This is a genomic window from Sphingopyxis sp., assembly GCF_035998965.1.
Lineage (GTDB): Bacteria > Pseudomonadota > Alphaproteobacteria > Sphingomonadales > Sphingomonadaceae > Sphingopyxis.
In genome coordinates, this window is record NZ_DASYHE010000083.1 from 1 (window position 1) to 40,534 (window position 40,534).

The window sequence follows — 40,534 nt, forward strand, 5'->3', positions numbered from 1 at the left end:
CCCGCGCAGCCAGAAGAGCATCCCGCTCTCCCCCGAGGTGCAGACGCTGCTCGGCCTGTCGGTGTCCGAAATCGACCCCGGCGCGCTGATCTCGGCGATCCTGAAGGCGCCCGCCGACCTGCTCTGGTTCGGCGGCATCGGGACCTATGTGAAGGCGGCGAGCCAGAATAATGCCGAGGTCGGCGATCCCGCCAACGACGCGCTGCGCGTCGATGCCGAAGATCTGCGCGTGAAAGCGGTGGGCGAGGGGGCGAATCTTGGCACCACCCAAGCGGCGCGCATCGCCTTTTCGGCGAAGGGCGGGCGGATCAACACCGACTTCATCGACAACAGCGCCGGGGTCGATTGTTCGGATAACGAGGTCAATATCAAGATCGCGCTCAACCGCGAAATGGCGGAAGGCCGCCTCGCGCAGGACGCGCGCGACGCGCTGCTGGTGCGGATGACCGACGATGTCGCCGAACTGGTGCTCGAAGACAACCGCCTTCAGGCGCTCGCGCTGTCTATCGCCGAAAAGGGCGGCTCGGCGGCGGTCGCCTCCTATGTCCGCTTGATGGAGACATTCGAGGCGTCGGGCCGCCTCGACCGCAAGGTCGAAGGGCTGGCGGCGAACGACGAACTGCTCCGCCGCGCCGCCGAAGGGCGCGGGCTGACCCGCCCCGAACTCGCGGTGCTGCTGTCGACCGCCAAGCTGGCGTTGCAGGAAGCGATCGAAAACAGCAGCCTGCCCGACGATCCGGCGCTCGGCAGCGATCTTGCCGCGGCGTTCCCGTCCGAAATGCAGCGCGATTTTGCGGCAGCGATCGCCGATCATCAGCTGCGCCGCGAAATCATCGCGACCAAGATCGCCAACCGGATCATCAACCGCATGGGCATCGTCCATCCGTTCGAACTGGTCGAGGAAGAAGGCTGCGCGCTCGGCGACATCGCCGCGGCGTTTGTCGCGGTCGAGCGCCTGCTCGACATGCCCGCGATCTGGACCGCGCTGGATGATGCCAAAATCGCCGAAAGCGTGCGTTTGTCGCTGTTTGCGCAAGCGGCGTCGGCGATGACCTCACAAATGGCCGATCTGCTGCGCGTGACGCAGACCTTGTCGCAGGCGGGGCCGGTGGTTGCGCGGCTTGAGCCGGGGGTCGATCGCTTGAACACCAGCGTCGATGGGCTGCTCAGCCCCTCGGTCAAGCGCCAGTGGGACATGCTGACCCAGCAATTGCTCGACGCGGGCGCGCCTGAGGCGCTGACCGCGGCGGTCGTGCGGCTGTTCAAGACCGACGGCGCGATCGGCATCGTCGATCTCGCTGAACGACGCGGCGACGACGAGGTCGCGGTGACCAGCGCCTTCACCCATCTGGGCGAGGCGCTCGGGCTCGACTGGGCGCAGACGCTGGCGGCGCATATGAGCCCCGGCGATCCATGGGAACGCCTGCTGGTCAACAGCCTGGCGCGCGATTTCCAGCAGATGCGGCTGACTTTCCTGGCGGGATTGCCCAAAGGTGACCTTGACGCGGCAGTGACCAAATGGCTCGCCGATCATGCGCCGCGCGTCGAACAGTTCCGCGCCACGGTTGAACGCGCGCGGACCATTCCCAACCCCAACGGCGCGATGCTGTCGCATATCGCCGGGCAGGCGCGCGGGTTGTTGGGGCGGTAACCGACCATCCCCTCCCCTTCAGGGAGGGGCAGTGAGACTTGGCCCGGCTCTTGTCGGGCCTTAGTCGAGCGGGGTGGGGTCCATCGGCCTTGCGCAACCTCGACAGACCCCACCCCAACCCCTCCCCTGAAGGGGAGGGGCTTCAGGAGAGCCCATGCCCTTCCAACCCTGCGTCGCCATCCTGGTCCCGGCGCCCGATTATTACGAAAAATGGCAGCCCGCCTTTGCCCGCAAGGCGGCAGCGCTGACCGGCGCCGGGCTGATCGTCGAGCAGCGCGTGTGGACCGATCCCGGCGACCTGTCGGGTTACGACCTGATCCTGCCGCTCTTCGCTTGGGGCTATCAGCGCGATGTCGCGGCGTGGTACGCGCTGCTCGACCGGCTGGAGGCCGACGCATTGCCAGTCGCCAATCCGGTGCCGGTGCTGCGCTGGAACAGCGACAAGGCGTATCTCGCCGAACTGGCGGCAAAGGGCGTCGCGGTGGTGCCGACGGTCGAGGTGGCGGCGCTGGACGATGCCAGCCTAGCCGATGCGCGGTTGCAACTCGGCGCCGAAGAAGTCGTGGTCAAACCCGCGATTTCGGGCGGCGCCGACGGCACCCACCGCATTGCGGCAGGCGGGGCGATTCCCGCGGACGCACTCGGCCAGCGCCGCCTCGTCCAGCCGCTGATGCCCGGCATTCTGACCGAAGGCGAATTTTCGCTGTTCTTCTTTGCCGGTCAATTCAGCCACGCGATCGTCAAACGGCCGGCCGCGGGCGACTTTCGCGTGCAGGAACAATTCGGCGGCCGCGAGAGGGCGTGGGAGGCGAGTGCCGATGCGCAATCGCTGGCAACCGCGGCCCTGGCCGCCGCACCAGCCCCGCCGGTTTACGCGCGCGTCGACATGGTCGGCGATGCGACGGGGAAGCTCCACATCATGGAACTCGAACTGATCGAACCGTCGCTGTTCCTGCATCACGCGCCCGACAAGGGCGCGGCGTTCGGGACGGCGGTTTACGCCGCGATCTAATCGGCACGCCCTCGCCACAACCACTGCCGGATCGCCGAGGTCAGGTTCGGGGGGTCGTCGGCCGCCATCCGCTCGACATCGATCCGCGCGACGAGCGCATTGACCGGTAGCGCCTGCCGCGCCGCCTCTGCCTCCAGCGCGTCCCAGAACATCGGCTCGAGGCTGATCGAGGTCGGATGGCCGGCGATGGTGACCGAGCGTTTGACGGGAGGGTAGAAGGGCTGGGTCATCGGTCGTGGCTCCAGTGGCGACGGCAAAGCCGCCGCCCGCCGTCAGACGGGTTCGGCGATCTTTTGGGATCGCCGCCCCGCTGGCCGTGCCGGGCCGTGGCTTCGCCACCGGTTGCCAGCTCGCCGTTCGCTCACGCGAACGCCTTCGCTAGCGCCCTCGGCCCGTCAATACATATGCTGCCCGCCGTTGATCGACATCGTCGACCCGGTCACAAACCCGGCATCCTCGCTGCACAGAAACGCCACGCCGCGCGCGATTTCATCGGCCTGGCCCAAACGCCCCACCGGAATCTTGGCGACGATCTTTTCCAGCACCTGCGGCGGCACTGCGGCGACCATATCGGTGTCGATGTAGCCCGGCGCGATCGCGTTGACCGTCACGCCCTTCTTGGCGCCTTCCTGCGCCAGCGCCTTGGTAAAACCGTGGATACCCGATTTGGCGGCGGCATAATTGACCTGACCATATTGGCCCGCCTGGCCGTTGATCGACCCGATGTTGACGATGCGGCCCCAGCCGCGCTCGACCATGCCGCCAAAGGTTGCCTTGGCCATGTTGAAACAGCCGCCCAGGTTGATGCGCATCACGTCGTCCCAATCGGCATAGCTCATCCGGGCGAGGGTTCCGTCGCGGGTGATGCCCGCATTGTTGACGACGATATCGACTGGTCCCACTTCGGCCGCGACGCGGGCGCAGCCCTCAAGGCACGCCTCATGGTCGCCGACATCCCATTTATACGCCTTGATTCCGGTGCGATCGGTGAAGGCCCGCGCCTTTTCGTCATTGCCGCCATAGTTAGCGACGACGGTGACACCCTGTTCCTGCAATTTGAGGCTGATTGCCTCTCCGATGCCCCGGCTGCCGCCGGTGACGATTGCTACGCGTGCCATTTATTCTGCACTCCCACAGAGTTATCGCACGATGATTAGGCTGCCCGCGCGGCCGCCGCAAGTTTACCGGAACGTCAATTGCAAAGCTATTCGACGGGTTAGTTGCTCACCTGCACCCGGAGCTTGGTAAAGTCGCCCACAGCCAGATCGCTCTTGTCGATCGTGACGACCAGATTGTCGCCGTCGCCGAACATACGGCTCATCAACCCGCTCGTCGGCAGTTCGAGCAGCACCGCGTCGCGATCCTCGTCATAATCATGGACGTAGCGGAAGGGTTCATGCCCGATTGCCGCCATTTCGCGCGCGGCCAAGTCGCGCCACCAGGGTTCATAGAAAGCGCGCATCGGCGCCGACAGGCTGTCCGGGTTGGCGCACCAGGCGTGCTTGGCGCGGTCGAACAGGATCGTCTGATAGTCATGGACCCACAGATGGGCGTCGGCGCGGTGCGTTGTCAGCGGCAGGGTGATGGTCTCGTGGACCTCGGCGCCGGTTTCCGGGTCGATGCGATGGACGGTCTTGGCCCAGTGGATGGCGTGCAGCGCGGCCATGACGGCGGTTGCATCGCTGGTCGAAAAGGCTTGCCGGGTCGCGCTTTCGCGGACGATGGCGATGATCTCAGCGGCGCGCACGCGCGCCTCGCGGTTGACTGCGGCGCGCTGTTCCGATGCGACAATGTCTTCGGCGCTTGCCCCGGGCATTGGCACCGTGTTGATCGTCAACCGGTCGAGCCGCGTTTCCAGAATGGCGACCATCGCGGTCATGCTGCCCCAGTCGAAGGGGTGAAAGGCAGGGTCGGCGATGTCGTAGCTGCGGTTATACAGCATCGCGCCGACCTCGTTCGGATCAGCCTCGACCCGCGGATCGGCCTCGCCGGGGCGTACCGCGACCAGATCGACAGGCCATTCGGGAAAGGCGCGCACCGCAAAGGGTTCAAGGTCGCCAAAGCGCAGGCCGCCATGCGGGCCGAACCAACCGTCAGGGTCATCGAGCGCGAGCGGCGGCGGCACCACCACATCGGTATCGCGCAGATGCAGCACCTGCATTTGATAGCCGCGGCGATGGATGAAAAAGGCGAGCGCCCCCTCGCGCGGCCCCAATCCGTCCCACAGCGCGGGCGGCAGACTGGCGCAGTCGATCTGGGCGAGGAAGTCGGCGGGCTCGCCGGCGATCTGCGGCCACGCCATCCCTGCGGGCAGGCGCGGGCGACCGCCGAGCCAGCTGTTGGTTGAAATTGCATCGCGCAGCGGGATTTGCGGTACCAGGCGGAGCGTGACGGCTTCGATCTCGACCTTTTCGATCCGATGCGCTTCGTCTTCGACTTCGGAGGCCAAGGCTTCAAGCGTGGCTTCGACTGCGGCGGCTTCGTCAACAGGGGCGGGGACTTGCCGATAGTCATAGTCGGTCTCGGCCTGCGGCTGGAGCGGCGCCTTGCCGCTGACGCGCGCGAGTCGCGATGCGGAGATTTCGATGGGCTCGACTTCCACCTTCGCCTTTCGCGAAAGCTTGGGCATCCGGCTTTCACCAGCAACGCGCGGCGCGCGCGGCGCGGCGGGAACGGTGCGCGGACGGCGTAGCCACCACACGCCAAAGACGACCGCCACAAAGGCCAGCGTGACCCCGGCCAGCATCAATGCTGCCGATTGGACCTCGTTCATCCCATATCTCCAAATCGCCGCGATCACACCGTTTCGGTGCCGCGTCGGAGCAATCTAGCGCATGGACCTAAACAGTTGGTAACTATAGCCAGCCCGACAGTTCGCGGCGCATCATCGTCTCAAGCATCGCCATCCCGGGCGCTTCGGCATTCAAGCACGGCAGATAGGCAAAGCGCCCGCCGCCCGCGGCCTCAAACTGCTCCTTGCCGCGGATCGCCAGCTCTTCGCGCGTCTCCAGGCAATCGGCGGAAAAGCCGGGGGCAAAGATCGCGACGCTCTGTCCCGCTTTGCCAAACGCTTCGAGCTGGGTGTCGGTCGCGGGTTCGAGCCATTTGGCGCGGCCAAAGCGCGACTGGAACGCGACCTCGATCGGGCGGCCCATCGCTTCCGACAGCAGCCGCGCGGTCTTGCGGCACTGGCAATGATAGGGATCGCCCAGGTGCAGCGTCCGTTCGGGCATCCCGTGAAAGCTGGCGAGCAGCAGGTCGGGGGTGAAGTCGAGCGCCGCCAGCCCCGCCTCGACCGACGTTTTCAGCGCGGCGATATAGGCGGGGTCGTCATGGTAGGGCGGCAGATAGCGCAGCGTCGGTTGCCAGCGCAGCGTTTTGAGATGCCCGCCGACCGCGTCAACCACCGTCGCAGTCGTCGCGGCGCAATACTGTGGATACATCGGCGCGATCAGGATGCGCTGGCACCCGGCCGCGATCAGCGCGTCGATCGCCGGGCCGATCGCGGGTTTGCCGTAACGCATCGCGTAAGCAACCTGCACGCTGTCGCCGAACCGCGATTGCAACGCTTCGCTCTGGGCGCGGGTGATCGCGGCGAGCGGCGAGCCATCTTCGGTCCACACCTGCGCATAGGCGTGCGCCGACTTTTTGGGCCTGGTGGACAGGATGATTCCGCGCAGGATCGGCTGCCACAGGATTTGCGGGATTTCGACGACGCGGCGGTCGGACAGGAACTCGGCCAGATAGCGGCGGACCGATGGCGCATCGGGCGCATCGGGGGTGCCAAGGTTGACGAGCAGCAAGCCGATACGGGGTGCGGCGATGGGCGGATGGTTGGGGGGCAGGGTCATAGGGTTTGTCCGGGAGACCGTCATAGCGACTGCGCCGACAGCGGCAGGCGGCGGATGCGGCGACCAGTCGCGGCGAACATCGCGTTGGCGATTGCGGGCGCGACGACGGGGACGGCAATTTCGCCCAACCCGCCGGGCTCGCGGTCGCTGTCGACAAATTCGACCAATATCTGTGGGGTCTGCGACAGGCGCGGCAGGCCAAGTTGGCCAAGCTTGCGTGCCGCCGCCACGCCGCCTTCATAATCGGTCGTCGCACCCACTGCGGCGGCGAGGCCGAAGATCAACCCGCCCTCGACCTGTTGCCGCGCGACCGCCGGATTGACGAGGCGCCCGGCATCGACGACCGCGACCAATTGTTCGACCTGTAACCCCTTGTCGCTCTGCCGCGCGGTGGCCATCAAAGCGATATGGCTGCCACGCATACTATGGCACGCCAGCCCTTGCGCGGTCCCCGACACCCCGCCTTCCCAACCACCCAGGCTGGTCGCGGTCAGCAGGCAACGCGCCAGCAGCGGCGCGTCACCCAGCATCGCGATGCGATAGGACAAGCCATCGGTCCCGGCGCGCGCCGCCAATTCGTCGATGAAACATTCGGTGAAAAAGGCGGTGTAGCTGTCGGCATTGCCACGCCAGCGTCCGGTCGGCAGCCCGATGTCGGCGGGGCAATGATCGACCGCGTGGTGGGGGATGGCATAGGGGCTTGCCGCGCCCTCGACCGCTGCGGCATCGGCGCTGCCGACCGCGGCGCGCTGCGCCACATCGGCGGGGACATTGTCGAACAGCCGCGCGCGGACCTCGTGATTGGTCGGCGGCACTGCGATCCGCGTCACCAGCGCATCGATGCCCCCCGCGGCATTCAACGTCGCGCTCAGCCGCGCGCGAACCGGCGCGCGGGGTGGGAGGCGCATGATCTCTTCGGCGCGCGACCAGGCGAGCTGGACCGGGCGTTTCACTTGCAACGCGATGATCGCGGCCTGCACCGCCGCACCATGGTCGAGGCAGGCGTCGAACGACCCCCCTGCCATCATTGGGAACAACACGACATCGTTTGGCGACAGTCCGGTGGCGGCGGCAATCGCATCGCGGCACTGCGCAGGCGCCTGTGTCGCCACCCAGACACGCAACCGCGCGCCGTCGGGGGCGGCGGTGGCACTGCGCGTTTCGATGGGCGCGTGCAGCGCGGGGGCGACGGCATATTCGGCCACGACCTTGGTCCTGCCTGTCATCGCTTCGGCGACATCGCCGGTGTGCGATATCCGATAACCGCCGTCCTTCAGCGCCTGTTTCAGCGCCGTGTCGATGCGGGTCGTGGAAATCGGGGTCCCGGCGGTCTCGAACACCGGGGCAAAACGGTCGAGTGCGCGGTTCGCCGCCCACCAATTGCGCGCCACCGTCGCAACCCAGCGCTCATGGGTGACGACATGAAGCAGGCCGGGCGCGGCCATACCCTGCTTGCGATCGATGCTTTTCAGCCGCGTCGCGCCGATCGGCCCCTGCCGGATCGCCGCAAACACCATGTCGGGCAGGCGGATGTCGCCGGCATAATTGGCCGACCCGTCGATCTTGGCGGGCAGGTCGAGCCGCGTCAGTTCCTTGCCATAGAGGGGATCGCCGCTGCTGGCGCGATAGACGGGTTCGGCGGGCGGTTCGAGCAATGCCGCGGCGGCAGCCAGCTCGCCGAAGCGCAGCTTTTTCTTGCCCAGGATGACGAATCCATCCTGCGTGTCGCAATCTTCCCAATCGGCGTCCCAGCGCGCCGCGGCAGCCATCATCAACAGCGCGCGCGCCTGCGCCGCAGCGGCGCGGCACGGTCCCTCGAACATCCGCACCGACGAGCTGTTCGCGGTCAGCATCACCGCGTGGCGCACCGCCCACTCGCGCCGCGCCCAACGGCGCACGTCGGACACGAAAGCGGGAACCCCGGCGCGCGGCGTGAACACCGCGCTGTCTTCGTCGACCAGCAGCGTGTTGGTATAAAGCGGGCTGATCGGCGCGGTTTCGACCGCGATCGTCCGCCAGTCGGCGCCCAGCTCGTCGGCCATGATCTGCGGCAGCAGCGTCGTGACGCCCTGACCCATTTCGCATTGCGGGACGATCGCGCTGATATGTCCGTCGTCGCCGATCTTCAGAAACGCGTTAAAAACATGCTCGTCGGCCGCGGCGGTGACGTTCGGTTGATAATCACGCGGCCACAGGCTCCACGCGATCGCCAGCCCGCCCGCGGCGGTGGCGCCGACCAGCATCTGGCGGCGGCTGACTTGCGGCAGCCGCGATTTGTTTTTCAGAGCCGTGTCGCGAATGCCCACCATCGCCGACGCTGATAAGCGGGGCGAGTCGCGAGGGCAAAGGCTTTTGGTGCGAATGAGATCCTCCCTGTCGCGCAGCGATGGGGAGGGGGACCGTTCGCGAAGCGAATGGTGGAGGGGCTTTGCGACGGCAGCGCTATGGCCCCTCCGTCAGCACTTCGTGTTGCCACCTCCCCATCGCTGCGCGACAGGGAGGATACTCACCAACCCCAGGGCGCGGGCGGTGGTGCCACTGGCTGGCGGAAATCGAACGTCACCCGAAAATCGCGCCCCTCGCGGCTCAGGCCGTAAGTGAAACCATTGGCCGTCGTCTCGACCGACCAGATATTGGTGTTCGACACGCTGCGCCCGGTGCGGGTGAACAGCGCGATCGATTCGGCATCGACCGGGAAGGTCTGGCGGCTTGCGGTCCCGGCGTCGGCGGTGTCGCCGCCATACATCGTCAGCTCGTCCTTGCTGCCGTCCGCATGGCGATGGTCGTGCTTCAGGCGCAGCCCGGTGGCCGTCCGGGTGATGACCCAAGTCCGCGAGCGGTCCCAGCCGCCATCGGGGCCAAGCCCTTCGATGTGGAAGGGGATTTCGATGCGGTCGCTGGTGCAGCTACGGACATGCATCACCATCGCCTTGCCGCGCATATCGGCGTCGGCGTCCTGATTGCTGGCGAGTTTACCGGCATAGGCCGTGCCGCAATGGGCGGTGAGCGCCGCGAAAAAAGCGTCCTGCGGATTGCTGGCGGCGGGGGTCGTCGCGCAGCCGGTCAGCGCGACGGCAGCGGCAAAGGTCAGCGCGGCCTTCATTGCAGTAGCCCCAGCCGCGGAATTTCGATCTTCGGGCAGCGGTCCATCACCACCACGAGCCCCGCCGCATCGGCGCGCTTCGCCGCGGCGTCGTTGATCACGCCCAGCTGCATCCACACGGCCTTGGCGCCATGGACAATCGCCTCATCGACCGCCGACCCGGCGTCGTCGCTGTTACGAAAGATATCGACGATCTCGGCAGGGGGTTCGACATCGGCCAGCGTCGCGACAACCGGGGCGCCGTGGATCGTCGTCCCCGCATGGCCCGGATTGACCGCGATCACATTGTGGCCCTGCGCAACCAGAAAGGCGAGGACGCCGTTCGACGCGCGCGCCGGGTTGGGCGAGGCGCCCACCACCGCGATGCGGCGCTTCTGTCCCAGCAATTCGCGGATTTCGCCTTCGTCGTTGATTGCCATATCGCTTTACCCCTGTTTGCGCGCTTGCAGCCACTCGGCGACTCTCGCCGCTATCGCATGGAACGGCTCGCCCGCCGGGTCGGTTCCGGCGGCGGGCGGGACGCCGCCGTCGCTGGCCAGCCGGATGCCCATCGACAGTGGCACGCGGCCGAGGAAGTCGAGGCCCATCGTCTTCGCCGCCGCTTCGGCGCCGCCGCTGCCGAACGGGTCGCTGACCTCGCCGCAATGCGGACAAACATAGCCTGCCATATTCTCGACCAGCCCGATGACCGGCACGTCGGCCTGTTGGAACAGGCTGATCGCGCGCGTCGCGTCCATGAGCGCCAGGTCCTGCGGGGTCGACACGATCACGGCGCCCGCGGGCTTGTGCTTCTGGATCATCGTCAGCTGGACGTCGCCGGTGCCGGGGGGCAGGTCGACGATCAGCGTGTCGATGTCGCCCCAGCTGGCATCGACCAACTGCTCCAGCGCCTTGCCCGCCATCGGGCCGCGCCAGGCAATCGCCTGACCCGGCACCGCGATCTGCCCGGTCGACAGCATCGGCACACCGTAAGCGTTTGGCACGGGAACCAGTTTCGACCCGCGCGATTCGGGTTTGACGCCTTCGCTGTCCATCAGCCGGGGCTGCGACGGTCCATAGATGTCGGCATCGACCAGCCCGACCTTCACCCCGCGCCGCTGGAGCGCGACCGCGAGGTTGGCGGCGAGGGTCGATTTGCCGACCCCGCCCTTGCCGCTGCCGACCGCGATGATCGTCATCGATTTTTTTTCCGCCGTCATCGCGATGCGGACCTCGCTGACCCCCGCCTCGCCGAGCAGGCCTGCGCGCAATTTGTCTTCGAGCGGTTTGCGATCCTCGACCGCCAGCCCCGACAGATCGAGCACCACCGCCAGCAATCCCGCATCGTCAAGCAAGCGCAACCCCGATGTACGGCCCTCGCTCAGCTCGGCGGCGGCGGCGGTCAGGCGGGCGATATCGGCGCTTTGATCGGTCATGTCCGCGGCAGATAGGCATGCGCGGGTCAAATGCTACCCATTTTCGCGCGCACCCCCTGTTAATCGCGCGCGCCGACCCTATAAAAGCCTTATGAACGACAAAATCGACGGCAACACCGGACGCCGCAGCCCCAGAGGATTGCGGCAATTTTTCGAGGCGATCAGCCTGATGGCCAACAGCCCGTGGGGCAATGGCCCCGGCAAAGGCAGCGGGGACGGTGACGGTTCGGGGGATGGCAAAAAGCCCGGCCCCCGCAACCCGTGGGTGACTCCCGATCCGATCGACATCAATCGCGGCCGCAAACCGCGCGGCCCTTCGGCGCTCGACGAGCTGCTGCGCAAGGGGCGCGGCGGCTTTGGTGGTGGCGGATCGGGCGGCGGCGGCCAGTTCGATCTGGGCGATTCGGCGAAATTCTGGAAATGGGGCGTGCTCGCGGCGGTGGTGCTGTGGGTGATCTTTTCGTCCGTCCACATCGTCCCGCCCGAAAAGGAAGGCGTGGTCACCCGGCTTGGCAGCTATTCGCGCACCGTCGGCCCCGGCGTGAAGCTGACCTGGCCGGCGCCGATCGAACGCGTCCGGCTGGAAGACGTGCGCGCCATCCGCACCATGGCGGTCGGTTCGCCCAATGCGACCGACGAAAATTTCGTGCTGACCCGCGACCAGAGCCTGATCGACCTGGCGTATGAAGTGCGCTGGTCGGTGCGCGATCCCGAGCTGTTCTTTTTCCAGCTGTCCGATCCCGAAGGGACGATCCGCGAGGTCGCCGAAAGTTCGATGCGCGCCACCGTTGCCAATTTCAACCTGACCGATGCCATCGGCCCCGGCCGCGTGGAAATCGAGGCGCAGGTTCAGCAACGGATGCAGGATCTGCTCAACCAATATCGCGCCGGGGTATCGATTCAGGGCATCGCGATCCGCCAGGCCGACCCGCCGAGCCAGGTCGATGAGGCGTTCAAGGAAGTCACCGCGGCGCTGCAGGAACGCGAATCGGCGATAAACCTGTCACGCGCCTATCAGCAGCAGGTGCTGGAACGCGCCCGCGGCGACACCGCGGCGTTCGATCAGATTTACGAACAATATCGACTGGCGCCGGGGGTAACCCGCAAGCGCCTCTATTATGAAACGATGGAGAATGTGTTGTCGAATGTCGACAAGACCGTCGTCGAAGCGCGTGGGGTAACCCCCTATCTGCCGCTGAACGAGGTCCAGAAACGCCTGCCGCCCACCCCGCCCGCCGCGGCGACGAAAGGAGGCGAATGATGTTGAATTCGCTGACCCAGAACCCCGTGCGCTTGCTCGTCGGCATCGTCGCGCTGCTCGTCATCCTGTCGCAATCATTGGCGATCGTTCCCGAAGACAGGCAGGCGCTGATCCTGCGCTTCGGTGAAATCGAGCGTACGGTGAACCGTTACAAGCCGAACGAAGAGTTTGGCAGTTCGGGCGCCGGGCTGGTGCTGCGCGTCCCGTTCACCGACAATATCCAATATATCGACAAGCGGATCATGGGCGTGAACATGGAGCGCCAGCAGGTCCTGTCGACCGACCAGCAGCGGTTGCAGGTCGATGCCTTTGCGCGCTTCCGCATCACCAATCCGGTGCGGATGTATACTGCGATCCGAACCGAGGAGCGGCTCCAGCAACAGCTGGCGACGATCCTGGGCTCGTCGCTGCGCAACGAGCTGGGCAAGCGCACCTTTGCCACCCTGCTGTCGCCCGAACGCGGCGCGGTGATGGACAATATCCAGATCGCGCTGAACCGCGAGGCCAACAAATATGGCGCCGAGGTCATCGACGTGCGGATCAAGCGCGCCGACCTGCCCGAAGGCGCGACGCTCGAGGCGGCGTACAACCGGATGCGCACCGCGCGCCAGCAGGAAGCGACCGCAATCCGCGCCGAGGGGCAAAAGGAAGCGCAGATCATCCGCGGTAACGCCGATGGTGAAGCCGCGCGCATCTATGCCGCCAGCTTTGGCAAGGATCCCGAATTTTACGATTTCTATCGCGCCATGCAAAGCTATCGCCAGACCTTCCTGGGCGAGAACAACCAGGGCGGAACGTCGATCATCATGTCGCCCGACAATGAATATCTGAAGCGTTTCAGCGGCGGTTGATGCGGACGGGCGCGCCGGTGAATGGAACCGAAAGCGCCCGTTCATGTTCAATTGGCGTTCAGCCGCTGCGCCGCAGACCGCCGCAGCCGGGGTTAGTGAATTTTTCGGATGAGAAGAGGATTACCGATCGTGCGTTATGTTTATGGCATCACTTCGGCCTTGCTGGCGGGTGGCACCGCGCTGGCGCTGGTCACCCAATCCCCCGTCGGCGCGCAGGTCGCGCAGAATGAGGGCAGCGAAATCGCCAAGGTCGTGCCGCGTTCGGGCGCGCCCGAAAGCTTCGCCGATCTGGTCGAACAATTGCAGCCCGCGGTGGTCAATATCTCGACCAGGCAGAATGTCACGCTGGGCGTCCGGCTTAATCCCTTTGCCGGGACGCGCGAGCCGATCACCCAGGAACAGCAGGGCGGCGGATCGGGCTTCCTGATCTCCGCCGACGGCTATATCGTCACCAACAACCATGTGATTTCGGGCGGACCGCGCGGCGAGGCGGTCAATCAGGTCACGGTGACGCTGACCAATCAGAAGGAATATCGCGCGACGATCGTCGGCCGCGACGCCGCGTCCGATCTGGCGCTGCTCAAGATCGATGCGACCGGCCTGCCGTTCGTGAAATTCGCCGACAGCCGCACCGCGCGCGTCGGTGACTGGGTCGTCGCCATCGGCAACCCGCTCGGCCTTGGCTCGACGGTGACGGCGGGCATCATCTCGGCATTGCAGCGCAACATCGGGCAGGGCGGCGCTTATGACCGCTATATCCAGACCGATACCGCGATCAACCGCGGCAACTCGGGCGGGCCCTTGTTCGATTTGCAGGGCAATGTCGTCGGCATCAACAATATGCTGATCTCGCCCGTCGGCGCCAATATCGGCGTCAACTTCGCGATCCCAGCCGATGCGGCGATCCCGGTGATCAACGCGCTGCGCGCGGGCGAAAAGGTTCAGCGCGGCTATCTCGGTATCGGCATCGCGCCGGTCGACGAGGATCTGGCCGCGGCGCTGGGCCTGCCCAAGGACCGCGGCGAGTTCATCCAGCGCGTCGAGCCTGACCAGGCGGGCGAAAAGGCCGGCCTGAAGCGCGGCGACGTGGTGACCAAGGTCAATGGCCGCGACGTCACGCCGCAGCAGACCTTGTCCTATATCGTGTCGAACACCAAACCCGGCACGCGCATCCCGCTCGAGATTATTCGCGACGGCAAGCCGATGACCCTCAACGTCCTCGTCGGCACCCGTCCGCCCGAGGAAGAACTGGCCGGCAACACCTTCGATCCCGAAGCGGAGCAGACCGAGCCCGAGGATGCGACCGGCGCCGCCGACAAGGCGATCCAGGACGAACTCGGCCTGGCGGTGCAGGTCGTCACCCCGGACATCGCGCGCGCGGTCGGGGTCGATGCCAATACCAAGGGTCTGGTGATCGGCGCCGCGTCGGCGAACAGCGACGCGGGCCGCAAGGGTCTGCGCCGCGGCGACGTGATCCTCAGCGCCAACCGGGTGCCGGTAACGAGCAGTGAGGCACTGGCCAAGGCGGTGGCCGATGCCAAGCGCGCTGGCCGTGATGCGGTGCTGCTTGAAATCCTGCGCCGCGGTAATCCGTCGGCCTTCATCGCGGTGCGGCTGAAATAAATCCCGGCATCATTGCCTATGGAAAGGGCGCCGCGACCATCAGGTCCGGCGCCCTTTTTATTTGCGCGTCGCCATCGATGTTCTTATTATGTTCTAACACTACCGAGTCGGGAGAAGAATCATGATTGGCTATGTGACCCTGGGGACGAACGACCTTGCGAAAGCGGCGATCTTTTACGACGCAATTGCCGCCGAACTCGACACGCCGCGGATGATGGAATTCGACGGCTTTATCGCGTGGGGCAAGCCGGGCGGTGCGGCGGGGATCGGGCTGACCAAGCCGTTCGACGGCAATGCCGCGAGCGTCGGCAATGGCGTGATGGTGGCGCTGGAAGCGAAAGACAAGGAACAGGTCCAGCGCCTCTACGACATCGCGCTCGCCAACGGCGGCACCTGCGAAGGTCCGCCGGGACCGCGCGGCGAGGGGTTTTACGCGGGTTATTTTCGCGATCCGGATGGCAACAAGCTCAACGCCTTCATCATGGGGTGATGGATTGGCGCGGTGATTGCTTTGGGGTGGGAAGCGACCCTCATGCTCCCCGGCGAAAGCCGGGGCCCAGGGCGTCATCACGCAAGGCTGGCCCTCTCCCACTCTGGACCCCGGCTTTCGCCGGGCAACGGCAGCGATAGATCGATTCCAGACCTTCGTCACCTCGGACTCGTTCCGGGGTCCATGCGGCGCCGCGGTTATGGATCCCGGATCAAGTCCGGGATGACGATGATGGCTAAATCCTCCCCATCGCTGCGCGACAGGGAGGAGTAATGACGGACGTCAGTCATTGGCCGCCCCCTCAGGCATTATCAAAAACGCCTTTCCTAAACTATTCCGGCATGATCTACGATCTCGGATGACACGGCCGCTTCCTCCCACATGCGTCTCCCGGAAGGCCATTACGCGCTGTTATGTTAAAGCGACAAAGGCGACAGTGGCGGCGGACACATCCGTATCTTTTGTCGCCTTTGGGCGTCGGCCCCGCTGCCATTCGTTGCGATTTGCGAGTGAAGTTGCGCAGTTTTCCGCCGTTCTTTCCCCGACCGGCCACCGCCGCCGCATTCGGGTTTGCCGATTGCCTGTCTCGCCCTGCCACTCTAGATCGATGGAGAGGGGCCCAAGTGGAGGAAAAGCACAGTGACTGACGGCAGCACGGCAAGCGAAATCTATATCGGCCTCGGCGGCGGTGGCGCGGCCGACGGCCCGCGCCAATCGCTGGTGCTCAAGCGCGCCAACCGTCACGGGCTGATCGCGGGCGCGACCGGCACCGGCAAGACGGTGACGTTGCAGGGCCTGGCTGAGGGCTTTTCGGCCGTCGGCGTCCCGGTGTTCGTTGCCGACGTCAAGGGCGACCTTGCGGGCATGGCGATGGCCGGCAGCCCGATGTCGAAGATGCACGAGATTTTCGGCGCTCGGGCCACCGAGATTGGCGATACGACATGGGCCTATCGCGACAATCCCGTCATCTTCTGGGATTTGTTCGGCGAACAGGGCCATCCGATCCGCACCACCATTTCCGAAATGGGGCCGCTGCTGCTCGCGCGGTTGATGGGGCTCAACGAAGTGCAGGAGGGCGTGCTCGCAATTGCCTTCCGCGTCGCCGACGAACAGAATCTGCTGCTGCTCGACCTGGGCGATTTGCAGGCAATGCTGGTGTGGTGCGCGGAGAATGCCGACGAACTGACGACCAAATATGGCAATGTGTCGAAAGCGACCGTGGGTACGATCCAGCGGCAATTGCTGACGCTGGAAAGCCAGGGCGGCGCGCATTTCTTTGGCGAGCCCGCGCTCGATATCCACGACATGATCCGCTGCGACGACAATGGCCGCGGCTATGTCAACATCCTCGCCGCCGACAAGCTGATGGCGAGCCCCAAGCTCTATGCGACCTTCCTGCTCTGGCTGCTGTCGGAAATGTTCGAAACGCTGCCCGAGATCGGCGACCCCGACAAACCCAAGCTCGTCTTCTTTTTTGACGAGGCGCATCTGCTGTTCGACGACGCGCCGCCCGCGCTGACCGAAAAAATCGAACAGGTCGTGCGCCTGATCCGCTCGAAGGGGGTCGGGGTCTATTTCGTGACGCAGAACCCGATCGACATTCCCGAGGATGTCGCCGGCCAGCTTGGCAACCGCGTCCAGCATGCGCTGCGCGCTTTCACCCCGCGCGACCAGAAAGCCGTCAAGGCGGCGGCCGAGACCTTTCGCCCCAATCCCAAGGTCGATGTCGCGCGCGAGATCACCGAGCTCAAGGTCGGCGAGGCACTGGTGTCGCTGCTGATGCCCGACGGTGCGCCGTCGCCGGTCGAACGCACGCTGATCAAGCCGCCCTGCTCGCGCGCCGGACCGCTCGACGCCAAGGAACGCGCGATCATCAAGTCGATCTCGCCGGTCGAGGGCAAATATGACACGCTCGTCGATCGCGAAAGCGCCGAGGAACTGCTCGCGATGAAAGCCGAACAGGCGCAGGCCGCGGCGATCGAAGCCAAGGCGCAGGCGGAAGCCGACAAGCAGGCAGCCATCGCGGCCAAGGAAGCGGCGAAGGTGAAAGCCGCCGAAGAGCGCGAGCGGCTGCGGCTGGAAAAGGCCGCGGCGCGCGAAGCCGCCAAGCCGTCGATGACCGAAAAAATGGTACAATCGGCGGCGCGATCGGCGGCGACGAGCATCGGGCGGCAGGTCGCGGGCAAATTCGGCGGCCAGCTGATGCGCGGGATATTAGGCAGTTTGTTCAAGTGACGTGTGACCCCCTCGCTTCCGTCATCCCGGCGAAGGCCGGGATCTCAACGATGCCATCTGACGCACCGGCGAGATCCCGGCCTTCGCCGGGATGACGAACAGGGGTGTTGACGGTGGATCGCGATGCCGCGTTGATGGAGGCGAGCCTGATCGCCGTCGCCGACGCAGGCATCGACATCCGCCACGCGCTGTTCGAGCGCTTCTTCGCCGCCTATCCCGACCGCCGCGCCAGCTTCATTTCGGTCGATGCCGCCTCGCGGCGGATGACCGACGAAACGCTCCAGATGATGTTCGGGTTGGCCGGGGGCGAGGACTGGGTGTGGCCGCTCGTCGCCGAACTGGTGTTCACCCACCGCAGTTACGGCGCGTTACCGATCGCCGAATATGATGCCTTCATCGACATGACGGTCGCGGAATTGGGCTTGGCAGCGGGGCCAGCGTGGAGTGTGCCAGTCGCCGCGGCATGGCAGCGACAAGCCGACGCGTTGAAAGCGATGATCCGCAAGGCGCGCGCCGAATGGGCCAGCGCGATGCCCGCAGGCGCGCCGCAGATCGCTTGACGACCGGCCGGCGCCTAAATGCTCGACTCCAACGCCGAATCGCGGCAGCATCGGCCCACATGACAAAACCGATATTGCCTGGAGAGGTAGCCGCCGCCGTCGTCGACCCCGTCGCTTACGGCCAATGGGATCCGCTGCACGAGCAGCTGACATGGGCGCGCGCCAATGCGCCGCTGGCGGTGGCCGAGAATCACGATCACGACCCGTTCTGGCTCGTCACTCGCCACGCCGACATCATGGCGATCAGCCGCGATCCGCAGCGTTTCGCCAACGGCATCCGCCCGACGGTGCTGACCAACCGCGACGGCGAGGCGCTGGCGCGCGCCGCGACCCCGAACAATGACGGCCATCTGATCCGCTCGCTGGTTCAGATGGACGCGCCGGATCATATGAAATACCGGCTGCTGACCCAGAGCTGGTTCATGCCCAAGAACCTTAAGATCGTCGAAGATCGCATCCGCCAGATCGCGCGCGAGACGGTCGATCAGATGCTGGCGCAGGGCGGGGAATGCGACTTCGCCCGCGACGTCGCGGCGCATTATCCGCTGCGCGTCATCATGGATATCTTGGGGGTGCCGCCCGAGGATGAACCGCGGATGCTGATGCTGACGCAGCAATTATTCGGCCCGACCGATCCCGAACTCAACCGCAGCCGCGAAGCGATCACCAGCGCCGAACAGGCGATCGCGATGCTGAATTATGTCATCGCCGATTTCGAGCAGTATTTCGCGGCGCTGACCGCCGAGCGCCGCGCCCGTCCGCGTGAGGATATCGCGACAGTGATCGCCAATGCCACGATCAATGGCGAGCAGATCCCCGACCGCGAAATGTCGGGCTATTACATGATCGTGGCGACCGCGGGGCACGACACGACGAGCGCCTCGACCGCGGGCGCGATCATGGAGCTCGCGAAAAATCCGGCGCTGTTCGACCGCTTCCGCGACGCGGCGACCGACAAGGCCGGACTGATCGAGGAAGCGATCCGTTGGACCACCCCGGTCCAGCATTTCATGCGCAGCGCGAAAGAAGATGTCGAGATTGGGGGGCAGACGATCCGCGCCGGCGACTGGTTGATGCTGAATTATGTGTCCGCCAACCGCGATGAGGCTGTCTTCGCCGACCCGTTTACGTTCGACCCCGACCGCGAGACGAACCCGCAGATTGCGTTCGGCTTCGGCGCGCACGTGTGCCTCGGCCAGCATCTGGCGCGGATGGAAATGCGGATCCTGATGGAGGAACTGCTGCCGCGAATCAAAAGCCTGGAGCTGGCGGGCGAACCGGCGCGGGTGGAGTCGGTGTTTGTCGGCGGATTGAAGCGGCTCCCGATCCGGTTTGCGGCGGCCTAAACCTTCTCACCCGGGAAAAACCGCGCGATCACGTCGCTCGCCAGTCGCGCCGGGCGCAGCGTTTCGGCGTCGATGCAGCACCAGCTCGACTTGACCTCGGCCAGCACATCCTCGCCGCGCTTGATGATCGTTTCGTAGAAGGCGCGGGCGCCTTGGACCTTTTCGAGGATCACGGTCGCGATGACCTCATCGTCGAGGAAGGCGGGGCGGCGGTAGGTGATCTCGTGCTTCAGCGCGACCCACAGATGCTGGGCCACCGCCTCGGGCGGCGCGATGTGGCGCCAGTGCGACAGCACCGCATCCTGCACCCAGCTCAGATAATGGGCATTGTTGACGTGGCCCATGAAATCGATCTGGTCGGCGCCGACGGCGATGGGGTGGTCGTGCGGGAGTGATGCTGCGGTCATATCGCTGACACTAGTGTCAACAAAATGTGACGGAAAGATGAAATCTCACCCGCGTCCACGATAGGGCGCGACGCCTTGATCGGGCAACCACAGGCCTGCGGGCGGTGCGCTCGATTGCCAGAACACATCAATCGGAATGCCGCCGCGCGGATACCAGTAGCCGCCGATGCGCAGCCATTGCGGCTGCATCTCGTCGAACAACCGGCGGCCGATGCCGACGGTGCAATCCTCGTGAAAGCCCGCATGATTGCGGAACGAACCGAGAAACAGCTTCAAACTCTTCGATTCGACGATTGTCTCGCCCGGCGCATAGTCGATCACCAGATGCGCGAAATCGGGCTGGCCGGTGACGGGGCAGAGCGAGGTGAATTCGGGCGCGGCAAAGCGCACCAGATACAATTCGCCGATGCGCGGATTGGGGACATAGTCGAGGACCGCGGCTTCTGGCGCGGCAGGAAGGTCGCTCGACTGGCCAAGATGTTTGGGCGCGAGCGGCGGATGGCTGGAATCACTCATGGAAACCGTCTAGGGCGCAGCGCGGCCTTTGTCACCGATACGATAGTGGCCGAGTTCAGCGCCAATTCAGCAGCGCCGACCACAATGAGCACTTCGGGATCGCAGAAGCATAATGACGCACAGGAATTTCCGGTACAGCAACAGCGCGACGCGATGGCCGCGCCTTGCGCTGATCCTCGCGCTGTCGGGCGCCGCGCCAGTGCAGGCGCAGGATACCGAAACGCCAACGCCCGCTCCGTCGTCGATCTTTCGCCTGCCCCCCGCCGATGAGGGCCGCGCCCCGGGGGTCCAGGGACCGTCGGACAACGGCCTGCCGCCGGTTGCGCCCAACGAACGGCGCGGTGTGCAGCCGCCGACCCCGACCCCGACTCCCACGCCAACGCCGCCGCGGGTGACATCGACGCAACCGCTGCCGACCGCGACACCCACGCCAGCCCCGGCGCGTCGTGAAGCACCGACTACCGCCGCGCCGCGTCCGGCGTCCGCCGCCACCGAAGCGGCGCCTGATCCAGCGGCGCCGTCCGGGCCCGCGCTGTCGGCGCAAGAGTCGGCACCCCCGGCCCTTGCGGCGCCGGTCGCTGCGCCCGCGCCCGACCGGGATATCGCGCCGCCGGCCATCCCTTCGACCGATGCCCCCGCCGGAACGCCGCTTTGGGCCTGGGCGCTCGCGGTGCTCGCCGCGCTCGGCGCCGGGCTGTGGTATTGGCGCCGCCGTCCGGCGCTGACCGGTCCTGCCGACGATGCCGCGCGCGCCCCGCCGCGTCCTCCCGCATCGCCACCAGCGCCGCGCGCGGCTACGCCGCCCGCGCCGCGCAATGGGCCTGCGCCTGGGCCTGCCCCAACGCCCGCGCTGCCGGTTGCGGCGCCGCGCGCCGGATCGCCGCTGGTGACCCGCGCTGCGGGTGAGCAACGGGCCAGGATCGGCATGGCCCTCGATATCCGCAGCATCCGCTTTGCCGCCGATCATGTCGCGGTTGGCTTTACACTCCACTTGCAGAATCAGGGTATGCTGCCCGCCACCGGCCTGATGATCCGCTTGGCACTCGGTCAGGGGTCGGCAATGCCTGAGGCGGTGCTGGGCCGCTTTTTTGACGGCGCCGGCGGCAGCGTGCTGCGCGACGACATGGAACTTGGTGTCGGCGCTGGAGACGCGCTTTCAACGGAAGTCATGCTGCCGCGCACCGCGATCGAACCGCTGATGATCGGCGGCAAGCCCATGTTGGTGCCGGTGATGGCGCTTGATGTGACCTATCATTGGGACGGCGAGGGCGAGGCGTTTGGCCAGAACGCCGGAAGTTTTGTGCTCGGCCGCCAGCAAGGCACGGGTCCTCATGACAAGCTGGCGCCATTGCCGCTCGACCGCGCCGTCTATCAGGTCGATCGCCCTGGTGCGCGCGCCACTGCAATCCAACGCACTCAATAGAATCGTTCGGGCCCGTCCGAAGCGCTGAATTCTCGTTGCGGCGCAGCATTGGCTGAGGCACAGCGCCACCGTGCTTGAAAAACAGCACGGCGGGGCATAGGCTTGTCCTCCCCGGAAAGAAGCGCGCAGGATGACCGGCGAAGGGACAACAAGGTTCCGATCGGTCGCAACAGGAGCATGACATGGACGCCTTGGTCTCAACCGACTGGCTGGAACGCGAACTGGGGGCGTCGGACCTGCGGGTCGTGGACGCGACGAAATTCATGGGCGATTCGGGACGCGATGCCCGCGCCGAATATGAAGCGGGCCATATCCCGGGCGCGGTGTTCATGGACTTGGCCGAACTGACCGACCCGTCGAGCGATATCGACAATATGGCGCCGCAGGCCGAAAAATTCGCAAGCCGCATGCAGTCGCTGGGCTTGGGCGATGGCAGCCGTATCGTGCTGTACGACGACAGCCCGCTGAAAAGCGCGGCGCGCGCCTGGTGGCTGCTCAAATTGTTCGGCGCGCACGACGTCGCACTGCTCGACGGCGGGCTGGCGAAGTGGAAGGCCGAGGGCCGCGCGCTTGAAATGGGCAAGCAGACCCTGCGCCACCGTCACTTCACCGTGTGGCGCGATGCCAAGGCGGTGCGGACCAAGGACCAGATGCTCGCCAACCTCGACAGCGGCGCCGAACAGGTCGTCGATGCGCGCCCCGCGGCACGCTTCACCGGCGAGGAACGCGATCCGCGTCCGGGTCTGGCGCCCGGCCATATTCCCAATTCGCGCAGCCTGCCGCACAGCGCGCTGTTCAACGCCGATGGCACCTGGAAACAGGGCGATGATCTGAAGGCCGCCTTCGACGCCGCCGGGATCGACCTCGACAAGCCGCTCGTCACTACCTGCGGCAGCGGCATGACCGCAACCGTCGTGGCCTTTGGCGCGCATCTGCTGGGCAAGGACGATGTCGCGGTTTACGACGGCAGCTGGACCGAATGGGGCGCCGACCCGGCAACCCCGAAGGCAACCGGCGCGGCTTGAAGCGGGTATCGTGAGGCGCGGGCGATCAATCGATGCCCGCGCGTAGCGTTATTTTGACTCACACAAAGACACAAAGATGGCAGTTCTCGCGCCCACGGTGCGCGCACGAACTGCCCTCTTTGTGTCTTTGTGTGAGATAATTTGGTTCCGCTACGCGGGAGGGACAAAGCCCACCTCTGGATTTTACCCTGCGTGTCGTTAACAGGGGGGGATGAGCAAAAGCGACGACGAGAGCCTCCGCCCCGCCACCAAGCTGGTGCAGGGCGGGCGGCGGCCCGAGTGGACGGGCGATCCGCGGCTGGGCGGCAGCGTCGTCAACCCGCCGGTGTGGCGCGCCTCGACGATCCTGTACGACAATATCGCCGACCTCGACGCGCGCGGCCATGCGACGCACGACAAGCTGTATTACGGCCGTCGCGGCACCCCGACGGTGTGGGCGCTCGCCGACGCGCTGACCGGCATGGAGCCTGGGGCGGCGGGGACTTTGCTCTATCCCTCCGGCGTTGCGGCCAATTCGGCGGGGCTGCTCGCGCTGCTGGCGCCCGGCGATCATCTGTTGATGGTCGACAGCGCGTATGAGCCGACGCGCACCTTTTGCGACGGGCTGCTGGCGCGCTATGGCGTGGCGACCACCTATTATGATCCGCTCGTCGGGGCCGATATTGCCGACCTGATCCGGCCGGAAACGCGGCTGATCTTCCTCGAATCGCCGGGCAGCCTGACCTTTGAGGTGCAGGACATTCCTGCGATTACGGCGGTGGCGCGCGAGCGCGGGGTGCTGACGATGCTCGACAACACGTGGGCGACGCCCTTGCTGTTCCCCGCGCTCGCGCATGGCGTCGACGTGACGATGATGAGCCTGACCAAATATGTCGGCGGCCACAGCGACGCGATGATGGGATCGCTGACCGCGACCAAAGCGGTGTGGCCGCGGCTGCGCAGCGCGGCGTATCAGCTGGGGCAGGCGGTGTCGCCCGACGATTGCGCGCTGATGCTGCGCGGCCTGCGCACGCTCGACGTGCGCATGGCGCGGCACAGCGTAAATGGTCTGGTGGTCGCCGACTGGCTCGCGGCGCGGGCTGATGTGGGCCGCGTTCTCCATCCGGCGCTGCCCGGCGATCCCGGCCATGCGATCTGGGTGCGCGATTTTGGCGGAACCAGCGGGCTGTTCGGCTTTACCCTGAAAGGCGCCGACGCGGCGGGCCGCGCGCGCTTTATCGACGCACTGTCATTGTTCGGTATCGGGTTCAGCTGGGGCGGTTATGAAAGTCTGGTCGTCCCCGGCAATCCCATCCGAACCGCGACCGAATGGGCTGACCCCGACCCGCTTATCCGCCTGTCGATCGGACTCGAAGATCCCGCCGACCTGATCGCCGACCTGACCCGCGGATTCGCCGCACTATGAGTGCCGCGGCCAATCTGCGCGAGGGGTTCGACGGGATGGTTGTCGCGATGAAGGCGATCGGGCTCGACGTCGGCGCTTACCGCCTGTCGCTGTACAGCCTGTTTTCGACGGTCGTTGTTGCTGTCCTGTTGTATTTGGCGGTCAAAATTGTACTGCGCGCGACCAAATGGCTGCTCCGCCGCAACACCCATATCGACCAGACCCAGCGTTTGCTGACCGAAAAGCTGATCGCGATCGCGCTGTTCGTCTTTGCTATGCTGTTCGGTATCGACCTGCTCGGCATCGACCTGACCGCGCTGGCGGTATTTTCGGGCGCCGCGGGCCTCGCGATCGGTTTCGGATTGCAGAAAACCGTCGGCAACCTGATCGCGGGGATCATCCTGTTGATGGACCGGTCGATCAAGCCCGGCGACGTGCTCGTCGTCGGTGATGGCAGCAGCATGGGCGGATCGACGCTGCCCGGCGGGATGCCCAATGTGGGCCGCGTCGCCAAGATCGGGGTGCGCGCCGTCAATGTCGTCACCCGCGACGGCAAGAAGCATCTGATCCCGAACGAGCTGCTGATGACGCAGGCGGTCGAAAACTGGAGCTATGCCAGCCCCGAAGTGCGGGTGCGGATGCGAATTCCAGTGCCTTATGACGCCGATCTGCGGCAGGCGCAGCGGCTGATCATTGAGACGGCGAAGGCGAACCCGCGCATCTTGGACGAACCCGAACCGGCGGTGTGGATCACGGCGTTCGGCGAACGCGCCGTCGAGCATGAACTGCGCATCTGGATTTCGGACCCCGAGGCGGGGCTGGGCAATATCCAGGGCGAGGTGTTTCTCGGCATCTGGGACCGGTTCCAAGAGGCGGGGATCCGGATTCCCTATCCGCGGACCGATGTGCGGATGTTGCCCGTGGCAGACAAGCCGGACAGCGAATTATAGTTTTTCCCCGCGAAAGCGGGGACCCATCACCGGTCGGTTCAACCTCGCACCGGCCGGTGATGGACCCCTGCCTTCGCAGGGGCACGACGGGTTAGTATCCCACCTGCTTCGCGCGTTCGATGCATTCGACGATGATGCGCTTGGCTTCGTCGACGTCGCCCCAGCCGTTGAGCTTCGCCCATTTGCCGGGTTCAAGGTCTTTGTAATGGGTGAAGAAATGCTCGATTTGCTGGAGCACGATCGGCGGCATGTCGGTGTAGCTGGCGACGTCGGCATAATAGGGGAAGGTCTTGTTGACCGGGACGCAGAGCAATTTTTCGTCTCCGCCAGCGTCGTCCTCCATCAGCAGCACGCCGATCGGACGGCACTTGACCACCGCGCCCGCGACGATCGGTGAGCGCGCGACGACGAGCGCGTCGAGCGGATCGCCGTCTTCGCCCAGCGTGTGCGGCACGAAGCCGTAGTTGGCGGGGTAGCGCATCGGGGTGTGGAGGAAGCGGTCGACGAACAATGCGCCCGACGCCTTGTCGAATTCATATTTCACCGGCTCGCCGCCGATCGGCACTTCGATCAGGACATTCAGGCTGTCGGGCGGGCTGTCACCGGCGGGGATCAGGTCGATGCGCATGGGAGAGTCGTGTCCTTTTGTTTATGAGTCGGGCGTTTTTATGAGTCGGGCGCCCCTTAGCCGTTCGTGTCGAGCGAAGTCGAGACACCCATCGTGAGAGAGCCGATTAGGGGCATCTCGACTTCGCTCGATGCGAACGGAATTCTAAGGCGGCTAGAGTGTGCGCTTCGGCGCCAGCAGCCGGTCGAACCAATCCGGCCCACTGCCGACCTTTTCGACATGCGGCCAGCGCAGCCCGCCGTGATAGGCGATCTCGATCTGGCGATAGCGCCCGCCGCGTTCGACGAGCAGCCGCACCGGGGTCTTGCCGTCGGTTGCGGCGCGGACCGCGGCTTCCAACCGATCCTTGCTATAGGTAGTGCCATCGACCGCGACGATCTTGGTGCCATTGACGATGTCGGCCCTGAACGCCGGACTATCCCACAGGATCGCGCTCGCGACGCCATCCTTGTCGATCGTCAGCCCCAGCGAATGGGTCAGGTCAACATTCTTCGCCTGTGCCATGCGGTCGCGGTCGAACACATTGGGGACATCGCGCCACACCAGTCGATACCCCGCGCGCTCGATGCCGCGCACCGGCGCCCCTTGCCCCGGCGTCTGCAACCGCTGGCGCAGGAACCCCGCCCAGTCATAAGGATGCACCGTATTGAGCGCCGCCACGACATCGTCGAAATCATAGCTGTCCTGTCCCCAATCGCCCTCGCGCCCGCCGAAAAAGGCGCGCGCGAAATCGTCGAGGCTTTTGGTGTCGTTCGTCGCTTGGCGGATCAGCAGGTCGGCCTCGAGCCAGGTCAGCGATCCCTCATTGTAATAATCCTCGCCGCGCGCCCAGCTGGCAAAAGGTTTGGGTTTGCGTGCGCCGATGACCGGGTCGAGCGTCGTATCCTCGACCGATCGCCATTCGCGGCCCGGCTGCGCGCTGTAAAAGCCGGCATGGGTCGCCCATTCGGCCAGGATCATCTCCTTCGACTGCATCCCCGACCGGCCCGCGAGAACAAGATCCCAATAGCTGGTTTGGCCTTCGTAAACCCACAGCAGATTGCCCTGCATCGGCGTGCGGTAATCGGGGGTCCATAATTTGTCGGGGCGGCGATATTTGCCGTTCCAGCTGTGGACCAGTTCGTGCGGCAGCAGTCCGCGCTCGCTGTCATTTTCGTCCCATGCGGTGAAATAGTCGCGCGCGCGGCTGTTTTCGCTGCTGCGATGATGTTCCAGCCCGATGCCGCCGAGTTCGTCGGTCAGCGCGAGCAGAAATTCATACCGGTCGAAGGGGCGCGAGCCGAACAGCGCGACCGCTTCGGAGACCAGTGCGGCGTGGCGCGCGATATGGTCCGGGCGCGCGTCGAGATATTTGGCCTCGTCGGCGACGACGTTCAGCGCGACATTCTGCCCCAGATCCCATTTGCGGAAATGGCGCCCCGCGAACATTGGGCTGTCGACCAGCACCTCATAATTGGTCGGGGCATAGCTGTAGCGGTTGCCGCTGATTTTCAGCCCGTCGAGCGCCGCGGCCCCGGTCCACCCATCGGGCAGGGTGACCTCCAGCTGCACCGGGATTTGCCGCGTGAAATAGCCCGCCGGGTAGAGGCTGACCTGTTCCCATTGCAGGTTCATCATCGCGGGGGTGACGACGACGCGCCCCTCGCTGGTGCGCGTCGGCGACAGGAAATCGAAGGCGACGTCGATGCTCTTGACCCCGGCCGGGACATCGACGTCAAACGCATAGACATCGGTCGGCTGGCGCGTCCAGCTCAGCGGCTTGCCGCCCGCGGTGGGTTTGAATCCGGCCATTTCGGCGATCGCGCCGCGTGGGGCGTGCTTGCCGGGTAGCCATTCGGGATAGAGCAGGGTCAGCTTGCCGGGCCTGGCGACCGGGATCGTCTGGCGGACGCGAAAGATACCGCGCGCGACGTCGGTGGCATCGACCTTGAGCTGCATCGTGCCGGGATAGGGTTTGTCGGCGGGCAGCGGGATGGTCAGCGGCTGGACGACCGGCTGCGGTCGGCTGTTGCCATTTTGGGCAGAAGCGGCGGGGGTGATGGCGATCAGGGCGGCGGCGGCGAGCAGTTGTTTTTTCATCGGTGGATTGTGCCGGGAAATGGGCGCGAGGTCCAGAGTGACGCCCCTCTCCCCTTGCGGGGGTGCGGGGTTGGATTGCCCCCGGCAATCCAAGTCCAGTCTGGGGGACTGGACGACCCCGCGCCGGTTGCGCAGACTTGCCAGCTTGCTGGCTAGTCGAAGCTGGGTGATGGGTTTGGACCTTGCGAGCGAAAGCCACGGCAGAACCCCTCATCCAACTTCGCCTAGTCGCTCCGCGACAAGGCTTCGTATCCTTCTCCCGCAAGGGGAGAAGGTTTGACCGCGGCACTTTGCCTTTCGTCCAAAACCCATTAGACGCCGCGCCCATGAGCAAGGATAAATCCGCCAAAATCCCGACGCCGCAGGCCGTGCGCGGCACCCAGGACATGCTGGGCGATTTCGCCGACCGTTTTGCGCATGTCGTCGATACCTTCGAACGGGTGCGCCGCCTCTATGGCTACAAGCGCATCGAGGTGCCGGTGATCGAGCCGACCGCGGTGTTCGCGCGCTCGCTGGGTGAAACCACCGACGTCGTGTCGAAGGAAATGTATTCGTTCGAGGACCGCGGCGGCGAATCGATCACGTTGCGCCCCGAATTCACCGCGGGCATCGCGCGCGCCTACATCACCAACGGCTGGCAGCAATTCGCGCCGCTGAAGGTCGCGACGCACGGGCCTTTGTTCCGCTACGAGCGCCCGCAAAAGGGGCGCTATCGCCAGTTTCATCAGCTCGACGCCGAAGTGCTCGGCAGCGACAGCCCGCTGGCGGATGCGGAATTGCTGGTGTTCGCCGATCAGCTGCTGAAGGAGCTGGGGATCGCCGAGGGCGTGACCTTGACGCTCAACACATTGGGCGATGCGGAAAGCCGCGATGCGTGGCGCGCGGCGCTGGTCGAGCATTTCGAAAGCCATCGCGGCGATCTGTCCGAAGACAGCCTCGCACGGCTCGACAAGAACCCGCTGCGCATTCTGGACAGCAAGGATCCCAAGGACCACCCGATCGCCGACAGCGCGCCCGATATCGATGCGTTTCTGACCGGCGAAGCGCAGGATTTCTTTGGCGCGGTCACATCGGGGCTCGATGCCGCGGGCGTCGCGTGGGAACGCAACGGACGGCTGGTGCGCGGTCTCGACTATTACCGTCACACCGCGTTCGAATTCGTCACCGACCGGTTGGGGGCGCAGGGCACGGTGCTTGGCGGCGGGCGCTATGACGGGCTGATCGAAGCGCTCGGCGGCCCGCCGACCGCGGCGGTCGGCTGGGCGGCGGGGATCGAACGGTTGGCGATGTTGCTGGCCGACGAGGTCATCGACAATCGATTGGACGCCGTGATCGCGGTTGAGGACGATGGGCAGCTGGCTGCCGCGATGAAGGCGGTCTCTGCGCTGCGCAACAGCGGTTTCGCAACCGAGATCGTGGCCAGCGGCTCGCCGCGCAAGCGCTTCGACAAGGCTGCAAAAATTCCGGCGCATGCATTGATTTCGATCGGGATGCGCGACGGCGCGGCGCATATCAACGTGCGCGGCGAAAGCGATCGTGCAAAGGCGGTCGAAACTTGCCTGCAATCGTCACCCCGGACTTGATCCGGGGTCCAAACGGCACCGGCGGCCATGGATCCCGGATCAAGTCCGGGATGACGAAGATTTGAAATGATAGCAAATAGATGACCTCCGTATCCGAACGCCAGATCGACGCCATCATCGAACGCCACGCCGCTCTGCAAGCGCGCATGGTGACCGGCGATATGGCGCCCGCGGATTTTGTCGCGGCGTCGAAGGAATTTGCCGAGCTTGAGCCCGTCGCGACCGCGGCGCGCGAAGTTGTGCGGCTGCGCGGCGAGCTGAGCTCGCTGACCGAAATGCTTGCCGATCCCGAGATGAAGGCGATGGCGGCCGAGGAAATCGCGGCGGTTGAGGCCGCGTTGCCTGCTGCAGAGCATGACCTCGCGCTCCAGCTGCTGCCCAAGGATGTCGCCGATGCGCGCGCCGCGATGCTCGAAATTCGCGCCGGGACCGGCGGCGACGAGGCGGCGCTGTTCGCGGGCGACCTGCTGCGCATGTACAGCCGCTTTGCCGATGGACAGGGGTGGAAGGTCGAAATCATCTCGGCGAACGAGGCTGAAATGGGCGGCTATAAGGAAGTCGTCGCGTCGGTGTCGGGGCAGGGGGTGTTCGCGCGGCTGAAGTTCGAAAGCGGCGTCCACCGCGTCCAGCGTGTTCCCGCAACGGAAAGTCAGGGCCGCATTCACACCAGCGCCGCGACCGTCGCGGTGCTGCCCGAGGCGGAGGAGGTCGACGTCGCGATCAACGACAGCGACCTCAAGATCGACATCTATCGCGCGTCGGGGGCTGGCGGCCAGCATGTCAACACCACCGATTCGGCGATCCGCATCACCCATATTCCGTCGGGGCTTGTCGTGATTCAGCAGGACCAGCGCAGCCAGCACAAGAACCGCGCCAAAGCGATGCAGGTGCTGCGCGCGCGGCTCTATGATCTCGAGCGCGCCAAGATTCATGACGCTGAAGCGTCGGCGCGCAAGTCGATGGTCGGGTCGGGCGATCGCTCCGAACGCATCCGCACCTATAATTTCCCGCAAGGCCGGGTGACCGACCACCGGATCAACCTGACGCTCCACCGCCTGCCCGAAATTATCGAGGGCGCGATGGACGAGCTGATCGACGCGCTGATCGCCGAGGATCAGGCGCAGCGGCTGGCGGGGCTGGGTGATGGATAAAAAGCCCCTCCCCTTCAGGGGAGGGGTTGGGGTGGGGTGTCGAGAGATAGCGCCATGCCTCTAGACCCCACCCCTGGCCCCTCCCCTGAAGGGGAGGGGGGAGTCTCGGACAATATCCGCACCGCCACCAATCTGCTCATGGGGATCAGCGACACGCCGCGGCTCGATGCCGAACTGCTGATGGCGCATGCGCTGGGGGTCGAGCGGCAGGATGTGTTGCTCGATCCGGCGCGGTATGACGTGCCCGAACTTTACGCGCATCTGATCGCCCGCCGCATGGCGCATGAGCCGATCGCCTATATTGTCGGTTATCGCGATTTCTGGACGCTGCGGATCGCGGTGGGGCCAGGGGTGCTGATCCCGCGCCCCGACAGCGAAACACTGGTCGAAGCATGCCTCGACCTCGCCCGCGAACGCGGCGCGGGGTGGCCGTCGCGGGTGCTTGATCTGGGCACAGGGCCGGGGAGCTTGCTGCTCGCCGTGCTCAGCGAGTTTCCGGCGGCCACGGGGCTGGGTGTCGATATATCCGAACAGGCGCTGGCCTATGCGCGCGACAATGCCGAGGAACTAGGCATGGCCAGTCGCACTGTCTTTCGGTCGGGCGACTGGGCCGCAGGCATCGACGGCCGCTTCGACCTGATCCTGTGCAACCCGCCCTATATTGGCGACGACGAACAGCTGATGCCCGACGTCGCCGATCACGAGCCCGCGGGCGCGCTGTTTGCCGGTCCCGACGGGCTCGACGATTACCGCCGCATCATCCCCGAATTGCCGCGCCTGCTGGTCCCCGGGGGCGTCGCGATCCTTGAAATCGGCGCCACCCAGCATATCTCGGTCCGGCAACTCGCTGAAGCGGCGGGATTCGCCGTCGCTTGCCGCCAGGATCTGGGTGGCCGCGACCGGGCGCTTTTGCTGACGCGCGCCTGACCGGCCCGCGCAAATATCGCTTGGTTTTCGCCGCAAAGCGGGTTAGGGGCCAGTCACAGACCCGGCTGGGGTACCTTTGGCGATGCACAAGCATCGATACTGGTCCGGCGGATCTGCTTCCCACTTACGATGTTCGTACCGGGCCTTGGTCCAGACGAGCGGTAAAGGGCAAGAACCGCGCATGGCGCGCGGGCACGACGCGTCAACAGCGCGATCGGCCAAAAGGGGTTGGCTTAGCTTATTTAGCTTTTCGACAGGATGTCTCAGTTGAACATGAACAACCGCCAAAGCGGTCGCCGTCGCGGCCGCAACAATAACAACAGCAACAACAATAGCCGCCCGCAATCGGGTGGCCGCGGCGGGGTCGATCAGGCCAATCGCATCGACAGCCGGGCGCGCGGCAATGGCGCCCAGATGATCGAGAAATACCGCAATCTGGCACGCGATGCGCAGCTGGCCGGGGACCGGGTCCAGACCGAATATTACCTCCAGTTCGCCGATCATTATTTCCGCGTCGTGAGCGATTTCCGCATCCGTCAGGAAGAAAAGAACGCGCAGAACGGTCAGGATCGCGGCCAGGACCGCCAGCGCGAAATTCGCGGCGTCGAAGATTTCGACGGCCATGACGACAGCGATCTGGATCTGGACGCCGACCGCGACGACAATGGCGACAGCGATCGCGGCGAGCGCAATGATCGCGGCGACCGCAACGACCGTAATGAACGCAGCGATCGGAACGACCGCGCTGACCGCAACGATCGTCCCGAGCGCAGCCAGCGCGAAGCGCGCGGCAATCGCGACACGCGCAGCGACCGTGACGACGATAATCGCGGCAACCGCCAGCCGCAGGAGCGCCCGCGCCGCGACCGCGACGATGTCCGCAGCGACGGTCGCAACAATGATGGCGACGACGCCGAAACCAACGTCGTCGAAACCGTCGCCGAGGAAGCCCCCGCACCGCGCACCAACCGCCGTAGCCCGCGCCGTCCGCGCACGGTCGAAGCCGACAGCAACGACGATGGCGGCAATGCCGGCATCGACACCGCGGTGCTGCCCCCGGCCATCGGCCGCCCCGAACGCAGCGTTGAAGCCGACGTCGAAACCGACGGCGGCGACGAAGCGCCCGCCGCCAAGCCGCGCCGCACCCGCCGCACCTTGGCGACGCGCAGCACCGGCGTCGAAGCCGCCGAGTAACAGTACATCTTCGCGCTGGTCATTGACCGGCGCATGACATAGCCTCCCCGTAGTCACATCTGCGGGGAGGCTTTTTTATGCGCGCTTTGGCAAGGACTTGCGGGGCAGTGGTCGTCGCTGCTGTATTGGCGGGCCCTCCAGCCGCCGCGCAGGACGGAATGCCGGGCAACGCGCAGGGCGACGTCGCCGTCACCATCTATAACAATGGCCAGTCGCTGGTGCAGGACGAGCGCCAGCTCAGCGTCGCCGCAGGCCGCAACCGCATCGAATTTCCCGACGTATCGGCGCGCATCCGCCCCGAGACGGTGACGCTGTCGGGTCCGGGCATCGCCATCGTAGAACAGAATTTCGATTTCGACCTGCTCACCCCCGACAAGTTGATGGACAAGGCGGTCGGCCAGTCGATCACGCTGGTCCGCACCAATCCCGCGACCGGCGCCGAACGCACCGAGCGCGCCAAGGTGCTGGCCGCGAACGGCGGCATCGTGCTCCAGATCGGCGAGCGGATCGAGGTGCTGCGCGACGACGGCCTGCCGGTGCGCGCGGTGTTCGATCGTCTGCCACCCAATTTGCGCGCCCGCCCGACGCTGTCGGTGACGGTCGATGCCGCCAGTGCCGGGACGGTCCCGACGCGGCTGTCGTACCTGACTCCCAATCTGGGCTGGACCGCGGATTATGTCGCGCTGTTCGATGCGGCAAAGGGCGCGATGGACATTCAGGGCTGGGTGACACTGACCAACAGCACCGGCACGACCTTTGCCAATGCGCGCACCTTGCTCGTGGCGGGCAATCCCGGCGGGGGCGGCGGCTTCCGCCGGATGACCGGCACGATGGATTCGGCGGGGACCGAAAGCAACGACCGCGAACGGCTCGGCGACTATTATCTCTATCCGCTCGCCGCCCGCACGACGATTGCCAACGCCCAGCAGAAACAGGTGAGCTTCCTCGATGTCAAAGGCGCGCCCGCGCAATCGACCTATGAATATGTCAATCGCTGGCTGGGCAGCTCCAACGAAGCGGTGAGCACCGCCAGCGTGCTGCGCTTTTCGACCTCGCGGCAGGGCGGGCTGGGTGACCAGCTGCCCGCCGGGACGATCCGCGTCTATATGCGCGACGCGCGCGGCGATCCGCAGTTCATCGGCGAAAACAGCATCGGCCATACCCCGATGGGATCGGCGATGTCGCTGCGCACCGGCGATGCCTTTGATGTGAAGGTCCAGCCGACGGTCGTCTCGCGTACCCGCAAGGGCGATTCGCGCTGGGTGACCAGGATGAAATATACGGTCACCAACGCGCGCCCGACCCCGGTAACGGTGCTGCTGGCGCAGGACGGGCTCTATGGCGACGTGCGAATCAGCGATGAGAGCCTGAAGGGCGAACGCATCTCCGCCGACCGTGTCGAATGGCAGGTGCCGGTGCCCGCCAATGGCAAGACCGACGTCACCGTCACCTTCGATACGCGTTACTGAGGCGCGCGCGATGCGGGGCGCGCTACTGCTGGCATGGATCGCGGCGCTGCTGGTGCCGGAGGGGGCGCATGCGCAGGCCGAACCGGCGATCGTCGTGTCGGCGAAAATCGATGACGCCGCGGTCACCGTCTATCGTGCCCCGAATCGCGGCGGGGGGGCAATCAACCCGAACTGGCCGCAGGGCTTTGCCTTCATCACCGAAACGCGCACGGTCACGCTGCCCGCCGGGACATCGGTGCTGCGGTTCGAAGGCGTCGCCGAAGGGCTGCTGCCCGAAACCGCGGTGGTCAGCGGCCTGCCCGACGGGGTGATCGAAAAGAATCGCGACGCGCGGCTGCTGTCGCCCGCGGGGCTGGTCGATGCCTATCTGAAGCGCAGCGTGACCTTGCGCCGCACCAACCGCGCCACCGGCAAAGTCGTCGAGCAGGAGGCGGTGATCCAGGCTGGTCCGAACGGCGGCGTGATCTTGCAAAATGCGGCGGGAGGCTTCGAGGCGCTTGCCTGTTCGGGACTTCCCGAACGCATGCTCTACGCCCGCGTGCCCAAGGACCTGTCGGCCAAGCCGACGCTGTCGGTGCTGGTCGAAAGCCGAGCCGCGCGGACGGTGACGGTGCAACTGCTCTATCTCGCCGAAGGCTTCGACTGGGCGGCCAATTATGTTGCCGACCGGGGATCGGACGGCAAGACGCTGGGGCTGACCGGCTGGATCACGGTTGCGAATGGGGGCGTCACCAGCTTTCCCGGCGCGCAGCTTAACGTCATCGCGGGGCGGCTGAACAAGATGTACAGCCCGCCCTTGCCGCGCAGCAGCCCGGGGCCGCTGGTCCTGAAATGCTGGCCGATGGACATCACCAGCACCCACCCGCTGTGGGAATTGCCACCGATCATCGAGATCGAGCAGGATTTTGCCGCCGAGGCCGCCGAAGACGTCGTCGTCACTGGCAGCCGGGTCTCGCGGCGGGAGCTGATGTATCTGCCCGCGCCCGTCTCGGCACCCCCACCGCCGCCACCGCCGCCACCGCCAGCCGAGGATCTTGGCGATCTCAAATTCTACCGCGTCCCGTTCCGCGTCGATGTGTCGGCGAAGGGGCAGAAGCAGGTCGCGCTGCTCGCCAAGGACAAGGTCGCGGTCGAACAGCTCTATGCCGCGACGCTACATCAGAACAGCCAGCCGCAACCGCTGATGATGCGGCTGCGCGTCCAGAATCGCGAGTCGGACGGGCTGGGCCTTGCGCTGCCCGCGGGGACGGCGGCGGTGTTCGAGACGATCGGTGGCCAGCGCCTGCTCGTCGGCGAGGCGGCGATCGGCGACAAGGCCAAGGACGAACGCGTCGATTACGACATCGGGCAAAGTCCGGCGGTGCAGTTTCGCGCCGTGGTGCAGGATCGCGATGCCAAGAGCGAATTCCAGAGCTGGCAGGTGACGCTCACCAACGCCCGGCCGTTCGATGCCGAGATCGAGATGCTGATCCCCTTCGCGATCGACCCGCCGCCCGAGGGGTGGGAACGGCGCGGCAGCAGCTGGGTCTGGCGCGTGCGCGTCCCCGCCAACGAGAGCCTGACGCAAAGCTTTCGTCAGAAACTGAAAGGCGACTGATTCGTCGCCTGAGCGGGGGTCAGGCCGGCGGCAACGCCCGCGGCCGGTGGTTCTCGTCCAGTGCGACAAAGGTGAACAGCCCGCCCGTGACCTTGACCTCTTCCTGCCCGCGCCCGCGCGTCGCGATCACGTCGATACGGATGCCCATGGACGTGCGTCCGCGCCGTTCGAGATGCGCATAGACCGAGATGATGTCGCGCAGCAGGATCGGCGCGATGAACTCCATCGCCTCGATCGCCACCGTCGCGGTTGGCCCCTGCGCGATGCGTGCGGCGACGATGCCGCCGGCGATATCCATCTGGCTCAAGACCCAGCCGCCAAAGATATGGCCGTTGCTGTTGATGTCGGCAGGAGCAGGGACAACGCGCAGGATCGGGTCGCGGCGGGCGTCGGGCGGACTGTTATCGGTCATGGCTTCAAATCCGGATCATTCTCAAACGGGTCTTCGATGGCTTCGTCATGCCCGCTGCCGCTCGAGAGGAACACCAGCCCCATCAGCGCGGCGCCGAGCATGACCGACAGGCCAACCCCGGCGGCGGTGGCGATGATCATATGAATGCTCAGCGCTTCGCCCATGCTGAAGCGCAGCCAGCCGAGCGCGCCGACGACGGCCAGCAGCGACACCAGCACCATGCCGCGCATCAGGCGGCGATAACGCGTCCACGCGATTTTCGCGGTGGCATCCTTGTCGAGCGGGGAGGGTTTGACCATGGCGTCTCCATGAACCAACCCGAGAGCAAGGCCAAGCGCGAATGGAATGCGGCCAGATGTTTCGGCTTTGCCGCGAATCATGATAGGCTTGCCCTCCAGAGAATCGACATGGGGAGCGGCAAGGCATGACGATCGGAGCGATCCTTCACGGGCGCACAGGCCCGGTGATATCGGCGCGCAAGGAAGACACGGTGCGCGCGGTACTCGACCTGCTCGCCCAGCACCGGATCGGTGCGGTGCCGGTCATGGAGGGCGAGGCGATCGTCGGCATTTTTTCCGAACGCGATCTGGTCCGCCTGATGTCCTCCTATGGTCCCGAAGCGCTCGACCGCAAACTTGACGAGGTGATGACCAAATCGCCGGTCACCTGCGAACCGTCGACCGCGGTCATGGGCGCGCTGTCGCAGATGACGCAGCGTCGCATCCGCCATTTACCGGTGGTCGAGGGGGGGCGACTGGTGGGATTCGTATCGATCGGCGATCTGGTAAAATATCGCATCGACCGCATCGAGGCCGAGGCCGCGGCAATGCGCGACTATATCGCGTCTTGAGCCGCAGCATCGACCGCCGGAGGCTGGCGGCGGACGACCAGCCGTGCCACTTCGGATATAGCGTCGCGTTCGAGCAACCAGAGCAGGCCGGCGTAGAGCGCCATTCCCAAAGCCACGAGCGCCACTAACCTGAGCGGCGCGGCGATCCCGAGCGGCGCCATCATCTGCGCCGCGACGCCGACTCCGACTGCCATGGCCAACGCCGGAGTGAGGCCCGGCAACATCGCGCGCGCAACCTCCCAAACTGACACCCCGATGAGCGGCGCCGATCGGTAGGCGGTAATGAGCAGCAAGAGCGGCGCGGCGACCAGCCATGCCCACGCCATGCCGATCAATCCCCATTGCGCGCCGATCAGAAAAGCCGTGGGAAAGATGATCGCGCCGCTCAGCGCGTTGCCCATCGCAAGCGACGGTTTGCCGAGCGCATTGGCCAGCGGCGCGAACAATATCTGCACCGTCATCAGCATCAGCGCGAGCGCGATGATCTGGATGTACGGCACCATGCCCAGCCATTTCGCCCCGAACACCGTTTCGACCATCGGCGCAGCGGTCACCGCCAGCCCGCAATAAAAGGGCGCGGCGACCAGCGTCAGCAGCCGCACGGTTTTCAGGAAACTCCAGCGCACCGCGTCGGGGTCGTGCTTGATCCGCGCATAGGCGGGAAACGCGACCTCGTTCAACGGCGGCACGAATTTGGCCATGAAGATCTGCGCGAGGAACAGCGCCTCGGCGTACAGGCCCAGCGCATAGGGTTCGAAACGGCTGCCGGCGATCAGGATGTCGGACTGGCTTTGCACCAGCCAGAACAGCTGGCTGAACAAGATGGCCGACCCGAAACCGATGATCTGGCCGCAGCCCCTGAAATTGAAGCTGGGCCACACCAGCAGCCGCGCGACCAGCGTCAGACCGATCGCGCGGGTCCAGAACAGCGCAATTGGGGCATAGACCAACGTCCATACGCCATAACCCGCCAGTGCGCACGCCAGCGCGGTGCCCGCGCCCGCCAGCGCCGCGAACAGATTGACCACCGCCTGCCGCCGGAAATCGAGCGCGCGGCTCATGATCACTTCGGGCAGCGCGATAAACGGCGTGGCGAGGAATATCAGCGCCTGGACCCTCAGCAGGTCGGCGACGATCGGCTGGCCATAATAGGCCGCGGCGATGGGCGCGCCAAAAAACTGGATCGCGGCGAGCATCGCGTTGAGCAGCAGCAGCAGCCCGAACGCCTGACGGAGCCGGAACGGATCGACCGTATCGGACTGGACCAGCGCGCTGGCGAAGCCCCAGCCGTTGAGGAAGGCGAGAAACGCCAGCACCACCTGCGTCATTGCAAACAGGCCGTAATCGGCCGGATCGAGCAGCCGAATCACCATCAATGTCGAAGACCAGGTGATGATCTGCGCCAGAATCTGGCTACCCGACCGCCAGATGACGGCCGAACGGACGCGATCGCCGAACTTCGCCGTATCGACCTTGCCATCCTGACCGTTGAACTCGCTCAAACGCGCTGCACCTGTCCCTGTGCGCCGCTCCGTGCCGGGCGACGGCGGCTCGATCCCTGATGACGCTGCTGGCGCCAGGCCAACATCGGTGGCGCCAGCCACGGACAGACAGTCCATAGAAGGAAGGCCGCGGACCACAATGGGTTGTTCAGATATTGGCGTCGGGCGCGCAGCTTCGCCAGCCCGGGCCGGACATCGCCGGCAATGACCGCCGCAAAGGCTTCTTCGACATCGAGTCGTTCCAGCTCGCCGCGCCTTACCGCTCCGGCCACCGCGGCTTCATGGCTTCCCGGCATCGCGGCGATGACCTTGTCATAGACGCGGATGTTGCCGCGGATATTGCGCAGCAGGCTGACCGACGCCGACCTTGGGCGGACGCGATAGTCAGCCATTACCGAATCGACATAGCGGACATGGCCGCCATCCATCAGCAGCCGTACCCACAGGTCGAAATCCTCCGAATTCGTCATCCGCGTATCAAAGCCGCCGATTCGCTCGAACGCTGCGCGGCGAAAGGTGGCGCCGATATAGATCATGAAGCGCCGGTCCAGCACATCGGCCAGGCTGGCGGTTGCGCTGCGGTTCTGATCGTCGCCGATCACCAGCTCTTCTTTCGCCACCGCGCCGAACACGCGGGCGTTGCACGCGGCGATCGTTGCTGCCGGATCGGCGTTCATCGCGGCGACCATCGCGGCCAGATACATGGGCCGGAACAGGTCGTCGCCGTCGAGCAGTGCGATGAGCGGGGCGCGACTGGCAGCGATGGCATGGTTGCGCGCCGCCGACACACCGTGATTCGCCGTGGTCAGAAACCGGATGCGGGGGTCAGCCAGATAAGGGCGCACCGCGCCCGCGACATCATCGGGAGCGCCATCGTCGATCACGATCGCCTCCCAGTCGTTGAAATCCTGCGCGAGCAGCGAATCTAGTGCCTCGCCGAGCAGATGCGCGACCCCATAAGCGGGAACGATCACGGAAATCTGGGGATCGGGTTGGTCGCAAGCGCTGGTCATCGCGGCGGCCCTAGCACGCATCCGCTAATCTTTGGTGAGTCGAACGCGCCGATCCGCGGTTTCCGTGCGCCTTTTCGTGCGATCCGACTCGATTCGACCGCATGATGCGCGGTGTAGCCGCGGTTTGGGCAAGGCGCCGGGCGCAGTGCAAGCGACGACAACAACGGCAATCGTCCAGCATTTCCGCCGATTCTGGGGGGCAGTGAAACAAAATTGCAAAAAGGTTGTTGACGCGAATCGATGACCGGCTTAGAGGCCTGTTCACCGGACGGGGCGCGGCGGCAAACGCCACGCTCCAGCCGGTCGCCAACAGATACGGACAGATGTCCCCCGATAGCAATAGCGGGGAACGACAACTGTCCGCCATTTCTTGTCGGTGGCTCTTTGAAATTGTGATTGTCGATGAAGGGACATGTGGGCGGCGGCCCTGGGTCTGACAGCTTTAGGGTGTCAGTAACTCAGGATAAAAAGCCAAGCCTGACCTACATGTCTAACACGTTTCCATTACGTGGGAGCGGCTCTTCGTTTGCCTGTGGTCCGCTACAGGTTGATGACGGGACCGTTCCAAATTTGTGTAGGCCAGGCTCCTTAAAATGAGCGGGTTTGCGAGGGAATTCCACCTTGGCAAATTCGAACATCAAACTTGAGAGTTTGATCCTGGCTCAGAACGAACGCTGGCGGCATGCCTAACACATGCAAGTCGAACGAACTCTTCGGAGTTAGTGGCGCACGGGTGCGTAACGCGTGGGAATCTGCCCTTGGGTACGGAATAACTCAGAGAAATTTGTGCTAATACCGTATAATGACTTCGGTCCAAAGATTTATCGCCCAAGGATGAGCCCGCGTAAGATTAGCTAGTTGGTGGGGTAAAGGCCTACCAAGGCTACGATCTTTAGCTGGTCTGAGAGGATGATCAGCCACACTGGGACTGAGACACGGCCCAGACTCCTACGGGAGGCAGCAGTGGGGAATATTGGACAATGGGCGAAAGCCTGATCCAGCAATGCCGCGTGAGTGATGAAGGCC

The 40,534-nt window shown here is 65.3% G+C and carries 36 protein-coding genes and 1 rRNA gene; 21 read left to right on the forward strand and 16 right to left on the reverse strand.

All coding sequences use genetic code 11. The features are described 5' to 3' along the window. A partial coding sequence (locus VGN68_RS14400) for an NAD-glutamate dehydrogenase domain-containing protein (protein WP_327477475.1) occupies positions 1-1,651 on the forward strand: 1,651 nt, incomplete at its 5' end. Positions 1,652-1,805: 154 nt separating this feature from the next. After that, positions 1,806-2,663, forward strand: a complete 858-nt coding sequence (locus tag VGN68_RS14405) for a hypothetical protein (RefSeq protein ID WP_327477476.1) — start codon at positions 1,806-1,808, stop codon at positions 2,661-2,663. On the opposite strand, the gene VGN68_RS14410 is transcribed toward VGN68_RS14405, so the two are convergent. From VGN68_RS14410 to VGN68_RS14445, 8 genes are all read right to left on the reverse strand, one after another. After that, complete coding sequence (locus tag VGN68_RS14410) at positions 2,660-2,893, reverse strand: ribbon-helix-helix domain-containing protein (protein ID WP_327477477.1); 234 nt, start codon at positions 2,891-2,893, stop codon at positions 2,660-2,662. The two genes, VGN68_RS14405 and VGN68_RS14410, sit on opposite strands and share 4 nt — an antisense overlap. Positions 2,894-3,058: 165 nt before the next feature. Further along, a complete protein-coding gene (gene phbB, locus VGN68_RS14415; RefSeq protein WP_327477478.1) occupies positions 3,059-3,781 on the reverse strand; it encodes an acetoacetyl-CoA reductase in 723 nt (240 codons plus the stop codon). A 98-nt stretch (positions 3,782-3,879) separates the two neighbouring features. After that, positions 3,880-5,436 carry a DUF1963 domain-containing protein gene (locus VGN68_RS14420; RefSeq protein WP_327477479.1) on the reverse strand — a complete coding sequence of 519 codons (1,557 nt, stop codon included), beginning with the start codon at positions 5,434-5,436 and terminating at the stop codon, positions 3,880-3,882. Between the two features lie 82 nt (positions 5,437-5,518). Continuing rightward, the gene (gene hemH / locus VGN68_RS14425) at positions 5,519-6,514 is read right to left on the reverse strand and encodes a ferrochelatase (protein ID WP_327477480.1); all 996 of its coding nucleotides are present in this window, start codon (positions 6,512-6,514) and stop codon (positions 5,519-5,521) included. Positions 6,515-6,534: 20 nt separating this feature from the next. After that, positions 6,535-8,823: a xanthine dehydrogenase family protein molybdopterin-binding subunit gene (locus VGN68_RS14430; RefSeq protein ID WP_327477481.1), complete on the reverse strand. Its 2,289-nt coding sequence runs from the start codon at positions 8,821-8,823 to the stop codon at positions 6,535-6,537. A 197-nt stretch (positions 8,824-9,020) separates the two neighbouring features. Beyond that, a complete protein-coding gene (locus VGN68_RS14435; RefSeq protein ID WP_327477482.1) occupies positions 9,021-9,617 on the reverse strand; it encodes a hypothetical protein in 597 nt (198 codons plus the stop codon). Further along, a complete protein-coding gene (locus tag VGN68_RS14440; RefSeq protein ID WP_327477483.1) occupies positions 9,614-10,036 on the reverse strand; it encodes a CoA-binding protein in 423 nt (140 codons plus the stop codon). Before VGN68_RS14440 ends, VGN68_RS14435 begins: the two co-directional genes overlap by 4 nt. A gap of 6 nt (positions 10,037-10,042) precedes the next feature. Then, on the reverse strand, positions 10,043-11,032 hold the full coding sequence (locus VGN68_RS14445) for an Mrp/NBP35 family ATP-binding protein (RefSeq protein ID WP_327477484.1): 990 nt from the start codon (positions 11,030-11,032) through the stop codon (positions 10,043-10,045). A 91-nt stretch (positions 11,033-11,123) separates the two neighbouring features. Here VGN68_RS14445 and VGN68_RS14450 point away from each other — a divergent pair, with 91 nt between their 5' ends. The 7 genes from VGN68_RS14450 to VGN68_RS14480 all read left to right on the forward strand — a co-directional run bounded on the left by VGN68_RS14450 (position 11,124) and on the right by VGN68_RS14480 (position 19,398). Beyond that, complete coding sequence (locus VGN68_RS14450) at positions 11,124-12,293, forward strand: protease modulator HflK (RefSeq protein ID WP_327477485.1); 1,170 nt, start codon at positions 11,124-11,126, stop codon at positions 12,291-12,293. After that, on the forward strand, positions 12,293-13,144 hold the full coding sequence (locus VGN68_RS14455; protein ID WP_327477486.1) for a protease modulator HflC: 852 nt from the start codon (positions 12,293-12,295) through the stop codon (positions 13,142-13,144). The genes VGN68_RS14450 and VGN68_RS14455 overlap by 1 nt, the downstream gene beginning before the upstream one ends. Positions 13,145-13,273: 129 nt before the next feature. Further along, positions 13,274-14,767, forward strand: coding sequence for a trypsin-like peptidase domain-containing protein (locus tag VGN68_RS14460; protein ID WP_327477487.1), 1,494 nt, complete (start codon positions 13,274-13,276; stop codon positions 14,765-14,767). Between the two features lie 121 nt (positions 14,768-14,888). Next, complete coding sequence (locus VGN68_RS14465; protein WP_327477488.1) at positions 14,889-15,257, forward strand: VOC family protein; 369 nt, start codon at positions 14,889-14,891, stop codon at positions 15,255-15,257. A gap of 639 nt (positions 15,258-15,896) precedes the next feature. Beyond that, a complete protein-coding gene (locus VGN68_RS14470; protein ID WP_414713046.1) occupies positions 15,897-17,492 on the forward strand; it encodes a helicase HerA-like domain-containing protein in 1,596 nt (531 codons plus the stop codon). Between the two features lie 113 nt (positions 17,493-17,605). Continuing rightward, positions 17,606-18,052 (forward strand): hypothetical protein, encoded by a 447-nt coding sequence (locus VGN68_RS14475; RefSeq protein WP_327477489.1) that lies wholly within the window; start codon positions 17,606-17,608, stop codon positions 18,050-18,052. A gap of 59 nt (positions 18,053-18,111) precedes the next feature. Next, positions 18,112-19,398 carry a cytochrome P450 gene (locus VGN68_RS14480; RefSeq protein WP_327477490.1) on the forward strand — a complete coding sequence of 429 codons (1,287 nt, stop codon included), beginning with the start codon at positions 18,112-18,114 and terminating at the stop codon, positions 19,396-19,398. Here VGN68_RS14480 and VGN68_RS14485 read toward each other — a convergent pair. Both VGN68_RS14485 and queF read right to left on the reverse strand, forming a co-directional pair. After that, positions 19,395-19,805: a thioesterase family protein gene (locus VGN68_RS14485; RefSeq protein ID WP_327477491.1), complete on the reverse strand. Its 411-nt coding sequence runs from the start codon at positions 19,803-19,805 to the stop codon at positions 19,395-19,397. The two genes, VGN68_RS14480 and VGN68_RS14485, sit on opposite strands and share 4 nt — an antisense overlap. 45 nt (positions 19,806-19,850) lie before the next feature. After that, the gene (queF, locus tag VGN68_RS14490) at positions 19,851-20,321 is read right to left on the reverse strand and encodes a preQ(1) synthase (protein ID WP_327477492.1); all 471 of its coding nucleotides are present in this window, start codon (positions 20,319-20,321) and stop codon (positions 19,851-19,853) included. Between the two features lie 112 nt (positions 20,322-20,433). Here queF and VGN68_RS14495 point away from each other — a divergent pair, with 112 nt between their 5' ends. The 4 genes from VGN68_RS14495 (at position 20,434) to VGN68_RS14510 (ending at position 25,103) form a co-directional block, all read left to right on the forward strand. Continuing rightward, positions 20,434-21,744 (forward strand): hypothetical protein, encoded by a 1,311-nt coding sequence (locus VGN68_RS14495; protein ID WP_327477493.1) that lies wholly within the window; start codon positions 20,434-20,436, stop codon positions 21,742-21,744. A gap of 182 nt (positions 21,745-21,926) precedes the next feature. Further along, positions 21,927-22,769, forward strand: a complete 843-nt coding sequence (sseA, locus tag VGN68_RS14500; RefSeq protein ID WP_327477494.1) for a 3-mercaptopyruvate sulfurtransferase — start codon at positions 21,927-21,929, stop codon at positions 22,767-22,769. Positions 22,770-22,980: 211 nt separating this feature from the next. After that, positions 22,981-24,174 (forward strand): cystathionine beta-lyase, encoded by a 1,194-nt coding sequence (metC, locus tag VGN68_RS14505; protein WP_327477495.1) that lies wholly within the window; start codon positions 22,981-22,983, stop codon positions 24,172-24,174. Then, positions 24,171-25,103, forward strand: a complete 933-nt coding sequence (locus tag VGN68_RS14510; protein ID WP_327477496.1) for a mechanosensitive ion channel family protein — start codon at positions 24,171-24,173, stop codon at positions 25,101-25,103. Before metC ends, VGN68_RS14510 begins: the two co-directional genes overlap by 4 nt. Positions 25,104-25,194: 91 nt before the next feature. On the opposite strand, the gene ppa is transcribed toward VGN68_RS14510, so the two are convergent. Beyond that, positions 25,195-25,731, reverse strand: coding sequence for an inorganic diphosphatase (gene ppa / locus VGN68_RS14515; protein WP_327477497.1), 537 nt, complete (start codon positions 25,729-25,731; stop codon positions 25,195-25,197). A gap of 153 nt (positions 25,732-25,884) precedes the next feature. Beyond that, complete coding sequence (locus tag VGN68_RS14520) at positions 25,885-27,810, reverse strand: peptidase M61 (RefSeq protein WP_327477498.1); 1,926 nt, start codon at positions 27,808-27,810, stop codon at positions 25,885-25,887. Between the two features lie 326 nt (positions 27,811-28,136). On the opposite strand from VGN68_RS14520, the gene hisS reads away from it, so the two are divergent. From hisS to VGN68_RS14550, 6 genes are all read left to right on the forward strand, one after another. Further along, a complete protein-coding gene (gene hisS / locus VGN68_RS14525; protein WP_327477499.1) occupies positions 28,137-29,393 on the forward strand; it encodes a histidine--tRNA ligase in 1,257 nt (418 codons plus the stop codon). Positions 29,394-29,473: 80 nt separating this feature from the next. Further along, positions 29,474-30,544: a peptide chain release factor 1 gene (gene prfA, locus VGN68_RS14530; protein ID WP_327477500.1), complete on the forward strand. Its 1,071-nt coding sequence runs from the start codon at positions 29,474-29,476 to the stop codon at positions 30,542-30,544. Between the two features lie 54 nt (positions 30,545-30,598). After that, a complete protein-coding gene (gene prmC, locus VGN68_RS14535) occupies positions 30,599-31,471 on the forward strand; it encodes a peptide chain release factor N(5)-glutamine methyltransferase (protein WP_327477501.1) in 873 nt (290 codons plus the stop codon). Between the two features lie 258 nt (positions 31,472-31,729). Next, the gene (locus VGN68_RS14540; RefSeq protein WP_414713047.1) at positions 31,730-32,665 is read left to right on the forward strand and encodes a DUF4167 domain-containing protein; all 936 of its coding nucleotides are present in this window, start codon (positions 31,730-31,732) and stop codon (positions 32,663-32,665) included. A gap of 158 nt (positions 32,666-32,823) precedes the next feature. Continuing rightward, the gene (locus VGN68_RS14545; protein WP_327477510.1) at positions 32,824-34,134 is read left to right on the forward strand and encodes a DUF4139 domain-containing protein; all 1,311 of its coding nucleotides are present in this window, start codon (positions 32,824-32,826) and stop codon (positions 34,132-34,134) included. A gap of 10 nt (positions 34,135-34,144) precedes the next feature. Continuing rightward, complete coding sequence (locus VGN68_RS14550; RefSeq protein WP_327477502.1) at positions 34,145-35,731, forward strand: hypothetical protein; 1,587 nt, start codon at positions 34,145-34,147, stop codon at positions 35,729-35,731. A gap of 19 nt (positions 35,732-35,750) precedes the next feature. Here the strand turns inward: VGN68_RS14550 and VGN68_RS14555 are convergent, their stop codons facing one another. Together VGN68_RS14555 and VGN68_RS14560 are read right to left on the reverse strand one after the other, a co-directional pair. Next, the gene (locus VGN68_RS14555; protein ID WP_327477503.1) at positions 35,751-36,143 is read right to left on the reverse strand and encodes an acyl-CoA thioesterase; all 393 of its coding nucleotides are present in this window, start codon (positions 36,141-36,143) and stop codon (positions 35,751-35,753) included. Then, positions 36,140-36,442, reverse strand: a complete 303-nt coding sequence (locus VGN68_RS14560; RefSeq protein ID WP_327477504.1) for a hypothetical protein — start codon at positions 36,440-36,442, stop codon at positions 36,140-36,142. Before VGN68_RS14560 ends, VGN68_RS14555 begins: the two co-directional genes overlap by 4 nt. Positions 36,443-36,567: 125 nt before the next feature. Between VGN68_RS14560 and VGN68_RS14565 the strand changes: the two genes are divergently transcribed. Continuing rightward, the gene (locus VGN68_RS14565; RefSeq protein ID WP_327477505.1) at positions 36,568-36,993 is read left to right on the forward strand and encodes a CBS domain-containing protein; all 426 of its coding nucleotides are present in this window, start codon (positions 36,568-36,570) and stop codon (positions 36,991-36,993) included. On the opposite strand, the gene VGN68_RS14570 is transcribed toward VGN68_RS14565, so the two are convergent. Both VGN68_RS14570 and VGN68_RS14575 read right to left on the reverse strand, forming a co-directional pair. Further along, positions 36,978-38,495, reverse strand: a complete 1,518-nt coding sequence (locus VGN68_RS14570) for a lipopolysaccharide biosynthesis protein (protein ID WP_327477506.1) — start codon at positions 38,493-38,495, stop codon at positions 36,978-36,980. The two genes, VGN68_RS14565 and VGN68_RS14570, sit on opposite strands and share 16 nt — an antisense overlap. Further along, on the reverse strand, positions 38,492-39,529 hold the full coding sequence (locus VGN68_RS14575; protein ID WP_327477507.1) for a glycosyltransferase family A protein: 1,038 nt from the start codon (positions 39,527-39,529) through the stop codon (positions 38,492-38,494). Before VGN68_RS14575 ends, VGN68_RS14570 begins: the two co-directional genes overlap by 4 nt. 618 nt (positions 39,530-40,147) lie before the next feature. Here VGN68_RS14575 and VGN68_RS14580 point away from each other — a divergent pair. Beyond that, positions 40,148-40,534, forward strand: a 16S ribosomal RNA gene (locus VGN68_RS14580); the annotation flags it as partial.

Coding starts and splice junctions, on each gene's coding strand:
- VGN68_RS14565 (WP_327477505.1), top strand. CDS start 36,568: ATGACGATCGGAGCGATCCTTCACGGGCGCACAGGCCCGGTGATATCG.
- VGN68_RS14550 (WP_327477502.1), top strand. CDS start 34,145: ATGCGGGGCGCGCTACTGCTGGCATGGATCGCGGCGCTGCTGGTGCCG.
- VGN68_RS14405 (WP_327477476.1), top strand. CDS start 1,806: ATGCCCTTCCAACCCTGCGTCGCCATCCTGGTCCCGGCGCCCGATTAT.
- VGN68_RS14450 (WP_327477485.1), top strand. CDS start 11,124: ATGAACGACAAAATCGACGGCAACACCGGACGCCGCAGCCCCAGAGGA.
- prfA (WP_327477500.1), top strand. CDS start 29,474: ATGACCTCCGTATCCGAACGCCAGATCGACGCCATCATCGAACGCCAC.
- VGN68_RS14540 (WP_414713047.1), top strand. CDS start 31,730: ATGTCTCAGTTGAACATGAACAACCGCCAAAGCGGTCGCCGTCGCGGC.
- VGN68_RS14465 (WP_327477488.1), top strand. CDS start 14,889: ATGATTGGCTATGTGACCCTGGGGACGAACGACCTTGCGAAAGCGGCG.
- VGN68_RS14435 (WP_327477482.1), bottom strand. CDS start 9,617: ATGAAGGCCGCGCTGACCTTTGCCGCTGCCGTCGCGCTGACCGGCTGC.
- VGN68_RS14480 (WP_327477490.1), top strand. CDS start 18,112: ATGACAAAACCGATATTGCCTGGAGAGGTAGCCGCCGCCGTCGTCGAC.
- hisS (WP_327477499.1), top strand. CDS start 28,137: ATGAGCAAGGATAAATCCGCCAAAATCCCGACGCCGCAGGCCGTGCGC.
- VGN68_RS14420 (WP_327477479.1), bottom strand. CDS start 5,436: ATGAACGAGGTCCAATCGGCAGCATTGATGCTGGCCGGGGTCACGCTG.
- VGN68_RS14485 (WP_327477491.1), bottom strand. CDS start 19,805: ATGACCGCAGCATCACTCCCGCACGACCACCCCATCGCCGTCGGCGCC.
- prmC (WP_327477501.1), top strand. CDS start 30,599: ATGCCTCTAGACCCCACCCCTGGCCCCTCCCCTGAAGGGGAGGGGGGA.
- VGN68_RS14495 (WP_327477493.1), top strand. CDS start 20,434: ATGACGCACAGGAATTTCCGGTACAGCAACAGCGCGACGCGATGGCCG.
- VGN68_RS14545 (WP_327477510.1), top strand. CDS start 32,824: ATGCCGGGCAACGCGCAGGGCGACGTCGCCGTCACCATCTATAACAAT.
- VGN68_RS14455 (WP_327477486.1), top strand. CDS start 12,293: ATGTTGAATTCGCTGACCCAGAACCCCGTGCGCTTGCTCGTCGGCATC.
- VGN68_RS14555 (WP_327477503.1), bottom strand. CDS start 36,143: ATGACCGATAACAGTCCGCCCGACGCCCGCCGCGACCCGATCCTGCGC.
- hemH (WP_327477480.1), bottom strand. CDS start 6,514: ATGACCCTGCCCCCCAACCATCCGCCCATCGCCGCACCCCGTATCGGC.
- VGN68_RS14575 (WP_327477507.1), bottom strand. CDS start 39,529: ATGCGTGCTAGGGCCGCCGCGATGACCAGCGCTTGCGACCAACCCGAT.
- queF (WP_327477492.1), bottom strand. CDS start 20,321: ATGAGTGATTCCAGCCATCCGCCGCTCGCGCCCAAACATCTTGGCCAG.
- ppa (WP_327477497.1), bottom strand. CDS start 25,731: ATGCGCATCGACCTGATCCCCGCCGGTGACAGCCCGCCCGACAGCCTG.
- VGN68_RS14560 (WP_327477504.1), bottom strand. CDS start 36,442: ATGGTCAAACCCTCCCCGCTCGACAAGGATGCCACCGCGAAAATCGCG.
- metC (WP_327477495.1), top strand. CDS start 22,981: ATGAGCAAAAGCGACGACGAGAGCCTCCGCCCCGCCACCAAGCTGGTG.
- sseA (WP_327477494.1), top strand. CDS start 21,927: ATGGACGCCTTGGTCTCAACCGACTGGCTGGAACGCGAACTGGGGGCG.
- VGN68_RS14510 (WP_327477496.1), top strand. CDS start 24,171: ATGAGTGCCGCGGCCAATCTGCGCGAGGGGTTCGACGGGATGGTTGTC.
- VGN68_RS14520 (WP_327477498.1), bottom strand. CDS start 27,810: ATGAAAAAACAACTGCTCGCCGCCGCCGCCCTGATCGCCATCACCCCC.
- VGN68_RS14430 (WP_327477481.1), bottom strand. CDS start 8,823: ATGGTGGGCATTCGCGACACGGCTCTGAAAAACAAATCGCGGCTGCCG.
- VGN68_RS14410 (WP_327477477.1), bottom strand. CDS start 2,893: ATGACCCAGCCCTTCTACCCTCCCGTCAAACGCTCGGTCACCATCGCC.
- VGN68_RS14445 (WP_327477484.1), bottom strand. CDS start 11,032: ATGACCGATCAAAGCGCCGATATCGCCCGCCTGACCGCCGCCGCCGCC.
- VGN68_RS14440 (WP_327477483.1), bottom strand. CDS start 10,036: ATGGCAATCAACGACGAAGGCGAAATCCGCGAATTGCTGGGACAGAAG.
- phbB (WP_327477478.1), bottom strand. CDS start 3,781: ATGGCACGCGTAGCAATCGTCACCGGCGGCAGCCGGGGCATCGGAGAG.